Below are 57,671 nucleotides of genomic sequence, written 5' to 3' on the forward strand. Positions count from 1 at the left end.
ACTTCTTTTTTGGTACGTACAACAACTGCAGTTGAAACAGCTCCTTTTTTTACGTTTCCGTTTGGAGTTGCATCTTTAATAGAAACTACAATCTTGTCTCCAACAGAGGCATACCTTCTTTTGGTACCTCCTAAAACACGGATAGTTAAAACTTCTTTTGCTCCCGTGTTATCTGCTACTTTTAGTCTTGATTCTTGTTGTACCATAATTATTTAGCTCTTTCAATGATTTCAACTAATCTCCAACATTTAGATTTACTCAAAGGGCGAGTTTCGCTTATCTTTACAGTATCTCCAATGTTACAGTCGTTTGTTTCGTCGTGTGCAACATATTTTTTTGTTTTCAACACGAACTTACCGTATAAAGGGTGTTTTACTTTACGTACTTCAGCAACTACAATAGATTTATCCATTTTGTTTGAAGTAACAACACCAATTCTCTCTTTTCTTAAATTTCTTTTTTCCATCTTTCAGCAGAATACAATTATTGTAACTCTCTTTTAGTAAGTTCTGTAGCTATTCGAGCAATTGATCGTCTTATACTTCTAATTTGAAGTGGGTTTTCAATTGGTGAGATAGCGTGAGCCATTTTCAAATCAGCATATACTTTTTTGGTTTGGCTTAATTTCTCTTGCAACTCCGCTGCAGAAAGATTTTTTATTTCTGATTGTTTCATAATATAATATTAATTATGCTTCGAAATCTCTAGCAACGACAAATTTTGTTTTTACTGGTAATTTTTGAGCTGCCAATCTTAATGCTTCTTTTGCAACAGATAATGGCACACCACCAACTTCAAACATAATTTTTCCAGGTTTAACAACGGCAGCCCAATATTCTACGGCTCCTTTACCTTTACCCATACGTACTTCAAGAGGCTTTTTTGTAATTGGTTTGTCTGGGAAAATTTTGATCCATAACTGACCCTCTCTTTTCATGAAACGAGTTGCTGCAATACGAGCGGCTTCTATTTGACGTGATGTTAAAAACATTCCATCTTCATGTACAGATTTGATTCCAAACATGCCATTAGAAAGTTCATGACCTCTTTGAGAGTTACCTTTCATTCTACCTTTTTGTACCTTACGGTATTTTGTTCTTTTAGGCTGTAACATTTTTCTTTAATTTAAATAATTACTTTCTTTTACGAGCGTCTGATTTTCCACCTTTATTAAAGTTAGATTTGCCTCTTGGAGCATCTCCACCTTTACCACCACCGGTTCCAGATTGTTTTTTATCCATTCCAGCTAGTGGAGAAAGATCTCTCTTCCCATAAACTTCACCTTTCATGATCCATACTTTGATACCCATTCTACCATAAGTAGTATGCGCTTCTGCCAAAGCATAATCAATATCAGCTCTAAAAGTTGATAGCGGTATTCTTCCTTCTTTAAAACCTTCTGATCGTGCCATTTCAGCTCCATTCAAACGTCCAGATATTAAAACTTTAATCCCTTCTGCGTTCATTCGCATGGTAGAAGCAATTGCCATTTTAATAGCTCTTCTGTATGAAATACGGCTTTCGATTTGACGACAGATGCTTGTTGCAACTAAATAAGCATCTAATTCAGGTCTTTTGATTTCAAAGATATTGATTTGTACCTCTTTGTCAGTAACTTTTTTAAGTTCTTCTTTCAACTTGTCTACCTCTTGACCACCTTTTCCGATAATGATACCAGGTCTGGCCGTAGTGATAGTAACGGTTACAAGTTTTAAAGTTCTTTCAATAATTACTTTTGATACACTTGCTTTTGATAAACGAGCATGAATGTACTTTCTGATTTTATAATCTTCGGCTAATTTATCGCCATAATCATTTCCACCGAACCAGTTTGAATCCCATCCTCTGATGATACCAAGTCTATTTCCAATTGGATTTGTCTTTTGTCCCATGCTGCTTATGAATTGCTTTGTGTGTTATCTATTTGTCCTAATACGATGGTTACGTGGTTAGAACGTTTTCTTATTCTGTGTGCACGACCTTGAGGTGCTGGACGAAGTCTTTTTAACATCATTCCTCCATCTACCCTGATCTCTTTAACAAAAAGGCCTGCTTCTTCTAAATTAGCATCAGCATTTTTTTGCTCCCAATTGTTGATAGCAGATAATACTAATTTTTCTAATTTTCTTGATGCCTCTTTTGTACTAAATCTTAATATATTTAGTGCTCTTTCTATCTTCTGTCCTCTTACTAGATCTGCTACTAAGCGCATTTTTCTAGGTGAAGTAGGGCAGTTATTCAATTTTGCAAAAGCAATAGACTTGTTAGCCTCTTTTCTTGCATCTGCTGTTTCTCTTTTACGAACTCCCATTGCTTCTTATTTTTTACCTTTATTTTTTGCTCCAGCATGACCTCTAAAAGATCTAGTTGGTGAAAACTCTCCTAGTTTGTGTCCTACCATGTTTTCTGTTACGTAAACTGGTACAAATTGACGACCGTTATGTACTGCGATTGTTTGTCCAACAAAGTCTGGTGTTATCATCGAAGCTCTAGACCAAGTCTTTACTACTCCTTTGTTTCCTTTTTCTATGTTTTCTTGAACTTTCTTGTCTAACTTATAATGAACGAAAGGTCCTTTTTTTAATGAACGTGCCATATCTTACTTATTTCTTTCTACGTTCTACAATATACTTGTTACTCGGATTTTTCTTAGAACGCGTTCTATAACCTTTTGCAGGTATTCCTTTTCTTGAACGTGGATGTCCTCCAGAAGAACGGCCTTCTCCACCTCCCATAGGGTGATCAACAGGGTTCATTGCTACAGGTCTTGTTCTTGGTCGTCTTCCTAACCATCGTGTTCTACCTGCTTTTCCAGATACTACTAATTGATGATCAGAATTTGATACTGCTCCAATAGTTGCAGAGCAAGTCAACAAGATTAATCTTGTTTCGCCTGATGGCATTTTGATTGTTGCAAATTTTCCGTCTCTTGCCATTAATTGTGCAAATGTACCCGCAGAACGAGCGATAACAGCTCCTTGTCCTGGACGTAATTCAATACATGAAATTACAGTTCCTAATGGTATTTTGCTTAATGGTAGTGTATTGCCAATTTCTGGTTGTGAATCTGGTCCAGAAACTAATTTCTGACCTACTTTTAAACCATTTTGAGCAATAACGTAAGTTTTTTCTCCGTCAGCATAAGCTAACAAAGCTATAAAAGCAGTTCTGTTTGGATCGTACTCAATAGATTTTACTGTGGCTGGAATTCCAACTTTAGTTCTTTTAAAATCGATGATACGATAACGTTGCTTATGACCACCACCCGTATAACGCATGGTCATCTTTCCTTGACTATTTCTACCTCCAGAGTTTTTTATCGGTGCTATCAAAGAGCGTTCCGGCTTATCAGTTGTAATGGCGTCATAACCATTCACAACTCTAAATCGCTGACCTGGGGTAATAGGTTTTAATTTTCTTACTGACATTGTATCTTAGATATTGTTGTAAAAATCAATTGATTCTCCTTCTTTTACTTGTACAAATGCTTTTTTCTCTGCATTTGTTTTTCCGCTGATTAAACCACTTTTAGTGTATTTTGTTGTTCTATCTGGTCTTACATTCATCGTGTTTACACTTACAACGCTTACACCATATTTAGCTTCTACTGCTTTTCTGATTTCAACTTTGTTTGCTTTTTTGTTCACGAAAAAACCATAGCGATTCAAAACTTCACTTTCTTTGGTTACTTTTTCAGTTACTATAGGCTTAATTATAATGCTCATTTTCCTATTATTTGCTTAAATTTTCTTCAATTCCTTCTAAAGAACCTTCCAAAAGCACTAAGTTATTAGCGTTCAAAATCGCATAAGTGCTTAATTCTGAATTAGTTACAACACTAGAGGCCTTTAAATTGCGTGAGGACAAATATACATTTTTATTTGAATCTCCCAATACAAATAAAGATTTTTTATTTTCTAACCCTAAAGCTTTCAAAACATTAGTGAAATTTTTAGTGCTTGGAGCTTCAAAACTAAAGTCTTCTACAACAATAATGTTTGATTCTTTGGCTTTGATTGAGAACGCTGATTTTCTAGCCAATCTTTTCAAGTTTTTATTCAATTTGAATGAATAACTTCTTGGTCTTGGTCCAAAAACCGTTCCACCACCTTTAAACAATGGGCTTTTTTTGCTTCCTGCTCTTGCAGTTCCTGTCCCTTTTTGTTTTTTAATTTTACGTGTACTTCCCGCTACTTCTGCTCTTTCTTTGGCTTTGTGCGTTCCTTGACGTTGGTTTGCAAGATATTGCTTTACATCAAGATATACAGCGTGTTTGTTAGGTTCGATTGCGAATACTGAATCAGAAAGTTGTACTTTTCTTCCAGTATCTTTTCCGTTGAAATCTAATACTTTTACTTCCATTACTTCTGAATGATTACGTAAGAGTTTTTACATCCAGGAACGCATCCTTTGATTACAAGTAGGTTCTTTTCAGCTACTACTTTTAAAACTCTAAGGTTTTGAACTTTTACATTTTCTCCTCCCATTCTTCCAGCCATTCGCATTCCTTTGAATACTCGTGATGGATAAGATGAAGCTCCTACAGATCCTGGGGCTCTCAATCGGTTGTGTTGTCCATGTGTAGATTGACCAACACCACCAAATCCGTGACGTTTTACTACCCCTTGAAAACCTTTTCCTTTTGAAACGCCTTGTACATCTACAAACTCGCCTTCTTCAAAAATAGAAACATCTATTAGATCTCCTAATTTTTGTTCGGTTGCAAAATCCTGGAATTCAACGACTTTTTTCTTAGCAACAGTTCCAGCCTTTTTAAAGTGACCTAAAGCCGCTTTGGTGGAATGTTTCTCGTTTTTGTCATCGAAACCAAGTTGCAACGCTTCGTACCCGTCGACCGCTTTGGTTCTGACTTGGGTAACAACGCATGGGCCAGCTTCTATAACGGTACATGGAATGTTTTTTCCATTTTCGTCAAAGATACTGGTCATGCCAATTTTTCTTCCGATTAACCCAGACATATTAAACATTTATTAATTAGATAATTAGAAAAGATGTTACACCTTTTCTTTCGAGCGTGCAAAGATACAATTTATTTTGTAACTACCAAATAATAATTTAAAGTTAATTTTTGTTCTTTCTGATTTTACTGTTTTTTATTAATCTATTCATTTTCAATGGCTTATTTTTTTGTTTTGGAATGGTACTATTTGCGTTTTTTAGGGTTGTTTTTTTGCTTCTTTTATACTTCGATTTGTTTATTTTTTGAATATTTTTTCAGAAATATACATGTAACATGGCTCGATATATTTGTTTTTTTTGAGAATGTTTTGGCTTTGCCACTTTGTGTGGATTGCTGATTGTTTTTTTGGTAAAGTTGTATGTTTTATTGAAAATTGATCTTCAAAATTTGTGGTTGTATTATTTTGTTTGTTGTTGAAGAAAGGGTTTGTTTGATAAACGGGGTGCCCTAGCCCAGATTGTAATGAAAAGTACGAGAATCCAAAAGGGATTTTTTGTTGCTACAAAAGAGCGACCAGCGGAAGCTCCTTTTGTGGCAAACAAAAAACCCTTTTGGATGGAGGACTTGAAATGGAAAGCTGGATGAGCTCCTATTGATTTGAAATGGGTCATTATACCAAATATGGTATTTATTAGGTATAAGTTCAATATTTTTTGGTGGATGGGATGGTGTATTGACTACTTTTTGCCTTGGTTTATACTATTTTTGATGCGGGTTTTATAGTTAAGGTGGTTGATGTTTTAGAAATCGTTGCCAAAAACGTCTTTGTTTACGGCTTCAATATAGTTTAAAACGGTTTCTTTGCCTGTGGCATCAAGCGAGGAGGTGATGAAATGTTGTGGCATTTCGGTCCAATTGTTTTTTATCATGGCTTTTTTGTAGGCCGCAATATTGGAGTCTATTTTGGTTTTGCTTAGTTTGTCGGCTTTGGTAAAAATGATACAGAAAGGGATTTCGCTTTCGCCCATGTAGCTCATGAATTCTATGTCGATGTTTTGTGCTTCAAGCCTGATGTCTATCAATACGAAGGCACAAACGAGTTGTTGTCTTTTTTCGAAATAATCGGTTATGAATTGTTGAAAAACTGATTTGGTTTTTTTGGATACTCGGGCATATCCGTAGCCTGGCAAATCGACCAAAAACCAATTGTTGTTGATTTTGAAATGGTTGATTAGTTGTGTTTTTCCTGGTTTGCCCGATGTTTTGGCTAAATTTTTATGGTTGGTAAGCATGTTGATTAACGATGATTTGCCTACATTTGACCTCCCAATAAAGGCATATTCTGGCAAAAATTCGGCAGGGCATTTGCTTACATCTGAATTGCTAATAATAAATTCGGCCGTAGTGATTTTCATTTTTTTGAAGCTTTGATTAATTTATAATTAGACTAAAAGCGGATTTTGACGAAATTCATCTTCTTCGTTGCTTACAATTCCAAGGGCTTCATATACATATTTGAAGGTTGAAAGGAGTTCTGGTTTGCCGTTTATGATGGCTACATCGTGTTCAAAATGAGCACTGGGTTTGCCGTCTGCTGTTAGGATTGTCCAACCGTCTTTGAGCTGTTTGACGTTGCGGGTGCCCAAATTGATCATGGGTTCTATGGCTACCACCATACCTTCTACAAATAATTTGCCTTTGCCACGCTTGCCGTAATTGGGCATTTCTGGTGCTTCGTGCATTTTTTGACCAACGCCATGCCCTACTAATTCTCGGACTACACCGTAGCCATGCGATTCGCAGTAGTTTTGAATTGCGGCTCCTACATCGCCTACCCTATTGCCAGCTTTGAACTGTTTGATGCCTATGTATAAACTTTCTTTGGTAATTTGCAATAATTTTTTGACTTCTGGAGCTACTTCGCCAATTTCAAATGAGTAAGCATGATCCCCATGAAAGCCATTTTTATAAGCACCACAATCTACAGAAATGACATCGCCATTTTGAAGTGGTTTGTTGTTTGGGATGCCGTGAACTACTTGAGCATTTGGACTCATACACAAAGAGTTAGGAAAGCCATATAGTCCTAAAAAACTAGGAACAGCTCCATGATCGCGGATAAACTCTTCGGCTCTTTTGTCTAAATATAAGGTGGTTACTCCTTCTTTGATTTCTGTTGCTATCATCCCTAATGTTTTAGAAACAATTAGGGCACTTTCTCGCATCAACTCAATTTGTTCTCGTGATTTTTGGACTATCATCTACAATAGATTTATTTTTTTGAAGTTGCAAAAATACATTTTTTTTGTAGATTAAACAATAGTTTCAAAAGTCGTATCGAGAACAATTTAAGCAATGTAATGTTTAATAGCAACATAAATTATTTGTTGCTTTCGTATTTTTTATCATATTTTATAAAAATATTGATATAAATATTACGAGCCATTCTGGCAATCATTGGAAATGACAAAACTAAAACACCTATAATGGTGAAAAAACTTTGCATTTGTGATAAATTTAAAAAATAATAAGCAATAATAAAAGTAGCTATGCCTACTGCTACATTTAAACCATAACTTACATACATGGCACCGTAGAAAAATGAAGGCTCTATTTGATATTGCAAACCACAATGGCTGCAATTGTCGTTCATTTTTAAAATATTTGAAAAATGTAGTAGGTTTTTATCTACATACATATTTTCTTTTTGACATTGTGGACAAGTTCCTGTAAAAATACTATATAATTTGGATCCTTTTTTTAACATTTGCATAAATTTTTAGCAAAGGTACGTAATTGTATTTTTTGAATTGTAACAATAGTCACATAATTATGTTAAACATACACAATTTATCGGTTTCGTTTGGTGGAACTTACTTATTTGAAGAAGTAACTTTTAGAATGGGTGCAGGCGATCGAGTGGGTCTGGTAGGGAAAAATGGTGCAGGAAAATCGACCATGCTGAAGATATTGGCCAAAGACATTGCCCCCGACTCTGGTAGTATTGCCACGGAGAAAGAAGTTCGGATTGGTTTTTTACGTCAAGATATTGATTTTGAACGAGGTAGAACTGTTTTGGAAGAGGCTTATCAGGCATTTACAGATATTAAAGAAGTAGAGCGAAAACTAGAAGAGGTAAACCACCAATTGGTTAGCCGAACAGATTATGAGAGCGAGGCATATTCGCAAATTATTGAAGAACTTTCAGATTTAACCCATCGGTTTGAATTATTAGGAGGCTATAATTATGTGGGCGATACCGAAAAAATATTGTTGGGATTGGGTTTTAAACGGGAGGTGTTTAACAATCAAACCGAAACTTTTTCGGGTGGATGGCGAATGCGAATTGAGTTGGCCAAATTGTTGTTGCAGTCCAACGACATTTTATTGCTGGACGAACCCACAAACCACTTGGACATAGAAAGTATCATTTGGCTCGAAAATTTTTTGCGTAGCTATCCTGGTGTAGTGGTCATTGTTTCGCACGATAAAATGTTTTTGGATAATGTAACAAACCGTACTATCGAAATTTCGCTGGGCAAAGCGTATGATTTTAACAAACCTTATTCGCAATATTTAGAATTGCGACATGAAATAAGAGAAAAACAATTGGCTACTCAAAAAAACCAGCAGAAAAAAATTGAGGAAACCGAAAAATTGATAGAAAAATTTAGGGCCAAAGCTTCGAAAGCCTCTATGGCACAATCGTTGATAAAAAAATTGGATAAAGTGGAGCGAATTGAGGTTGATGAAGACGACAATTCGGTTATGAATATTGCCTTTCCATTGTCGAAAGTACCAGGAAAAGTGGTTGTAGAGGCAGAGAATGTTGGCAAAAGTTATGGCGATAAAATTATTTTGGAAAACATCAATCTTTTAGTAGAACGGGGCAGCAAAATTGCCTTTGTTGGCCAAAACGGACAAGGCAAATCTACGTTTATCAAAGCAATTGTCGATGAATTTGAATATACAGGAACTATCAAACTGGGGCACAATGTACAATTGGGGTATTTTGCGCAAAATCAGGCCGAATATTTAGATGGCGAAATAACTTTGCTCCAAACCATGGAAGATGCCGCAACGGATACCAACAGAAGTAAAGTTCGGGATATGTTGGGGTCGTTTTTGTTTAGAGGCGACGATGTGGAAAAAAAGGTAAAAGTACTTTCTGGTGGCGAACGTAATCGATTGGCTTTGTGCAAATTACTACTCCAACCCATCAACGTATTGCTAATGGACGAACCCACAAACCATTTGGACATCAAGTCTAAAAACGTGTTGAAAGCCGCTTTACAAAAATTTGAAGGCACCTTATTATTAGTGTCGCACGATAGGGATTTTTTGCAAGGAATGTCAAATATTGTGTATGAATTTAAAGATCAAAAAATAAAAGAATACCTTGGCGATATCAACTATTTTTTGGAGCAACGCAATTTGGAAAATATGCGTGAAGTGGAGAAAAAAGAAGAAATCAAGCGTGAAACTCCAAAAGAAAATAATAAGGTTTCGTATGAAGATCAAAAAAAGAGCAAAGCATTACAAAATAAATTGAGTAAAATAGAAAGTCAAATTCAGCAATTGGAAAAAGACATTCAAAACGACGACAAAGCATTGGCTTCTAATTATGATAAACATGTTGAAGATGCCCATTTTTTTACGGCATATCATAAAAAGAAAAAAGAATTGGACGACCTATTAGTACAATGGGAAATGGTACAAGAGGAATTAGACAGTTTTAGCTAAAAAAATTTCTTTATAACACCTAAAAAGCCGTGGTGCCCCTTATTTCTATGATTTGATATGCCAAAGTTTTGTGCTGTGCAATCTATACTTTAGGTCAAATGAATAAAAAATGGTTTTAAGTATTGAAAAAAATTAAGGTACAATAAAGCTATTAATTCATAGAACTACAAATGTTGTTTATTTATTGACTATAAAATCCTAATCTGGCAAAAATTGAAAGTTAAACAAAAATAAAGATGGAAAAATCAAACCAATGGACTTTCAAAATGTATCAATACACCTCCGAACTCCCTTCAGAATGGGATGCATTGGGGCAACACAATATTTTTTTGTCCAAAAAATATTTAAAAGTATTAGAACAATCGGCACCCGATAATATGAAATGTCATTTTTTTGGATTTTTTCAAAACAACCTTTTAGTAGGTATTGCCTTGGCTCAATATGTTGATTTGAATCAATTAAAATCCTTTGGAGATAGAGACCAATGCTTAAAAAAAAGTATTCGCAATTTTATTTTCAAACATTTTAGTTCGCATGTATTGTTTATGGGCAATAACATGCTCACGGGGCAACATGCGTTTTATTTTTCGGCAACAATCCCGTTGAGCGAAGGCTTGTATTGGCTGAGGCAAGCATCGGAAATGCTCATCAAAAATTATCTTAAAAAAGGTGTTGCCATTCATTTAACATCATTTAAAGATTTTGATAAAGAAACTATAGAACAATTTGATACAACATTATATAAAGATTATTTTGTTTTTTCGACCCAACCAAACATGGTTTTTGAAATTCCCGTACAATGGCAATCAATAGAGGATTATACTGCCTCGTTGAGTAAAAAATATAGAGATCAATACAAAAGAGCTAGAAAAAAAGCAACGGGTATAACAAAATTACAACTGGATTTTGAGGCCATTAAGGCACATGAACCCGCTATCCATAATTTATATGAGCATGTAGCACAAAATGCTCCTTTCAATACTTTTTTTTTGGCATCAAATCATTTTAGCAATTTGAAACAAAATTTAGGCGATTGTTTTTTGTTTTATGGCTATTTTTTAGACGGTCATTTAATTGGCTTCAATACATTGATTCAAAACAATCAACACATCGATACGTATTTTTTAGGGTACAACCAGCATATTCAAAAAGATAAAATGCTGTATTTAAACATGTTATATGACATGTTGGGGTATTCTATCAAGCATCAATTTCAAAAAGTAATTTTTTCAAGAACGGCTTTAGAAATCAAAAGTGCTGTTGGTGCAAAACCCGTAACCGTATTTGGATTAATCAAGCACGAAAACAAATGGATCAATTATTTGATGCCACGACTATTTGATTTTTTAGAGCCTAAAACCATTTGGAACGAACGCAACCCTTTTAAGGAATCATTATAATGGGCGATTTTACACATGTGTTTGATATAAATAACAATACCTTCTCTGCCTTATAGAATTTTTTTGAAAAATTTAAGTTGTAGTAATACCAAATATACCTATAAAATAGTCCAATCTATTGGTTCTTTTTTGCTAAAATGAGTCAAAAAAAATAGTTCCGTAGCCCAGCTATGCAACGATTTTTTTTTAAAATTTTTTCTAAAAAATAACTACGCATCTTTGGACTATTTTATAAATATATTTGGTATAATTTACAGGATTTATAGTATTTTGTATGAATTATAAATACATTTTAGTATAGCTCAACTTGGTAAGTGATGTAAACAAAAAAACCCTTTCAAATTTAGAAAGGGTTTTTTACTATGTAGTAGCGGGAACAGGACTCGAACCTGTGACCTTCGGGTTATGAGCCCGACGAGCTGCCTACTGCTCTATCCCGCGTTGTTTCGAGTGCAAATATACAACCTTTATTTGATTGTGCAAGCTAAAAAAGAAAAAAAATGTTTATTTTTTCTATTCACTTGATATGCTTACCTTTGTGGACATAAAAAAAAATTAAAATGTCGCATAAAGCAGGTTTTGTAAATATTATAGGAAACCCAAATGTTGGGAAATCCACTTTGATGAATGCCTTTGTAGGCGAAAGACTTTCAATTATTACATCAAAAGCACAAACTACACGTCATCGTATATTAGGAATTGTAAATGGAGACGATTTTCAATTGATACTTTCAGACACTCCCGGGATTATTAAACCCGCTTATGAAATGCAGGAATCGATGATGAATTTTGTTAAATCGGCTTTTGAAGATGCTGATATATTGATATATATGGTAGAAATTGGTGAGCAAGAATTAAAGGACGATGCTTTTTTTAATAAAATTATTCATTCAAAAATTCCCGTATTGTTGTTGCTCAATAAAATCGACCAATCAAATCAAGAAGTTTTAGAACAACAAGTGGCCTTTTGGAGCGAAAAAGTGCCTAATGCAGAAATTTTTCCTATTTCGGCCCTTCAAAATTTTAATGTTCCCGAAGTTTTTCAACGCATCATTTCGCTATTGCCAGAATCGCCCGCATATTATCCAAAAGACCAATTGACCGATAAACCTGAACGTTTTTTTGTAAACGAAACCATTCGTGAAAAAATTCTATTAAATTACAGCAAAGAAATCCCTTATGCCGTAGAGATAGTAACCGAAGAGTTTATAGAAAACGATACCATCATTCGTATTCGATCGGTAATTATGGTAGAACGAGATACACAAAAAGGTATTATTATTGGGCACAAAGGTGCCGCCTTGAAAAAGGTTGGAATGGAAGCTCGTGCCGATTTAGAACTGTTTTTTGGTAAACAAATTCACATAGAACTATATGTAAAAGTAAACAAAAATTGGCGAAGTAATGCTACTATGCTGAAACGATTTGGGTATAATATGTAATAAATAAAAAAGAATAGTTAAAAATAAAAGTATGATAGATGAATCTTTGTTATACCATTATCATGCCGTAAAACTGTATATTGCAAAGGGTGAATTTGTATTTTTGGAAGGCAATAAGGCTTTGTATTATTTTCAAATAGGCAAAGGACAAATAAAAATGAATAATTTTAACGAACAAGGAAGGGAGTTTATACAAGGTATTTTTGTAAAAGGCGACTCATTTGGAGAACCTCCATTGTTTTTAAATAAAAGTTATCCCGCAAATGCTGTTGCGCTGTCTAATGTGGAACTTATTCGGATAAAAAAAAATGATTTTGAAAAATTATTACTTGATAATCCAATACAAAATTTACAAATATTAAAAAACTTATCTAAAAGAATATATTACAAATCATTGATGTCAAATGAAATTGCTTCGCAAGATGCAGAACATCGAATATTGAAACTTTTAGATTATTATAAAGAAAGTTTTTCGCATCAAACTGGTAATGAAGACAAACAATGGGTAGATTTGACAAGACAACAAATTGCTGATTTGACGGGGCTTCGTGTGGAAACAGTGATACGGAATATTAAAAATTTAGAAAAGAAAAGTGAGCTTATGATCAAAAAAGGCAAAGTGTTTCGCTGATGTTATATTTGTTAAACAAATAATAACACCAAATATACATATAAAATAGTCCAATATACTAGTTCTTTTTTGCTAAAATGAGTCAAAAAAAATAGTTCAGTAGCCCAGCTATGCAACGATTTTTTTTGAAAATTTTCTCTAAAAAATAACTACGCATCTTTGGACTATTTTATAACTATATTTGGTATAATATAAACAAAAACCAGCATTTATATATAAGATATTTTGCCAATAAATCGCAAACCATCATCCTATTATTTTTAATATCTAATATTAATCTTAAAAAATTGAATTGCCTTTTTTAGATTATGATTTGGGTCATAATTTGAAGCCATATAGCAGTTGTAAATTTGCCAAAAAGCTACATCAAGTAGTTTGCAATTTTAATTTATAACAAAATTTATATGACTTTAGATCAAAAAAACCTCATCAAATCCACTATTCCGATATTGAGAACAAATGGAATAGCGCTTACTAAATATTTTTACAAAAGAATGTTTGAACACAATCCAGAGTTACAATCAGTGTTCAATATGGGAAATCAAGCAAATGGCAAACAACAAACAGCGTTGGCCTATGCTGTTTTAGCCTATGCCGAACATATTGATAACCCAAGTGTTTTAATTTCTGCATTGCAAAATATAGGTCAAAAACATGTTAGTTTGAATATCAAACCAGAGCAATATCAAATTGTTGGTCGACATCTAATAGCTTCAATAAGTGAAGTTTTAGGTACAGGTGCTTCAAAAGAGTTATTAGATGCTTGGACTCAAGCTTATTTTGAATTGGCTCGTATTATGATAGACCTAGAACAACAAATGTATAACCAGAATTTGACTAAAACCGGTGGTTGGATAGGTTGGCGTGCATTTGAAATTCGTATAATAGAAACTACGTCATCTGAAATAAAATCCTTTTATTTATATCCGGTAGATGGCAAGCCAATAGCTTCATTTTTAGCAGGTCAGTTTATAAGTATTCAAATTGAAATTCCTGATCTCAATATTTTGCAGCCAAGACAATATAGTCTATCTAGCGTATATCATCCAGATTATTATAGAATTTCTATAAAAAAAGAATATGCTGAAAATGCTTTGGGCATGGTATCCAATGCTATGCACCTCAAACAACAAGGCGATATTGTTTTGTTATCTTCGCCTATGGGAACATTTAATGTAGATTTAGAAAATAAAAATCCATTAGTTTTAATAAGTGGTGGTGTTGGGATCACTCCACTATACAGTATGTTGCAAGCTAATCAACAAAATCAGCAAAACAAAACCATTTTCATACATGGATGCCGAAACATTGATGTTCAAGCTTTTAAAAATGAATTAAGCCAACTTCAATTACATGCCTCATGGTTGCAAACGTACTTTTTTTATGAAAGTATATTAGGTACCGAAACAAATATCAATACTTTTCAAGGAAGGATTGATTTATCTATTTGTAAAGAGGCTATTTTATTAGAAAATGCACAATATTATATTTGTGGTCCAGAACAATTTATAACACACCATTATAACCATTTAATCCAACTAAAAGTAAATAAAAATCAAATATTTTTTGAGCAATTTGGCCCTCAAACTATTTCTTTTTAAAATAGTAAAATTTAGAAAATGGTTAAAATTTTAAAAAAAATAAAAGATCATCCATTAAAGTATAATGTAATTTCAACTGCAATCATCACACTTGTATTAACGTTGATCAACAATTCTGGAACTGCCGATTTTGTTTGTAATTGGTTAAAATCATGGTGTATAGCAAGTACAATATCTATCCTATTATCTGTTACTATATTAAAAATAAAAAAATAAAATTTACTTTACAAACTTTTGCCTTGACAATGTAATCCTGATTTGCTTTAAGATACAAAAGTGTATTTCTAATCAAAAATCTTTCAAAACCAAATATTAACACTAACTTTGCCCGATAATTGAATATAGAATATATGAATAACATTGTTGCCATAGTAGGAAGACCAAATGTAGGGAAATCAACATTATTTAACAGGTTGATTAAAAGAAGAGAAGCAATTGTAGATTCGGTTTCGGGAGTAACCCGAGATCGAAATTATGGAAAGAGCGAATGGAATGGAAAAGAATTTTCTGTAATAGACACTGGTGGATACATTCGTGGTTCTGATGATGTTTTTGAAGGCGAAATTCGTAAGCAAGTAGAGCTGGCCATAGACGAGGCCGATGTCATTATATTTGTAGTAGATGTAGAAGAAGGCATTACTCCAATGGACGAAGCCGTGGCAAAATTATTACGCAAAGTAACCAAACCCGTATTGCTTGCCGTAAACAAAGTGGACAACGCCATGCGAGAAAAAGATGCCATTGAGTTTTACAATCTTGGATTGGGCGAATACTATACTTTTGCTAGTATTTCTGGAAGTGGCACTGGCGATTTGTTAGATGCCTTGATACAAGCTTTTCCAGAAAAACCAGCACCTAGTTTGGAAGACATTGAACTACCTCGATTTGCCGTTGTTGGCCGACCAAATGCTGGAAAATCAAGTTTTATAAATGCCCTTATTGGCAAAGACAGGTATATTGTAACAGATATTGCTGGTACAACTCGAGATGCCATAGACACCAAATTTGATCGATTTGGGTTTGAATTCAATTTGGTTGATACTGCTGGAATCCGACGAAAAGCCAAGGTAAAAGAAGATTTAGAATTTTATTCTGTAATGCGTTCCGTTAGAGCCATAGAACATGCCGATGTGTGCCTTTTGATTATTGATGCTACCCGAGGTTTTGAAGGACAAGATCAAAGTATTTTTTGGCTTGCCGAAAAAAACAGAAAAGGGGTAATCATTCTTGTAAACAAATGGGATTTGGTAGAAAAAGATACCATGAGCACCCGAGATTATGAAGCAAAAATTCGCAAAGAAATCATGCCTTTTACAGATGTACCTATCCTTTTTGTGTCGGCACTAACCAAACAGCGATTGTTAAAAGCTTTAGAAGCAACCGTGGCAGTATTTGAAAGCAGAAAACAACGGATACCAACCTCAAAATTTAATGAGTACATGCTTAAAGTGATAGAGGGTTACCCGCCTCCCGCTTTAAAAGGTAAATATGTGAAAATCAAATATTGTATGCAACTTCCAACACCAACACCTCAGTTTGTATTTTTTGCCAATTTACCTCAATATGTAAAAGAGCCCTACAAACGGTTTTTAGAAAATAAAATTCGTGAAAACTGGGACTTTTCTGGTGTACCAATTGATATTTATATTCGTGAAAAATAAATAAATAAAAAAAGCGTTAGGTAATAAACCTAACGCTTTTTTAATTAATTAAACTTAAAATAAAAAGATAATCTTACTATGAAAATAAATGTTACTATAAGGTAGTTTAGAATATTAAATGGTTTTTTAAAATCATTTGTGTTGAACCATTAATAATCTTTTATACAACGAACTGTAAAGCCCATACCTTTTCTCCAGTTACTTTCCCCTGTAGTTGTCCAGAAAAATCTATATTTTTGATCTCCTCCCACACCAGTTGTAGTAGCCGACATATAATGACCTAAATTAGATTGATTTGCGAATGAACCATCACCATTATTTCTTTGTCCTGGTTGGGTCAATTTCAGGGTTGAGTTGTATGCTTCAGTAATACTAGTTGCTGAAATGGCAGTACTAAAATTTGCCCACTCAACAATAGTTGGTAGTCTATATCCCTCTGGACAAGGGTTGTTTGTACCCCATTCCGTTTTCCATAACGATTCATCCGAAGTGGATCTCCAGTCGCCAGCAGTTGTAATAAACGAAGCGTGTGTTGGGGTATTTGTTGCAGTAGCATTTGTAGTATTGTTTACTGGTGTTGCCGTGGTTCCTCCTGTCCAAGTGATTAACTCATGACCATCTGGTTTTCTACCCCACTGAAAAAAACTACCAAAGGCTAAAAAATCATTTTTCCCAGTGGCTTGCTTGGTTGGATTGAAACTAGCGTGTCCATTTTTGGCATAATGTGCCCCTAGGTTATTGTTTAACCATGTTTTACCGTCTGCACCAGTTACTGGAAAATAGATGAATTTGTGTGAATTAGCATCGCCGGTATTGTCAGCAATGCCATACATCTTATCTAAAATACCTCCTGTAACATTTAAAATAATATTTCCAACATTTGACCCATTAAACATAAACGGAATGGTTACAATATTTTCTTTTCCTCCAAATAATAATTTTTTAGCATTGTAACTTCCATCTCCATCTACTGTAATGGTTACAAGAATTGTTCCCGATGAACCAAAAGTTCCTGCTGGATAGCTAAAGCTAAAACCATTGCTATCGCCACCTTCGCCCGTACTACCCGTAACAACTGAACTTGTGTAAGCATCATAACTTCCTGATCCCGAAGTATAAGGCACTTTTATAGTAATTTTATTTGAAGCATTATCTACAACACCTTGCATATCTACAAGAGGAGTTCCGTCTTTAACTGAAATTACATTCTCCGACCTTGGTAATGAAAAAGTTGCTGTACCATTTATTACATTAACAGTTTTATTACAACTCAATGATAATTTAGACCAAGTACCTTTTAAAGTACCTGTTGCAGTTGGTGTACCTGTAATTGGATAGGTTACAATAGTAGAAGCACCACTCGTTAGTGTAATAGTACCCGCTGAAATAGCAACGGGAGAAGCAGTAGGTGTGCCAACTGTTAATGCTGGACTAGACGTAGCAATACCAGATAATACTAAATCTGCAGAACCAATGGCAATAGTGGCTGTACTAAAGGAGTCATTAGATATTTTAACTGTATAAGTTCCTGCTATAGAGCTGTTCTTCATATAAGTACCCGTTACAAAACCATTACACACTGCCGACACTGAAAAAGTCGGTGCATCAACGCCGCCTATACATTCCCATACTGGTAAAGCCGTTGTTCCATTGTTTACTTGTAAACACCCCGCTCCAGAGTCACAATCTGTACAATAAATTAGTAAGCCGTTTGCAGGAGTTGCAATACCATCCCTATTTGATTGTGTCATTCTAGGTGGTAAAAAACCTTTGCTCGTTGATTTAACATCCAATATTGAACTAACATCTGGATTTGTAGTCCCAATCCCTACCTGTGCTATACTCGAAAAAGTAGCTGTAAAGATTAAAAAAGTTAATAATTTTTTCATGTTTTAAAAATTTTAAGAATTATTTTTTTTATCTTGATTCGTTGTCCCTTACCAACATTTTTCTTTTTATCAAACTATCCTTAATAAGGGTTAAGGATTTTATGTTTTTTATAATTTCAAATTTTATTTAAAAAAAGAAATCGTGTTCATACCTGTTGGGCGAATTTCCTTAAAATCCTTATCAATTATTTAGATTTTCATCTATCCAATTGCAAGTACAACACGATGATTATTCTTTCTTACGTTCCTTTTATTTTGTGCAAAACTGCAAAATTTAATGAAATGAAATATTTGAATTAAAATGAATAAATCATTTCATTTTAATCATTTTAAAAATTCATTTTAAAAATTCATTTTAAAATATTTCCTTTATACTAGGTTACGGGAGTACATATTTTTAAAATAAAATAAGTAATGATTTTATAAATTTCATTGGAAATATTGAAATTCATTGGTTTTTTAGGAAATTTCATTGAGGTAAAAAATAATAACAATCTATGTTAATGCAATCTATGATGCTACAATTTCATTTAATCATAGTAAATAAAGCTACAATAACATTATATTTATTAAAAAATATACGTTTTAAAAATGTAAGAATTGTTTTTTTGCAATTATTTTTTAAAAAAAATAGAATATATCGATATAAAGCAAATTTAATCGAACAACTACACATTGTATCTCCGTATTGGTGCTTTTTATCAAAAAAAAGGTAAATATTGCGTTTTAATAAAATGTGTATGGCAAATCAACTACCACAATAACCCTGATTAAAATATAATTATTTTATGCTAAAATTTGTTAAAATAATTTATCTTTGCATAATTAAATGATATCAAAAATATTTAATTTATAATTATTTTTAAAATGATATTCGATATTTCAAATTTGATTTTTTAATCAAACCGCTGATAATCAAACATATAAAGAAATGAAATTATTAAAAATTTAAATATTATTAAAAATGGAAGCCCTTAAAAAAAAAATCAAAACCATCTTTATTATTTATTTTACGATAATTATACCTTTTTTATTTATTAACGCCATCCTTTACCACTTGTTTGGAGTTAATTTTTATGCTATTGCTTATTTATTTTTTGCATTCTTCAATATCATATTTTTATTTAATTTACTTTATTTGCCTTTTGAAGTTATACAACATTTTAAAAAACTGTATTTAAATTTAACTATTCTATTTACTTTTTGTGTAACATTCTTTTATATTAAATCTACTGTATATTTATTATTGTGGCATTTTTTAATCACATTTGGTGTGTATATTTTTTTTCGAAAAAAATATTTCATAAAGTGGGTCAGAGTTGTTTTATTGCTACTTGTATGCAATTTTATAATAATCCAATTTGACGATTTTTTTCATTTCAATCAAAAATATTATAAATTACCGGACGAAACCTCTTATTTATATATCTATTTCACTTTGAATTCTTTCATATTTACAATATCTTGCATAATAATATTATTTATTTTACAAAGTTATTATTCAAAATTAAATAATTTAAAATCCAACACTCCAGACAACGCAATACCAAATGATGGTAATGATACAACTTTATTCGAACAAAAAATAATAATAGATAATAACCATGATGATGATAATGATGATGAATTTAATAATTTATTTGAAAAAATAAAAAATGTGGTTGAAAAAGACAAGCTTTTTTTAGATAATGAATTGTCTATTAATAATATAGCAAAAAAAATAAACACTAATATTTCTTACATATCTAAGGCGATAAATATTAAGACAGGTGAGAATTTTAATAATTTTATCAATCAATACAGGATTCATTATTTTAAGGAATTGCTAAAAAAGAAAGACAATGATTCGTATAAACTGAAGTACTTATATTCCGAATCGGGTTTTAAAAACCAATCCACATTTAATAAAGCTTTCAAAAAAATAGAAAATAAAACCCCATCTGAATACATTAAAATGTATTTTGATCGAGATGTTGCATTTGATTAATTGAAAACGAATATTAAATCAGAAAAAAAATGGACTATTTGTATATTTTTTTATATATAAAAAAATATTGTTTATTTAAACAATTATAATAAAAAAAGACCAACTGAAAACTAACAGTTGGTCTTTTTATTTTTGGCTTTTATAGTTACTCTCGTTTTTTTATAAATGCAATATTCTTTTTTTCATAAGTATTCAAAAAGCCATCAACATTTTCATATTGTGCATGATACCATGATTGATTGTTAAAATAACGGTTCATATCATCTGTTTTAAAAACATAGCCATAGCGGGCATAAATTTCATTTCTCATGATTTTCAAATCCCATTTTGTAAGCCCCCTTACGTCTGCAAAAGTCAGCAAACGGGTGGATGCTTCTGGATAAATCCCTGGCAAATGCGAACGGTTTTGCTCAATTCTTGGAGCGTGTTTTTGGGCAAGAGCCACATTTGAGACCAACAACGTTAGCCCTACTACAAAATATACAATACGTGTCATTTTCAACTTTTTTATTTTTTAAACAATTTCATTAATACTCCAAATGCTCCTCTAATAAAAGTAGCACTTGTAACCACTTTTAACACCGATTTGCCAACCACACTTGCCGTACTTGGTTCGCTGTCTCGTTCAGGAGTGTCCGCCGCTTCTTCGGTTGCCGCTTCTTGGGCTTCGGTAATTTTTTGGGTTAGCATTTCAAAGGCACTTTCTCTGTCTATTGTAGCTTCATACTTGCGAACCAATTTAGATTGGTCGTTTATCGCTTTAATTTCATCGTCGGTCAAAATGTCCATTCTGCTCTCTGGAGCTCTCAACATGGTTGCGGCAAGTGGTGTAGGAATCCCTTTTTCGCTCAATGCTGTTACAAAGGCCTCCCCTATTCCCAAACTCGTTAGCACCTCATCGGTTTGATAAAAATCAGAGCTCGGATAATTATCGGCTGTTTGTTTGATTGCCTGCCTGTCGTTTGCTGTAAAAGCCCTCAAAGCATGTTGAATTTTGAGACCTAATTGGGCCAAAATACCGCTAGGAACGTCCATAGGATTTTGTGTAATAAAATAAATCCCCACCCCTTTTGAACGAATTAATTTTACAATCGTTTCTATTTGTTCCAATAATGCCTTGCTGGCTTCTTTAAAAATCAAATGGGCCTCGTCTATAAAAATCACCAATTCGGGCTGGTCTGCATCGCCCCTTTCTGGCATAACATGATATATTTCGGCCAGCAAACTCAACATAAAAGTCGAAAACAATTTAGGTTTGTCCTGTATATCCGTCAGCCGCATGATGTTTACATATCCTTTGCCGTTTTGGTCAAATCGCATCAAATCTTGCACATCAAACGATGTTTCGCCAAAAAAAATGTCGCCTCCTTGTTGTTCCAATTCAATTATTTTTCTCAAAATAGTGCCCGTTGTTGCCGTAGAAATTTTGCCATAAGATTCCTCTATGGCCTCCTTACCCTCTTCGGTAATGTAGTTGATCATTTTTTTAATGTCTTTTAAGTCTAGCAAAGGCATTTTTTGGTCGTCGCAAAACTTAAATATCACAGAAATTACCCCCGATTGGGTTTCGTTTAGGTCTAAAATTCTCGAAAACAATACAGGACCAAACTCCGACACCGTAGCTCGAAAACGCACCCCCTCTTGTTCAGACAACGTTAGCAATTCGACAGGAAACGATTTGGGTTCAAACGGAATGTTAATTTTATCATGACGCTCGGTAATAAAACTTTTCACCTCGCCTTCTTTGGCAATACCCGAAAAGTCTCCTTTTATATCCATCATCAAAACTGGAATCCCATAGCCCGACAATTGTTCGGACAATACCTGAATGGTTTTGGTTTTGCCCGTTCCTGTTGCTCCAGCTATCAATCCGTGGCGGTTTAAGGTTTTTAGCGGAATTTTCACCACCGCATCGCCAAGAGCCTCACCGTCCAACAAGGCCGCCCCCAATACTATATGATCGCCTTTTGTGGCATATCCTTCATTAATTATTGCTGTAAATTGTTCTATTTTGCTCATTTTTCAAACTATTTATTATAAAAGCCAAATTTAATTAAAAAAAATTGAAAGATTGAAAAAAAATCCGAAAGAATGGGAAGATGGTTTGTGGTTGATGGTTTGTGGTTGATGGTTGATGGTTGAAACCTGAAACTTGAAACTTGAAACTTGAAACCTGAAACTTGAAACCTGAAACCTGAAACTTCTAACTTCAAACTTCTAACCTCTAACTTCTAACCTCTAACTTCTAACCTCTAACCTGAAACTTCTAACCTCTAACCTGAAACTTCTAACTTGAAACTTGAAACCAAAAAAAACTCACTTACAAGGTTTTGGATTTCAAAGGAATAGGTGTTTTTTGTTTAAATAATAGCGTATTTATTTGACAAACGTGTATTTAATGGCTATTTTTTCTATATTTACAACATCAATAATTGATTAAGATCCAAAATACAATAGCTTTTGCTACCTTATAAAATTTGGAAGCATTTTATAAACCAAAAACAAACTTTATACACATGACAAACAAATTTACAAACCAGTACTCGCTTTCCAAAACACTTCGATTTGAGTTGATTCCACAAGGAAAAACATTGGAATTTATTCAAGAAAAAGGATTGCTCTCTCAAGATAAACAACGAGCGGAGAGTTATCAAGAAATGAAAAAAACTATTGATAAATTTCATAAATACTTTATCGATTTAGCTTTAAGCAATGCTAAACTAACTCATTTAGAAACTTACTTGGAATTATACAATAAAAGTGCTGAAACAAAAAAAGAACAAAAATTTAAAGACGATTTAAAGAAAGTACAAGACAATTTACGAAAAGAAATCGTTAAATCTTTTTCAGATGGTGATGCAAAATCAATTTTTGCAATTTTGGATAAAAAAGAACTGATTACCGTAGAACTTGAAAAATGGTTTGAAAACAACGAACAAAAAGACATTTATTTTGACGAAAAATTCAAAACGTTTACTACTTATTTTACTGGTTTTCATCAAAACAGAAAAAACATGTATTCGGTTGAACCCAATTCTACAGCAATTGCTTATCGATTGATTCATGAAAATTTACCTAAATTTTTAGAAAATGCTAAAGCATTTGAAAAAATAAAACAAGTAGAAAGTTTGCAAGTTAATTTTAGAGAATTAATGGGGGAATTTGGAGATGAAGGGCTAATTTTCGTAAATGAATTAGAAGAAATGTTTCAAATCAATTATTATAATGATGTGCTTTCACAAAATGGAATTACAATTTATAATAGTATAATTTCAGGATTTACCAAAAATGATATAAAATATAAAGGTCTAAATGAATACATAAATAATTACAATCAAACCAAAGACAAAAAAGACCGTTTGCCAAAATTAAAACAATTGTATAAACAGATTTTGAGTGATAGGATTTCACTTTCGTTTTTGCCCGATGCTTTTACGGATGGGAAACAAGTTTTGAAAGCCATATTTGACTTTTATAAAATCAACTTACTTTCTTATACCATTGAAGGACAGGAAGAAAGCCAAAATCTTTTACTATTAATTCGTCAGACAATTGAAAACCTTTCTAGTTTTGATACCCAAAAAATTTATCTAAAAAATGATACCCATTTAACCACTATTTCACAACAAGTATTTGGCGATTTTTCGGTGTTTTCAACTGCTTTAAATTATTGGTATGAAACTAAAGTAAATCCAAAATTTGAAACGGAATATAGCAAAGCCAACGAAAAAAAACGAGAAATTTTAGATAAAGCCAAAGCGGTATTTACAAAACAAGATTATTTTTCAATTGCTTTTTTACAAGAAGTACTTTCGGAATACATTCTTACCTTAGATCACACTTCTGATATTGTAAAAAAGCATTCCTCCAACTGTATTGCGGATTATTTTAAAAATCATTTTGTAGCCAAAAAAGAAAATGAAACCGACAAAACCTTTGATTTTATTGCTAATATTACTGCAAAATACCAATGTATTCAAGGTATTTTAGAAAATGCAGACCAATACGAAGACGAACTCAAACAAGACCAAAAATTAATTGATAATTTGAAATTCTTTTTAGATGCTATTTTAGAATTGTTGCATTTTATTAAACCTTTGCATTTAAAATCAGAAAGCATTACCGAAAAAGACACTGCTTTTTATGATGTGTTTGAAAATTATTACGAAGCATTGAGTTTGTTGACCCCATTATATAATATGGTGCGAAACTATGTAACGCAAAAGCCGTACAGCACCGAAAAAATAAAATTAAATTTTGAAAATGCACAATTATTGAATGGTTGGGATGCCAATAAAGAAGGTGATTACCTAACTACCATTTTGAAAAAAGACGGTAATTATTTTTTAGCCATAATGGATAAAAAGCATAACAAAGCGTTTCAAAAGTTTCCAGAAGGAAAAGAAAATTATGAAAAAATGGTGTATAAACTATTGCCTGGAGTAAATAAGATGTTGCCAAAAGTATTTTTTTCCAATAAAAATATTGCTTACTTCAACCCATCAAAAGAGTTATTAGAAAACTATAAAAAAGAGACGCACAAAAAAGGAGACACATTCAATTTAGAACATTGTCATACGTTGATCGATTTTTTCAAGGACTCTTTAAACAAACATGAAGACTGGAAATACTTTGATTTTCAATTTTCTGAAACAAAATCGTATCAAGATTTGAGTGGTTTTTATAGAGAAGTAGAACATCAAGGCTACAAAATCAATTTTAAAAATATCGATTCAGAATATATTGATGGTTTGGTGAACGAAGGTAAATTGTTTCTATTTCAAATTTACAGCAAAGATTTTTCGCCTTTTTCCAAAGGGAAACCGAACATGCACACTTTGTATTGGAAAGCCTTATTTGAAGAACAAAATTTGCAAAATGTAATCTATAAATTGAATGGACAAGCCGAAATATTTTTTAGAAAAGCCTCTATAAAACCTAAAAATATAATATTGCACAAAAAGAAAATTAAAATTGCCAAAAAGCATTTTATTGATAAAAAAACAAAAACATCTGAAATTGTTCCTGTTCAAACAATAAAAAACCTCAATATGTACTACCAAGGAAAAATAAGTGAAAAAGAATTAACACAAGATGATTTAAGGTATATTGATAATTTTAGCATTTTCAATGAAAAAAATAAAACAATTGATATTATAAAAGACAAACGATTTACGGTTGATAAATTTCAGTTTCATGTGCCGATTACCATGAACTTTAAAGCAACGGGCGGAAGTTATATCAATCAAACCGTATTAGAATATTTGCAAAACAATCCCGAAGTTAAGATTATTGGATTGGATAGAGGCGAACGCCATTTGGTATATCTGACACTGATAGACCAGCAAGGAAACATCTTGAAACAAGAAAGTTTGAATACAATCACCGATTCTAAAATCTCGACACCTTATCATAAGTTGTTGGATAACAAGGAAAACGAGCGTGACTTGGCTCGAAAAAATTGGGGAACGGTGGAAAACATCAAAGAACTCAAAGAAGGCTACATCAGTCAAGTGGTGCATAAAATTGCTACGTTGATGCTGGAAGAAAATGCCATTGTGGTAATGGAAGATTTGAATTTTGGATTTAAACGTGGACGTTTTAAAGTGGAAAAACAAATTTATCAAAAGCTGGAAAAAATGTTGATTGACAAATTGAATTATTTGGTTTTAAAAGACAAACAACCTCAGGAATTAGGCGGATTGTACAACGCATTACAACTCACCAATAAATTTGAAAGTTTCCAAAAAATGGGTAAACAATCGGGCTTTTTGTTTTATGTACCCGCTTGGAACACCTCCAAAATAGACCCAACCACAGGGTTTGTCAATTATTTTTATACCAAATATGAAAATGTTGACAAAGCCAAAGCCTTTTTTGAAAAATTTGAGGCGATTCGTTTCAATGCAGAAAAGAAGTATTTTGAATTTGAAGTAAAAAAATATAGCGATTTTAACCCAAAAGCCGAAGGCACTCAACAAGCCTGGACCATTTGCACGTATGGCGAACGAATAGAAACCAAACGACAAAAAGACCAAAACAACAAATTTGTAAGCACTCCAATTAATCTAACCGAAAAGATAGAAGACTTTTTGGGTAAAAACCAAATTGTTTATGGTGATGGTAATTGCATCAAATCTCAAATTGCTAGCAAAGACGACAAGGCTTTTTTTGAAACCTTATTGTATTGGTTCAAAATGACTTTACAAATGCGAAACAGCGAAACAAGAACAGATATAGATTATCTAATTTCGCCCGTGATGAATGACAACGGAACATTTTACAACAGCCGAGATTATGAAAAATTAGAAAATCCAACTTTGCCCAAAGATGCCGATGCCAACGGAGCGTATCATATTGCCAAAAAAGGATTGATGCTTTTGAATAAAATAGACCAAGCCGACTTGACAAAAAAAGTGGATTTATCTATTAGTAACAGAGATTGGTTGCAATTTGTACAAAAAAATAAATAAGTATGACCACCCCCCCCTCATCTATCAAACCGAAGAAAAGTGTATGCGGAAATGAAAAAATAAGAACCCCACCTTTGTCAAAATTTGGAACTTTGACAAAGGTTTTTTTTCTAACTTTATTTTATTTTGAAAAATAAAGTTAAAAATTTGGTGTGTTTACAATTAATTTTTATTTTTGATATTATTAATATTTAATTTTATTACGAATGAGAAAGTTTATTGCTACAATTGCTCCAAAAGCAGTTACAGACGCTTTGATTGCTACACTAAATAATGCACTAACATCATTTAATGCTTTCAAAATTAGCTTGACTAACGACGAAAAACAAGCTACCCGATCTATGGCAGAGGGCAGAGAGGGCTATGCCCGATTGGTATCTCGTATTGCAACCCAGTTTCCAAACTCGTTGAGCCGTGCCGATGTGCCTGCAGATTTGACAAACCTGTTGGACTATTATCAAAACCTGGAGGCTACCCGATTGGCCTATATTCAGGGCATCGAAACCATCGAAGAAACCCAGCTAGGGGCCGCCACCGACATCATGCTACTTGTGGACAGATACGTACAAAACCTTCAAATCTCTAGGGGCAACGAAGGAGCTTTGGACAACGCCATGAAGGAAGTGGACGACTGGAATAAGAGGTTTGCAAACAAAGCCGCCACACCGCCAGGAAATTAAATGTTTATCTTTTGAACACGCTTTATAAGCGTGTTTTTTTTTGTAGCGTGTTTTTAAAATGTATTAGAAACTCTTATAATTGGTTCTCTTTTTATGATAGGCAAGCCTACCTTTTTAGTAGGCGAGCCTACCTTTTTAGTAGGCGAGCCTACCTTTTTAGTAGGCGAGCCTACCTTTTTAGTAGGCGAGCCTACCTTTTTAGTAGGCGAGCCTGCCTTTTTGGTAGGCGAGCCTACCTTTTCAGTAGGCGAGCCTACCTTTTTAGTAGGCGAGCCTGCCTTTTTAGTAGGTCGAGGTACAATAAAGGGAATTATAGCAACCCATTTGATAGATTCTAAAAAAAATAAAATTAAATGCCATAGGATAAATGAATAGGCTTTGGCTTTAGCCAAAGACTATGACGGCATCAGCAACAACAAATTTGGTCATCGATTGCAATAATCGTTGTTTGAGATAGACAACAGCAAGCGGATTTTGAATTTGATTCAAATTGAAATTAAGACCAAATATGCCAAACGATTTGAAGAAACGGATAGCATCATGATTTTTCAGATGAGTCCGAGTTGTGTTATTACAAAATAGGATTATGCCAAGCATCAGGACGAAGATTTGGTTTTGTTTTGAAAAAAAACTTTGAATTAGAGAAAAAAAGTTATAGGTTTGCATCGGATTGCATGGTTACTATTGTAAAAAAATGCAAACCTGGGTCTTAATAATAATAATACTGACAAAAGGCATGAAAACAAGCTTTCGAATGCTGTTTTTTTATTTAAAAGCAACCAAAAACGGTAAAAAAGGGTTGTTTTTGTGTCATTTTGGCAGTGTTAGAGTTTAAAACCACTTTAAAATTTCTACTATTGTAGATACGATTCCGAAGAGGCAAAACAATATGTTTAAAACCACTTTAAAATTTCTACTATTGTAGATAATTCGTGGTTGATACTAAACCTGCGAGGTTTAAAACCACTTTAAAATTTCTACTATTGTAGATCCAAAAAGGAGAAACCGCTTATGTCTTTGTTTAAAACCACTTTAAAATTTCTACTATTGTAGATTGGCAAACCGTACGTGTCCACAAATTGTTTAAAACCACTTTAAAATTTCTACTATTGTAGATAGGTCTATAATTTCATTCAGTAGTTTGTTTAAAACCACTTTAAAATTTCTACTATTGTAGATTTATATCAGGTAGATCATTATTTGCACGTTTAAAACCACTTTAAAATTTCTACTATTGTAGATATGGTAGCCAAATTGCTATTAATGGTTGTTTAAAACCACTTTAAAATTTCTACTATTGTAGATTAATAGCAATATGTGGGATTATGAATGTTTAAAACCACTTTAAAATTTCTACTATTGTAGATACAGGTGTTAAAATCACTGTATAATTTGTTTAAAACCACTTTAAAATTTCTACTATTGTAGATAGCAAATGCCTTTTTATCAATAATCATGTTTAAAACCACTTTAAAATTTCTACTATTGTAGATAACCCAACCTGTTTCTTTCATTTCAAGTTTAAAACCACTTTAAAATTTCTACTATTGTAGATTACCCAGTAGTCTCCCACTAAATCATAGTTTAAAACCACTTTAAAATTTCTACTATTGTAGATATTTTTAAGTCCACAAAATCAGAGGCTGTTTAAAACCACTTTAAAATTTCTACTATTGTAGATTTCACAACTTTGCCACATTCTAGTGCAGGTTTAAAACCACTTTAAAATTTCTACTATTGTAGATTTGCCGTCATTAAACCTTATTCCAGGTAGTTTAAAACCACTTTAAAATTTCTACTATTGTAGATTTTATTTTAAATTCATGGTTCAAATGATAGTTTAAAACCACTTTAAAATTTCTACTATTGTAGATTCGCATCGTATAGTTTTATTTCATTCATGTTTAAAACCACTTTAAAATTTCTACTATTGTAGATGTAATTGCGGTATTTTTGTATGCAATTTTTAAGTTTAAAACCACTTTAAAATTTCTACTATTGTAGATAGTGGATGCAAAAAATAAAAAACAAATAGGTTTAAAACCACTTTAAAATTTCTACTATTGTAGATGGTGGTGCAAACATTTATGAAGTAGGCAGTTTAAAACCACTTTAAAATTTCTACTATTGTAGATGATATACGTAATTGTAATGACATCGATGTTTAAAACCACTTTAAAATTTCTACTATTGTAGATTAGATATACGGTTACGGTTTGTTTTTTGTGTTTAAAACCACTTTAAAATTTCTACTATTGTAGATATACTCGCAAATCTTAGTCGTTGGAGTGTTTAAAACCACTTTAAAATTTCTACTATTGTAGATGATTGCGTGAGCGTGGGCGAAGTACTCAATGGTTTAAAACCACTTTAAAATTTCTACTATTGTAGATTGTACAGCATATTGAAGATAGTAGAACGTTTAAAACCACTTTAAAATTTCTACTATTGTAGATACCCTCAGCTTTGTTTCGCTGTCGGCTGTTTAAAACCACTTTAAAATTTCTACTATTGTAGATTAAAACAAATCTGTGTATTTTAAAAAGTTTAAAACCACTTTAAAATTTCTACTATTGTAGATTCCTGAATACTTTTCTGTTTTAAAGAAAGTTTAAAACCACTTTAAAATTTCTACTATTGTAGATACGAGAATAAAGCATTCTCATGGATTCAAGTTTAAAACCACTTTAAAATTTCTACTTTTGTAGATATCTTTAACACCAGCGCAGAAAAACATGTTTAAAACCACTTTAAAATTTCTACTATTGTAGATAAAGAAGTATTTACGGTCAATACTGTACAGTTTAAAACCACTTTAAAATTTCTACTATTGTAGATAGGGTTGTAATTCAATACCATAACCATTTGTTTAAAACCACTTTAAAATTTCTACTATTGTAGATTGTAAATTATTACCAACCGCTATCCATGTTTAAAACCACTTTAAAATTTCTACTATTGTAGATTAACGATATCACCTCTACCGAATTGGTGGTTTAAAACCACTTTAAAATTTCTACTATTGTAGATGTAAACGACCGCAATCGTCTAAGGCTTCGTTTAAAACCACTTTAAAATTTCTACTATTGTAGATATTTAATGGGTTAAAAGCGTCTTTTGCTTGTTTAAAACCACTTTAAAATTTCTACTATTGTAGATTTCTCGTGAAAAAAAGAAAGATGCCACGTTTAAAACCACTTTAAAATTTCTACTATTGTAGAAGAAAATGCCACAGATGCACAGATGTTTTTTTTTAAAACTCGAATTTATACTATGGGGTTGTGGTTTGTGGTTGATGGTTTGTGGTTGATGGTTGATGGCTGATGGTTGATGGTTGATGGTTGATGGCTGATGGTTGATGGTTGATGGTTGATGGCTGATGGTTGATGGTTGAAACCTGAAACTTGAAACTTGAAACTTCTAACTTCTAACTTCTATCCTCTAACTTCTATCCTCTAACTTGAAACCACAAACCATCAACCAAAGAGTGCCGTCAAAAGTTTGGCTATCGGAGCCATTTTTTGGCTTTTTCTTGAATGATGGCGGCTACTGTTCTGTTTTCGATTTTACTTTCGAGCCACGAAATAATGTCTAAATACAAAAAGGCTCTTTTTTCATAAGGGTGGTTTTCGTATTGCAACAATTGGGTGTGTAGTTTTTTAAACGCTGATTTGAGTTCGCTTGGGTATATTTTGTCTAAATTTTTCAAAAACTTGATCATTTCTTTCTGAACTTCGTGCAAATCGTTCATTTTGATCAAATATTTATAGGTGCTTTTCAATTGTACTTCCAAATGATAGTCCATTCCTGCTTCATAATGGGCCACAAGGCTCAAAACTCTTGCAAAACACATCAAATCTTCTCGGATAATCAGGTTTTTGTTGTCTATAATTTTTTTCAAATAGGCAATACACTTTTTATTATTGCCAATACCAAAATACAAACTAGCTATTTTGTAATAAAACACCATGATATGATGTTCGTCGAGGCGGTCTTCGTCTCGTTTGATTACCTTCAAAACTTCGTCCACCAAATACAATCCGCCCTCAAAATTGCCTTCCAAAAAATGCAAATTAAATTTGCTGTTATAATAACATATTGTGTATAAAGAGTGGACATTGTCGTTTTTTGGAAAAGCATCAAGCTGAATGATGTGTTGCATTTGATCCAACACAATTTTCATATAGGTTTTATGTTTGATCAAATACAAACATTCCATCAAATAATTGTTGCCTTTGATGTACCAAACTGGGTTTAAAAAAATCATTTGTGGGTTTTCTTTAAATAAATTAACCCATTTGTTGGCATATTTATAACATGCCAAAAAATCTTGAATCAAAAAACTATGCCACAAATGGGCTTTAAACAACCACAATTTTTCACGAAAACCCAACTCGTCAAACTGGTATTCGGGCATTCGGGCATTGAAATATTCTGTAATTTCTTTCATTTCAACATCGCTTTTGGCATAGCCCGTTTGCAGCATGATGCTATACAATTGTAAGGACAAGTTAGACAATTTGCTGGCCATAACGTTTTGCATACTCAAGGTTTTGGCTTGTATGGTAAGTTCATCGGCTCGGCCGGCTATACTTCTTGTAATGTATTGCGATTCAATAACTTTTTCTAATTCAATAATTTCATAGGCAATATTTTTTTCTTCGTGTTCTAGGGCTACCAACTTGGTTTTGTCTAAAATTTTCAAACTTTGTTTATACAAGCCTTTGTGGTACAAAATAGTGGCAAAATCCAGCTGCTCTCTGATTTGAATTCTGATATTTTGATTTACAGGATTCATCCTCAAACTGATTAATATTTGTTTATACAAATGGGCTTTCAGGTTTGAGAGTTGCATTTTGGTTACAATTTTACTTTTCAAAATTTCCTCTTCGTCATATTCTTTCATTTTATCCAAAAGATTGAAGAGTTGCAAAAACTTTGCATCAATATTGTCGCCCAAGCGATTGACATACAGTTTGAATTGTCTTTTTTCAGATTTAGAAAGCGAACAAATTAAAACAAATAAATTATCTTTTGAAGGGTTTGCCATCGTAAAAAAAGTTATTATAATATACTGATTATTAGTTATTTATATATTTTTTAAATCAATTAAACGCTGTAACATTGTTCATTAATTCGTTTCAAAGTTACAAAATTGTTATACATTCGTATCAAGAATCTAAATTTAAGATTAAAATTGATATGAATAATCAAAAAGTACAAATATTTGACACGACTTTACGAGACGGAGAGCAAGTGCCTGGATGTAAGCTTAATACAGATCAAAAATTGGTCATTGCCAGACAGTTAGAAGCCCTCGGAGTAGATGTTATAGAAGCAGGATTTCCTGTATCGAGTCCAGGCGATTTTAAGTCGGTAGAGGCCATTGCCAAAATGGTTCAAAATGCCACCGTTTGTGGATTGACAAGAGCCGTAAAAAACGACATCGAAGTAGCAGCACAAGCCCTCAAACATGCCAAAAAACCTCGCATCCACACCGGAATTGGTACTTCAGACTCTCATATCAAACACAAGTTTAATGCCTCGCAATCCGAAGTTATAGAGCGTGCTGCCGAAGCCGTTGCTTATGCAAAAACTTTTGTAGATGATGTAGAATTTTATGCCGAAGATGCAGGCAGAACCGACAACGAATTTTTAGCAAAAGTATGTTCGGAAGTTGTCAAAGCAGGAGCAACCGTATTGAATATTCCAGACACAACGGGCTATTGTTTGCCAGACGAATATGGGGCCAAAATCAAATATTTGACCCAACATGTATATAATGTACAAAACGTTATTTTATCCTGTCATTGCCACAACGATTTAGGTTTGGCCACGGCCAATTCTATTGCAGGTGTAGTAAATGGTGTTCGACAAATTGAATGTACAATCAACGGCATTGGCGAACGAGCAGGAAACACCTCGTTGGAAGAAGTAGTCATGATTCTTAAACAACATCCGTACTTGGGCTACGAAACCAATATCAATTCGAAATTGTTATATGAAACAAGCCGTTTGGTGTCTGAAAGTATGGGAATGTTTGTACAACCCAATAAAGCCATTGTAGGTGCCAATGCCTTTGCGCACAGCTCGGGTATTCATCAAGATGGGGTTATCAAAAACAGAGAAACTTACGAAATCATGAACCCACACGATGTGGGCGTTACAGCATCGGCCATTGTACTAACGGCTCGAAGTGGTAGAGCAGCATTGGCCTACAGAGCCAAATTGATTGGATATGAATTAACCAAATTACAACTCGACATTGTTTATAATGAATTCTTAAAACTGGCCGATACCAAAAAAGAAATCAAAGACGACGACGTACATTATTTAGTAGAAATTAGTAAAATTGGCATTTTAGCATAAATATTTTTAATGGAAAAGAAAACCTTATTTGATAAAGTTTGGGACAGCCACGTGGTTACCAAAGTGCCAAATGGCCCCGAAGTTTTATACATAGACCAACATTTAATACACGAAGTTACCAGTCCTCAAGCCTTTGCAGAATTGAGCGATAGAAATATTCCTATTTTCAGACCCCAACAAATTGTTGCAACTGCCGACCATAATGTAGCTACAAAAGACCAACATTTGCCAATAAAAGACGAGTTGTCTCGAAATCAAGTGGCCATGCTTACCGAAAATTGTACCAAAAACAATATCACACTTTATGGTTTAGGACATCAATACCAAGGCATTGTTCACGTAATGGCTCCCGAACTTGGAATTACGCAACCTGGCATGACCATGGTTTGTGGCGACAGTCATACCTCTACTCACGGGGCTTTTGGTACCATAGCTTTTGGCATAGGTACTAGCCAAGTGGCTCAAGTGTTTGCAAGCCAATGTTTGTTATTAAACAAACCCAAAAGTCTTCGTGTCAATGTCAATGGTACCTTGGGCAAAGGGGTAACACCAAAAGATGTTATTTTATATATCATTTCAAAAATTGGAACCAACTCTGGAACGGGCTATTTTTGTGAATATGCAGGAAATGTTTTTAGAGAAATGAGTATGGAAGGCCGCATGACCGTATGCAATATGAGTATCGAAATGGGAGCTCGTGGAGGCATGATAGCCCCAGACGACACCACTTTTGAGTACCTAAAAGGACGCCAGTTTGCCCCTCAGGGTGAAGATTTTGACAAAAAAGTAGCTTATTGGAAAACACTTCCCACAGACGAAGGTGCCGTGTTTGACAAAGAATATGACTTTGATGCCACAGATATTGCCCCAATGGTTACTTATGGTACCAATCCGGGTATGGGTATCAAAATTACCGAAAATATTCCTGATTTAGACGATGCTTCGTTTCAAAAATCACTCGAATATATGGGGTTTTCAAAAGGAGAATCCTTAATCAACAAGCCCATCAACTACGTATTTATTGGTAGTTGTACCAATTCGAGAATAGAAGATTTTAGAATTGCAGCACAATATATCGAAGGCAAACAAAAAGCCCAAAATGTAAATGCCCTAATTGTCCCAGGCTCTCAACAAGTAGCCAAACAAATTGTTGCCGAAGGGCTCGACAAAATTTTTGAAGCCGCTGGTTTTGAAATCAGACAAGCAGGCTGCTCTGCCTGTTTGGCCATGAACGACGACAAAATTCCATCGGGAGAGTATTGCGTTTCTACTTCTAATAGAAATTTTGAAGGCCGCCAAGGACAAGGTGCCAGAACCATTTTGGCCAGTCCACTAGTTGCAGCGGCAACTGCTATCGAAGGAAAAATTATTGACATTACCCAAAATTAAAAAACAGATGGAAAAATTTATAAAATTAAAATCAAAGGCTGTACCTTTACCTATCGAAAACATTGATACAGACCAAATTATACCAGCTCGTTTTCTAAAGGTAACAGACAAAGTAGGTTTTGGTAATCATTTATTCAAAGATTGGCGGTTTGACGATCATAACCTACCCATAACTTCATTCGTATTGAACAACAACGACTATTCGGGTGCCATTTTGGTTGCAGGAGACAATTTTGGGTGTGGCAGTAGCCGAGAACATGCCGCTTGGGCCCTAGCCGATTATGGGTTCAAAGTAGTGGTATCTAGCTATTTTGCCGATATTTTTAAAGGTAATGCCCTCAACAACGGCATTTTACCCATACTCGTTTCGCCAGATTTCCTTAAACAAATTTTCGATCATATTCAAGCAGATAGTCAAACCAATTTGATTGTTGATTTAGAAAACCAAGAAATTGCTATCGAAAACACCCCATTAAAAGAACCTTTTGAAATAGATCCTTATAAAAAAATATGTATGATCAATGGATTTGATGACATCGATTTTTTAATAAGCAAAAAAGCCGAAATAGAGGCTTTTGAAAAAAACAGATAACCTTTTTATATAAAAAATAGCCATCATGGAATTGAAAATCGCATTACTACCCGGAGACGGCATTGGCCCAGAAGTTACCAAACAGGCCGTCAAAATTTTAAAAGCTGTCGAAAAAGTTTTTGGACACCAATTTGTTTTTGAAGAAGCACACGTAGGTGCTATCGCCATAGACGAAACAGGCAACCCTTTGCCAGAAACTACGTTAACGCTTTGCAAAAATTCAGACGCCGTACTTTTTGGAGCTATTGGCGACCCAAAATACGACAACAATCCAGATGCAAAAGTACGTCCAGAACAAGGATTACTCAAACTCCGAAAAGAATTAGGACTTTATGCCAATATCCGACCTATAAAAGCTTATGAAACCTTGCTCGAAAAATCGCCATTGAAAAAAAACATCATCGAAGGAACCGATATGTTGATTTATAGAGAACTTACAGGAGGCATCTATTTTGGAGCAAAAAAATTAAGCGAAGACGGAAAAACAGCGTCTGATTTATGCGAATACTCTCAATACGAAATCGAAAGAATTGCCCATTTAGCGTTCAAAGCAGCCCAAACCCGTCGCAAAAAATTAACTTTAGTGGACAAAGCCAACGTATTGGAATCCTCTCGTTTGTGGCGAAGAGTCGTAACCAATATTGCCACTACATATCCAGACGTAACCTTGGATTTCCTTTTTGTAGATAATGCAGCCATGCAAATGATTTTGAACCCAAGTCAATTCGACGTTATTCTGACAGAAAATATGTTTGGCGATATTATTTCCGATGAAGGAAGCGTCATTGGTGGTTCTATTGGCCTTTTAGCTTCTGCCTCTGTTGGCGACAAAAGTGCTTTATTTGAACCCATTCACGGATCGTATCCTCAAGCCAAAGGCAAAAACATAGCCAATCCTATTGCGGCCATACTAAGTGCAGGCATGCTTTTAGATCATTTTGGACTATATAAAGAAGGTGAAAGTGTAAGAAAAGCCGTAGAAAACACACTTGAATTGAATATCGTAACTCCCGATTTGAATGTTGTTCGCAATTTTGAAACGGACTATGTTGGCGATGCCATTGCCAACACCATTCTCAACAACGACCACACCAACGGCTACATCAACCACGAAAATATCAGTATCGGAAAATCCGTTTTTATATAAATTTTTGAGTTTTTATATGTGAAAAAGTTGCTTTCAAAAAACAGAGAGCAGCTTTTTTTTTTGCAACAAACCATTAGCTATCAATACCCTATTTTGGGCGTGTCCCTCCGTAAAAACTCCGGGTCGGGCTATACGTTACAATCTTTTTTGCCCCAAAAAGAGGGGGCAAAAAAGGATTTCCACTGCTATCCCTCACGCAAACAACACCCCAACAAAAAAGAACATTCTAGCACATATAAAAAAACCAATAAAAAAAGAAGTTCATTCAAACCTCCTTTCTTAATGGTTTACAATATAGTAAAACGTGGTTTATTAAGCCATAGCACAAATAATGCCTCCCATAATCATACAAGTTACCACCCAATAACCTCCAGAAACTAAAACATATTTCCAACTCCGACGCTCAAAATTGGCACCCACGCCAATTACAGGCAGTGCAAAAAACAATCCTGTCATAAAACCATGAAGAGCACCGTGTTTAAAAGTTCTAAAAGCCGTTTTATAATCGTTCATAAACGCAAAATAAGACGGAAGAGCATCTTTTTCATTGCCTCCAATCATACCAAATGCCCCAAACTGATGCACTACAAGAAACTGTAATACAAATGCTATAAAAACAGCATAAACAAAAGCCATACCTAGTGTTACAACCAAATTGACTGTTTTAATTTTCTCTTCAGTAACACCCGCTTCACGCATCCAAATTGTTCCAAAAACATTAGGATTATACCAAACAAAGCCCACCACCAACGACGAAAACGCTGCAATAAAAATGGCTACAAAATTCATTTCCATAATTTTTTATTTTTTAATTATACCAAATATATTTATAAAATAGTCCAAAGATGCGTAGTTATTTTTTAGAAAAAATTTTCAAAAAAAATCGTTGCATAGCTGGGCTACGGAACTATTTTTTTTTGAATAATTTTAGCAAAAAAGAACAAGTAGATTGGACTATTTTATATGTATATTTGGTATTAGTTATTATCAATCAAAAATAATATTTTATTTTAAATATACAATAGTTTAAAATTCTTTTTATTCGATAAAACCCAAAGAATGAGACTATTATTAGATTTGCAAATCAATTTAAATTTCGTCGGAAGTAAAGGTTGTAAAACTTTTTTTCTTAAACGGGCGAATAATGAGCCTGCCTTCTCTATCAAATTTAATATAATTATAGACCCAATTCAAGAAAACAACGGCTCTGTTTTTAAAACCAATTAACGAAAATAAATGAACAAACATCCAAACAAACCAAGCAAAAACACCATGAAAATGATAATGTGGCAAATCAACCACCGCTTTATTCCTGCCAATCGTTGCCATCGAACCTTTGTCATGATAATCAAATGGGGTCATGGCTTGTTGGGTCATGAGCTTGACGAGGTTGTCTCCCAACAACTGACCTTGTTGCATAGCCGGCTGGGCCATCATGGGATGCCCTTGAGGAAATAAGCTAGATTCCATCGAAGCAATATCGCCAATAGCAAATATGTTTTGGTAGCCCATCACCTGATTAAAGGAGTTGACTCTTATCCTTTCGACCTTTTCAAGATACGCTTCGCTTGATAATCCCAATATTTTAGCTCCTTGTACACCCGCAGTCCAAATGACCGTTGCCGTTTCAAACGTAACGTCCGAATTGGTCAATACCGTTCTGCCATCATAATGGGTTACCCTTAGATTTTTCCATACCTGAACACCCAACTGTTTCAAAAAACCTTCCGCAGCTTCAGATGCCTTGTTGGTCATAGTATTGAGAATCCATGGACCACTTTGAATGAGGTTGATTTGCATTTTCTGAATGTTTAAATCAGGATAATCTTTTTGTAAAATGGCTTTTTTCATTTCGGCCAAAGCCCCTGCTAGTTCCACACCCGTTGGCCCTGCTCCTACCAATACAAAATTCATCAGAGCTTCTCGCTCTAGCGGATCGTTTGTAAGCACTGCTTGTTCAAAATTTTCCAAAATCAAACTTCTAATATTGAGCGACTGTGGAATTGTTTTCATCGACATCGCATTACGTTCCATGTCTTTGTTGCCAAAAAAATTGGTTTTAGAACCCGTAGCAATAACCAAATAATCGAAAGACAGGGAGCCTATTTCGGTAATAATTGTTTGATTTGTTGTATCAATTTCTAATACGGAAGTCAAACGAAAATAACAATCGGAAAAGTTTTGAATGATTTTTCTAATCGGATAAGCAATAGAACCCGCTTCGAGGCCGCCAGTAGCCACTTGATACATCAAAGGTTGAAAGTTGTGGTAATTATGTTTGTCAATAAGCACCACTTGAAAGGGTTTGTTGCGTAATTTTTTTACTAGAGCTATGCCAGCAAAACCAGCACCAATGATGACCACACGAGGTTTTGAGGAATTTGGTATATTCATATTTTGAAAATTGAAATACAAATTTACAAAACAAGACCCAATAAAGGGTTGAGAGATATAAAAAAAACCACCACTTTTGACAGTGATGGTTTTTTAAGTATGAAAAAATTAAATTGTAATCGAATTAATTAACGTCCCAAAAGATTTTAGTTGTTAATTTATCCCCACCAATTGCTGCAGATGCAGCAGTATAATTAGAAGGGTTTGTAGTCGTTTCTTTAATTGGGTAAGTTAATCTTACAGGAACTTTTCCACCAGCAACAGCAACTGCTGTCGAAGGAGCTACTAGTGTTGGAAAGTCTAAACGTTTATAGAAGTTCCAAGAAACATAAGGATTATTATACATAGCAATCCAAGCTTCTTCACCAATATTTTTCTTCCAAGTAGCCGCATTATAAGGATTTGCAGTTACATATGCAGAAGCTTGAGTGGCATTTAATCCCCATTCTAACATAGATGCTGTAACAGCTGTTTCATAAGCAACCGCTGCATTAGCAGGGGTCCATCTTGCAGCTGCTTCTGCTAAATAAAAGGCAACCTCAGTATAAGTCATTACATTTCCTTTTGTAGTTGGCGTATAAGCAAATTCACCAACATGAGATCTTGAAGAAAAACTAGCTGGTGAACCTATCACAGCACCAACAAAAGTGCCATTTCCTAATGGATCAAAGAATTTAGAAATTCTAGGATCGTTATTAGCATTCATTTTATCTACAATAGTTTTTCCTGCAACAAAATCATTTCTTCCACTAGCATACAAATTTTCGTATAAAGGATTGTAATTTGGAGATGCTTCTAAATATTGAAATTGACAATTGTCTGCCTCAGAAGAAAAGACACCATCTGCAATAGCTTGAGATACAGTTGCTTGTGCAAGTGTAGGGTTTGCGTCTGCAATTGTAATTCCTAATTTCAATAATAATGAATTTCCAAAAATTTTCCATTTAGAAACATTACCATTGTAAAAATAATCTCCAACAGAAAAACTATTACCATTTACATCTAAATTGGCAATATCATTTTTCAATCGAGTAATAAGTAATGGATAAATAGCTGAATCATTGTCGTAAACAGGCAATAAATTGCTATTTAAATTTAATGATTGTGAATAAGGAATATCTCCAAAAGTATCAATTAGATTTTGATAAACAAAAACCATTTGCATGTCAATTATTGCTAATTGATTTTTCTTAGTAATTGGCCATGTTGGAGCTTCACTAGCAGTAGGTTGATAAGTAGATATGATATTTTTAGCTTGACTTAAATTATTTAATATATCTACATAGTTTGAAGACCAAACATTATTTGATATATTTCTAGTTACAAAATCATAATTACTTTCATCTACATAAGTAGTTTCTTGCCAATATTGCATTACCAATCTGAAATTATTTGAATTTACACTAGGTGTATTCAAATGATCACTTAATTTTTTTTGAGCATAAGAAACCAAAGTAGCAGGTACTGTAGTATAAGCACTATTTGGATCAGTATTTGTTTCTGTTAAATCATTACAACTAATAATGAATGCAGAAAACACTAATAAGCTTAATATTTTTTTCATTTTATTTTATTTTACAAATTAATTTTTACATTAAAAGATACATTTCTTGTTGATGGCATAACTCCTGATTGGTATCCTTGAACGTTTCCAGAACTCAAACCAGCTTCAGGATCTGCGTAAGGTAAGTTTTTATGTATAATCCATAAGTTATTTCCAATTATACTCATTGACAATCCTTTAATTGATTTAGCTAAAGATTTTGATGGGAAAGCATAAGTAAACGATACCTCTCTTAATTTAACAAAACTTGCATCATATACGAAATTAGATGCTGGTGCATATCTATAACCATATAAACCGTAGTTTGTTCCAGAAACTCTAGTACTATTTACTGTACCATTAGCATATACACCTGGTAAAATTACTCCACCACCTGTTGCTAAACTATTTCTAATTGGATTTCCTAAATCATTGTTTACAGCTGTTTCAGGATATAATCCTGTAGCTAAACCGTAGTATTGATCTAATGAGAATACACTTCCTCCTTCTCTCCAATCAACTTGAACACCTAAAGACATGTTTTTGTATGTGAATTTATTTATTAAACCTCCAAACCATTTAGCTTGCATATTTCCAATTACATTATTAGTACTTGATGTAATTAAATATCTACCGTTTGCCCCAACAGTTCTTTGTCCATTAGTATAAATAAAATCTGTACCTTTAATCGTGCCATATAGCTCATTTACAGACGCATTTATACTAACCCCTCCTTGAAAAGAACCTAAAGTAATATTTTCAACACCAGGTGCAAGTTCTGTTACTTTAGTTACTGGATTTGACCAGTTTACATTTATATCCCATTTAAAATTTTCAGTATTTATAGGGTTTAAGTTCAAACTTACTTCTAAACCAGTTGTACTTAGATTACCCACATTTTTCACTTGATTTAATGATCCAGTAGCAAATGATACAGGTAAATTTAAAATTTGGTCAAATGCATCATTTTTAAACCATGCAAAGTCAAGACCAAATCTATTTTTCATAAATTGTAAGTTAATACCAAATTCCGTTTGTTTTGATCTTTGTGGCTTTAAATTTGCATTTTTAGCTGTTGTATTATAATAATACAATGGTGAGTTTACAGCGGTTTCTGTAAAATATTGATTCTGTAATTGATTAGCTCCAGTATCAGATCCTACTTCTGCATAAGAGGCTCTAACTTTAGCGAAATTTAAAGGTTTGAATTCTTTAAGAAAACTCCAGTTAGAAATTATTGCACTTACCGATCCTGAATAATAAATATAATCATTATTACCTTTAGGTAGAGCTGAAGATTCGTCTCTTCTAATTGTACCATCTAAATAATATGTATTGTAAAAACCAATATTTGTTTGAGCGAAAATACCTCTTATAGTTTTTGTTGTTTCAGTTATTGATGGTAATGCTGGAGATGAAGCTGAATTTGAAATTGTGTATAAATTTGGAATAAATAAACCTCCAGAAGTTGATTGAGAGTTTGTATATCTATATAATGTATTTATATTACCACCAACCACAGCACTTAAATTTACATTTGTGCTTAAGTCTGTTTTATAAGATGCTAAAATATCATAATTTGTTTCTTGAGCTTTAATATTCATTACAGCATAACCTGAAGGTTGAGCAATGGAAGTCAAACCAAATCCCATTAATTCTGGATTAGAACTTACTGCTTTTCTGTCTTCCATTCTTTGGCTATAACCATCAGTTCCTACTCTTAATGTAATATTAAAGTGTTTATTGAACTCATAGTTCAAACTTCCATTACCAGCAAATCTGTTTCTATCGTCTGTTGCGTAATTTTCATATCTTTGAAAATATGGATTATCCCAATAAGCTGGTCGTAAATCTGTTGGACTTTGTATATTCCAAGTGTAATTTTTTCCTGTTGCATTGTATAAATCTCTTTGTTCTTGAATATCAACATTTGTTGCCCACCATTGTCTGAAATTTGACATGATATTTCCATTATATCCAGTTGAATTTCTACCCAATGTATTTTGTACTACATAAGTGCCATAAAAATTAGCAGTTAATTTATCTGATAATTTATAAGAAGCATTACCCGTAAAACTATTTTTCTTTAAACTACTGTTTGGCAATACATCTGTAGTATTTGAATTCATATAAGAAAGACGGAAAGATGAAACATCATTTGCTTTAGAAAAGGATAAATTATTTGTTAATGCATAACCTGTTTGAAAAAATGTAACCGGTCCGTTTTTAGCATTTATCCAAGGTGTAGCTTTACCATAATTTGCTGATTCTGGTATAAACGATGTATATTGCCAAACATTTAAATTTGGATTAAATGGTGCACCATAAGATCCATCCTCTGTTGTTGGTGCCATTAATTGATCATTTACTGAATCATCTACTGCACCAGTCGTAGGATTATAGTTGCTGAATTGTGCATTTGCAGCTGCTCCATAATAATAACCATAACCTTGACCATACTTATCTTGATATTCTGCAAAAGTAGTTTTGTCAATTGTAGCCGTAGCAATAGAAGAGCTAAACTCAATTCCTAAATCATTAGTTTTTTTACCTCTTTTTGTAGTTATAATAATCGCACCATTTTGTGCTCTTGAACCGTACAAAGCTGTTGCAGCAGCTCCTTTAAGCACATTTACTTCAGCAATATCATTTGGATTAATATCCGAAATTGTATTACCAAAATCATATCCAGGACGTCCACTTAATCTTTGATCAGCAGTGTTATTATTGTTATTAATCATTGGTACGCCATCTACAACAAAAAGGGCTTGATTATCACCAGTTATAGATCTATAACCCCTTAAAACAACATCCACAGATCCTCCAAAATTTGACCCTGCTTTAATTTGTAATCCAGAAACTTTTCCTGCTAAATTACTTGTAAAGTTAGCAGCATTTGGTCTGTTTAAATCTTCCGAAGAAACTGTTTGCGTAGCATATCCTAAAGATTTTTTCTCTCTTTTGATACCCATTGCTGTAACAACAACTTGGTTCAATTCATTGGCATCGCTTGCTAATTTTACATTTATGGTAGTAGAGGTAGCTTTTACTTCTTGTGCTTTCATCCCTACATAGCTAAATACTAAAACGTCTGAAGCATTTGCTTTGATTTTGTATTTTCCATCAAAATCTGTCTGAACGCCATTGGTTGTTCCTTTAACTTTTACGTTGGCCGTAGGGATTGGTAATCCACTAGCGTCCGACACAACTCCACTTACTGTTCTGTCTTGTGCAAACGTAAGTTGTGTTATTAACACTAAAAATAGTGCCAAAATTCCTTTTAACTTTAGTTTCATTTTAATTAATTTTGAATTAGTTGCGTCAAAAGTCTTAATTATTTGTTAAGTATCCAAATTTTAAATCATAAATTTTAAGTTTTTTTTATGATTTTTCTAATTTCAACTGATTTTTGGGTGTTTTTATAGATTTTATATAACTCAAAATCTATTTTATTAACAATAATTTACTAAAACGTTGTCGTTAAACTTAAATGTATCAATGCACTCGAATTCTTGATGTTTTGCTGTCCGACGGTGCCATTGGCATAGTTCATTTTGAGCCAACCATTTTTGGTTTTGAGTCCAAATCCTAGTCCTAGTCCAAATAATTTACCTGTTGTTTGGGTGGTTTTGTCCTCAAAAAAACCATAATCGGTTATGGTGTGTACATATAAAGTGGGGCTTATGACGTATTGGTATTCTGTGATTATTGACATTACTAAATGGGCTTGCAAACTGTTTTCGAGAAAGCCTCTTATGGATTTGATTCCTCCAAATCGATACAATTCGTTTGTAAAATAGGTATTACTTTGTAGGTAAAAATTTTGGGTTTTCAGGCTCAATCCGTGTTTGTCTTTCCAAAGTAATTGCCAATGGGCATTGAGAGCTATAAATTGTTGTTGGTTTGTTTGGTTTTTAGTTTGTCTATTTCCATTACCTATTGCTATATGTAGATAGGTATTGTCTAAAAAGGACTCTATTTTGTTTCTTTGAAAATCAAATTGTGCTACATAAAACTGGTTTTGATAAGATATCCCATTGGCATTTGCAGTTTTTAGGGTTTGGGTTGATGTTGCATTTTGAATACCTACAAATATTTTGGTTTTTAAATTCAATGCGAAGCCTAAATCCAAGGCCAATTTTGTGGTTTGAAAAGTGCTGTCTTGTTTCAAAATATGGATTTGGGTCTTTGAAGTAAGCGGAGTTTTAAAAATATAGGGTATTTCCAGGTCAAACAAAAATGTTTTTTGTTGTTTGCCATCAGATTTCCAATTGATTTTCAATTTTTCGCCTTGGTTTAAAAAATTTTGAAGACCAAGGTCTAAATTACCATTAAATTGTAGTTTTTGATTGTCGTTGTTAGAAAATCCAATAAGACCATCAAAGGTATTATTGTTGCTTTTGTTAAGATAAACAAACACTTTTGAGGTTTTTTCTGTAAACAGCAACTCTGGAAATTTTATTGATTTTACAAATCCTAGTTGTGCAAAATCTTGGTGCAACGATTCTAAAAGCTGTTGGTTGAGGGTTTTGTTTTGGTATTTTTTGATTAGATATTTTTTAATTCCAGCCGGAAACGCATCATATCCTTTGATTATGATATCATTTACAAAGCGTTTGGATTGCGGTTCGATGATCAAATCGGCTATAAGAGTTTGGTTTTTAGTTATTTTGTTTTGCAGATTCACTTTAGAAAGCGGGAATCCATTTGTGGCTAACTTATCTGTGGTTTGTTTTAAAAAAGTAGCAATTTGTTCATAATTTACAACTAAAGTATCTGATGGGCTATTCGGAAAAAACGATTTATTTGTACCTATATATATATGTATGAATTTGATGGGAGTTCCAAGATCAAATTGATACTCAAAAATTGAATCTTGTATGACTTTTTTGTGCCATAAAACCGCATTGATATACCCTTTATCGACGAGTTTGTTTTGAAAATTTGACATTTCTTGGTTTATCCGAGCGGCATTAGATAGTTTTTTTGCATAGCCAATAGCTTGAATTTGAGCATTTTGAGACTCATTTCGACCCAAAATAGACAGATAGGCATGCTGTGCCGAGAGTATTGGGCAAAAATAAAGGAAGACAATAAGGACAAAAAACTGTTTCAAAATGAATGAAATTTAGGTAAAATTAAAATAAAAAAACGAAAAAAACATCAAAAAAGTATAGTAAATGAAATAGTGTTGAAAATTAATGGATTATGATTTGCTAGGAAAAAAAAAAGTTATACATTTGCAAGCCCGTAAAAAGCGGGAAAATTATATTTAAATAATATTTAGTATTAATTATGCCAACAATTCAACAATTAGTAAGAACAGGAAGAACTCAGATAACTAAGAAGAGTAAATCGGTTGCTTTAGATTCTTGTCCTCAAAGAAGAGGGGTTTGTACGCGTGTTTACACTACTACGCCAAAAAAACCAAACTCAGCCATGCGAAAAGTAGCACGTGTGCGTTTGACCAATGGTAACGAAGTAAATGCCTACATCCCAGGAGAAGGACACAATCTACAAGAGCACTCGATAGTATTAGTTAGGGGTGGAAGAGTAAAAGATTTACCAGGTGTAAGATACCACATTGTTCGTGGTGCTTTAGATACATCAGGAGTAGCTGGAAGAACACAAAGACGATCTAAGTATGGAGCAAAACGTCCAAAACCAGGACAAGCCCCAGCAGCAGCAGGAAAGAAAAAGTAAATCAAAAAAATCAGTTCTAAACCTGTAAATCATGTTTAAGTAAAATATATTTGAATGTTTATTTTACAGTAATAAAAGAACGTAAAACGAAAAGAAATGAGAAAAAGAGCGGCAAAGAAAAGACCACTTTTACCAGATCCAAGGTTTAATGACCAGTTGGTAACACGTTTTGTAAACAATCTAATGTGGGATGGTAAAAAATCAACAGCTTTTAAAGTGTTTTATGATGCAATGGACATCGTAGAAAGCAAAAAACAAGATGCAGAAAAATCATCAGTAGAAATTTGGAAAGATGCTTTAACCAACGTAATGCCACACGTAGAAGTACGTAGCCGAAGAGTGGGTGGAGCAACATTTCAAATTCCAATGCAAATTCGTCCAGATAGAAAAATATCTATGGCGATGAAATGGATGATTCTTTATGCAAGAAGAAGAAATGAAAAATCGATGGCACAAAAATTAGCTTCAGAAGTATTAGCAGCAGCTAAAGAAGAAGGTGCAGCGGTTAAGAAAAGAATGGATACTCACAAAATGGCAGAGGCAAACAAAGCCTTCTCTCACTTTAGATTTTAATACATAACGAAATGGCAAGAGATCTAAAATATACAAGAAACATAGGTATTGCGGCTCATATTGATGCTGGAAAAACAACAACAACAGAGCGTATTTTATTCTATACAGGAAAATCACACAAAATTGGTGAAGTACACGATGGTGCTGCAACAATGGACTGGATGGCACAAGAGCAAGAAAGAGGGATTACTATCACTTCTGCTGCTACAACTTGTGAATGGAATTTTCCAACAGAACAAGGAAAAGTTTTACCAGAAACAAAACCTTACCACTTTAACATCATTGATACTCCTGGACACGTGGATTTTACCGTAGAGGTAAACCGTTCTTTGCGTGTATTGGACGGATTGGTTTTCTTATTTAGTGCGGTTGATGGTGTAGAACCACAATCAGAAACAAACTGGAGACTTGCCGATCAGTACCGAGTGCCACGTATGGGATTCGTTAACAAAATGGACCGTCAAGGAGCTAACTTTTTGAACGTTTGTCAGCAAGTTAGAGATATGTTAAAATCTAACGCTGTGGCCATTACATTGCCAATTGGCGACGAAGCTGATTTTAAAGGAGTAGTAGATTTAGTTAAAAATCAAGCCATTGTATGGCACGATGCTACACAAGGAGCTACTTTTGATATAGTAGATATTCCAGCGGATATGGTAGATGAAGTAAAAGAATACCGTTCTATACTTATCGAAGCCGTAGCTGACTATGATGAAAATCTATTGGACAAATACATGGAAGATGAAAACTCTATTACAGAGGAAGAAATCAATACCGCTTTAAGAGCAGCTACTATTGATATGGCGATTATTCCAATGATTGCTGGTTCTTCTTTCAAAAACAAAGGAGTGCAATTCATGCTAGATGCAGTATGTAAATACTTACCTTCACCAACAGATAAAGAAGGTATCGAAGGGATTCACCCAGATGATGCTGAATTATTAGAAGAAGATCAAACCAAAATTTTACGTCGTCCAGATGTAAAAGAGCCTTTTGCAGCTTTGGCATTTAAAATTGCTACAGACCCATTCGTAGGTCGTTTGGCTTTTTTCCGTGCTTATTCTGGTCGTTTGGATGCTGGTTCTTATGTATTGAACACCCGTTCTGGAAGCAAAGAAAGAATTTCTCGTATCTATCAAATGCATGCTAACAAACAAAATCCAATCGAATATATTGAGGCTGGAGATATTGGAGCAGCAGTTGGTTTTAAAGATATCAAAACTGGAGATACTTTGTGTGATGAAAAACACCCGATTATCCTTGAATCAATGAAATTTCCTGCGCCTGTAATTGGTATTGCAATTGAGCCAAAAACCAAAGCAGACGTGGACAAAATGGGTATGGCTTTGGCAAAATTAGCTGAAGAAGATCCTACTTTTACTGTTAGAACAGATGAAGCATCTGGACAAACGATTATTTCTGGTATGGGCGAGTTACACTTGGACATCCTTGTAGATCGTATGAAACGTGAGTTTAAAGTAGAAGTAAACCAAGGAGAACCTCAAGTAGAATACAAAGAGGCTTTTACAAAATCTGCTCAACACAGAGAAGTTTACAAAAAACAATCTGGAGGTCGTGGAAAATTTGGAGACATTGTTTTCCGTTTGGAACCAGCAGACGAAGTAGATGGAAAAGTACCTGTAGGATTACAATTTGTAAACGAAGTAAAAGGAGGAAACGTACCAAAAGAGTATATTCCATCTGTTGAAAAAGGTTTCCGTGAAGCTATGAAAACAGGGCCTTTAGCAGGCTACCAAGTAGATAGTTTGAAAGTAACTTTGTTAGACGGATCGTTCCACCCTGTGGATTCTGATGCTCTTTCGTTTGAGTTAGCTGCTAGAATGGGTTACAGAGAGGTAGCAAAAGCTGCTGGTGCTGTTATTTTAGAGCCAATCATGAAAATGGAAGTCATAACTCCAGAAGAAAACATGGGTGATATTGTAGGGGACATCAACCGTCGTAGAGGACAAGTGAATGACATGGGAGACAGAAATGGTGCAAAAACCATTAAAGCCGATGTACCATTGTCTGAAATGTTTGGTTATGTAACTACATTAAGAACTTTATCTTCAGGCCGTGCAACTTCTACAATGGAATTTTCACACTATGCCGAAACACCTTCTAATATATCAGAAGCAGTTATCAAAAAAGCAAAAGGAAACGCTTAATCTTTAAGAAAATGAGTCAAAAAATCAGAATAAAATTAAAATCTTACGATCACATGTTGGTAGATAAATCTGCTGAAAAAATCGTAAAAACGGTAAAAACAACTGGAGCAGTTGTTACAGGACCAATTCCATTGCCAACTCACAAAAAATTGTTTACTGTATTGCGTTCGCCACACGTAAACAAAAAAGCTAGAGAGCAATTTGAAGTGATGTCTTACAAAAGATTGATCGATATTTATTCTTCTTCTTCCAAAACTATTGATGCTTTAATGAAATTAGAGTTACCTAGTGGGGTAGAAGTTGAAATAAAAGTATAATTACTTCTTATTTATTATATAAAAGCCAAGTCAAATTTATAATTTGACTTGGCTTTTTTGATTGTTTATGCAACAATATTGGGTACATAAAGTTGTTTCTGTCTTATACCAAATATAAAATAGTCCAATCTACTTGTTCTTTTTTGCTAAAATGAGTCAAAAAAAATAGTTCCGTAGCCCAGCTATGCAACGATTTTTTTTGAAAATTTTCTCTAAAAAATAACTACGCATCTTTGGACTATTTTATAAATATATTTGGTATAATTTTACCATTTTATTCAATTAGTCAGCATTTTATCTTGCACAAAAATTATTTTTTTCAATGTAATGTATTAAATAATTAATAGCAAATCAGCAAACCCTATTTAAAGGTATAATATTTTTAACCCTTCAATTTTTCGTTTTGTTGATGGCGGTCGTGGTCTCTATGTGTTTTGAGGTCAAGTTTTTTGTCAAAAGCCGCTTGTAAATCAATGCCTGTTTGATTGGCCAAACACAACACTACAAACACAACATCGGCTAGCTCTTCTCCTAAATCTTTATTTTTATCCGATTCTTTTTCAGATTGTTCTCCATATCTGCGGGCAATAATTCGGGCAACTTCGCCAACTTCTTCTGTAAGTTGTGCCATATTGGTTAGCTCATTAAAATAGCGAACGCCATGGTTTTTTATCCAAGTATCTACTTCTTGTTGGGCATTTTTAAGATTCATTTTTGTTTGGTAATTTTAGTGTTTATATAAAATCGTAATATCATACCAAATATACGTCTTTTTGGCAAATACTCAAAGACAGTTATTTTTAATCTATATTTTTTTCAATACTATTTTTTGGTTTTCACATTCGTTTACTTGTTGAAAAAAAGTTTTTAAATCATTATAATAAATTTCTGATATCACACTTTGATTCATTTGTAAATTTGACGAAACTTGAATAATATTATCCGCTTTTTGTATTTGAAATTGGTAATGGGCTAGATTGCCTTCAATGGCTAAATTTTTAGTTATAGGCATACTTTCTACTTGGTATCCATCAGGAATTTCGATAGAAATAGCGGCTTTTTTTTCAAGTGGATATTCAAAACAAATAGGGTTTTTTCTGGTTTCCGCTTTTAGCGGATTGCCTTGCAATGCCACAAAAATAAGTGGGTTTCTATAAATTTTGTTACCAATCATTTCGATGAGATTTTGCGTTTCAAATTGAAATTTTTCTATGACGGGCTTGGATAAATCATCCTTTAAATTTTCTTCTTTGTAGTTATTTATTTGAATATCATGAAGCTCTTTTTCAAGTTCTTCCAAATACAATTGGGGTTGCACCTCTTTTTTCGACGTTCGGAATTGCAGTGCTTGATAATCTGTTCGGATTATTTTTGTTTGACCGAGCACTTTTCCTGAATTTTCAATCTTGGCAATAACAAATGTTTGAAGTTTTGATAATTTTTCAGGTATCAACTGAATTTCTTCAGATATTCCATCGTTTTTTACCAATCTTCCCGTCCAATTTAGCGTTTCTATTGGCAATATATTGGGACAATTATTTGGGTTTGTTGCATCCAAAAGTATTCGATTGCCATCTATTTCGGCCGCTATAATTACATAATTAAATACCGTTCTACTTGGAAATACGGGCACACCATGAGATTTGGTACTAAGCAACACCGGATAACTTTGAATTCCTGCATGATTGAGCATGGCATTTAAAATAAAATGTATTTCGGCTACATTGCCTGTTTGTTCATCAAAAGCTTTTTTTACTCCTTTTTCAGAAAAAATGCCATAATGATGATTCCAATTCATTCTTTTTTGAATAAATTTATAAATGGTATGCATTTTTTGAATTTGAGAAGTATCTAATTTGATTATTTCAGTTAAATTTTTTTCTATATATTTTCGCTCTTTGATTTCTTTTCCAAAATCTTTGTCTTCATAAATGGTTTTGGCAACACCTTCCCATGTTTTAGAATAATCTTTTATCTCTTGGCCCGGTAGTCTCACCCTTTCTATTTCGTGCTTGATACCCGATTTATAATTGTCTAAATTATCTACAAATGGTTCATCTACTATTGCGGGCACTTGCCAAGCTTCGTAATTACTTACAATATGTTTGAATGAAATATGGGTAGTATTGCCATATTGGTTTTGGCCACTTTGATTTGCTGTTTCTAAATTTGATGTTACTTTAACCTCTATTTTGCCTTTCAAAATGGGTTTGTAAATGTAATATTCTGGAATTTCCGTATGATATGCTGCATAATAAACGGGTATTTCATGTTGTATTTCAAACTCTGGAAAGGTTAGTAAATTTTGAGATTTCAATACATATTTAAACTCCACTATCGAACCTTCTTTAACATTGGGCATTGTAATGATCGCTTCGCCCCAATTTGTATTCTTACTTTGTTTGAATTTTCCTTCGTTTGATAGTTTTGTTCGTACGATTTTTCCATTTTCTAAATTATAAGTATAGGCATCAAAAAAATGTACACTTTCTGCCTCGCTCAAATTCGATCCAATATAGTAATCTTTTTTAAAATTTGCCCAGTTAAATCCTTCTTTTTTATAAATTTTGATTCGATAATGGTATTGATGTTCTACAACAAACCGACTATCATTTTCTTTAAATTTAAAATTTGTTAATGCTTTGCAAAATAAAATAGAAGCTACAGCATTGGTATCAATAGTGCATTTTTTTTCTGAAAGCATAACCTCATTAACTGCTTCAAGATCAGGAGTTTGAGCTTGAAGATGCAAGGTAAAGGCTATCAGTAAGTATATTATTTTTTTCACAACCCTATATTTTTTTCAATACTATTTTTTGGTTTTCTTTATCAATCATTTGTTGAAAAAATGCTTTCAAAACATCATAATATTCTGCAGGTACTATGGCTTCATTGATGGTTTCTGTAATAGCAATTTGTATTTTATTATCATTTTGAACAATAATGTACTTCAGGGATCCCAAGTTGTCCACCGCAGCAATATTCATATTTTCAGGCATTGATTCTACGACATAGCCCTCTGGCAATTCGATATTAATATTGTATCTGGTTTCTATTGGATACGAAAAATCTATTGGATACTCTCTTACATCTAATTTGAAAGGGTTTGATTTGGTTACTAAAAATAGCATTGGGGTAAAATAAATTTTTCCGTTGATGAGTTCACTATCATTCCCGTCTTTAAACGAAAAAGTCTCGCTAACGGCCTTGGACAAATCTGTCATATTGTCTTTTGTATAGTCGTTTATTTCAATATTGTTGGATTTTTTTTCTAACTCTTCCAAATAGCCATCGTCTTTTGAATTGTTATTGGATTTTCTAAAACTCAAAGCCAATTGATTTGTGTATTGTTTGCGAATTTTACCATTAAAGGTGCCCGATGGATCTAAATTGGCAGTCATATTTACCGTTTCTCTGGAAACTTGTTTGGGCATCAAATCGATTTGTTCCGACGTGCCATCTTTTCTAATTAATCGTCCAAACCAGTTTAGGTCTCTGTTGGGCAATACATTTGGAGTCGAATATTTATCTGTTGCATCTAATAAAACCACTCCTTCTGCCGTTTCTACAGCCGCAATCACGTAGTTGAAAGCCGCATGCGATGGAAAAAGAGCAATACCATTGTCTCTGGTGCTCAATATTACTGGATTTGCAGCAAGACCAGCATATCGCAACATTGCGGTGAGCATCAAGTTGATTGCTGCAACATTTCCTACACCATCAGCATAAGCTTTTCGAACGCCCTCGTCCGTTCCATAGCCATAGTAGTCATTCCATTTTATTTTAGATTTGACAAACTGATGGATAGCCAACATTTTTTCCTCATTTGTGCCCAATCCTTTGATTAACAAGTCAATATCTTTTTCAAAATAGCCTGTTTTATTCAATTCCAGACCAAAATTGTCAAAATCATAAATAGTTTTTACAACTGAATTCCAATCCGTCGAATAACTTTTCAAAGGCTTGCCAGGAAATTTGGTCATACTCAATTCATGAACAATACTAGCCCGATAATTGTTGATATTGTTTACATAACTTTCGTCTTTCATCGACGGAATAGCTGTCAAAGTATAAGTGTTTTGTTCTTCTAAATAGTCAAATGAATTCTGACTGTAAGCACTTTGAAAACCACCATTGGTACGCTGCATGGCACTCATATTGATAGTCCGATTGACTTTATTTGTAGTAACTTTTGGAAAAATATAACCTCGTTCAGATGGTTTGTAAACATAATATTCGGGTATTTTTGTTTTAAATTCTGAAAAATTTACAGGGATATCGTATTGAAAATACCAATCAGGCAATTCGCCAAATCGGTCTGAACGAATGGTATATTCATATTCTATTACCGACCCTTCTTTTACATTGGGCATCGTAATTTTTTTTCGTTTAGAATATTTATTAATCGTTTCATCAAAAATACCATCGCTTTTTAGTTTCGTTTTTTCTATTTTTCCATCAACCCAATTATATGTTACTGCTTCGTCAATCGAAACAGACTCTTTAGAACTTCCCGAATAATAATAAGGTACACTTTTATTAGCCCAGTCATATCCGTCTTTGTTATATATTTTAATTCGGTTTTTTACGGTTGTTACCATTACAAAACCATCATTTTGATTATATTCCATCCGCACATCTCCTGTTTTATACAATATAGCTGCAGGGGCATCTGTTTCGATGGGATGTTGTTTTTCTTGCAATTCGGCCGCACTCACTTTGCCTATTTTAAACTCTTGTGCATTTGTGGTTATCCCTATCAATAACCCTAAAATTAATACTATTTTTTTCATTGGTTGTGTGTTATTATTGGTTGTAATTAATGTTTTTTTGTTAATTTGTTATTGTTTTATGATTCGAAAAACAGCATCCGTTTTTGTAACATAAGAAGGTTGAACGCTATTATTTGCAGTATTTTGCGTTACGGATAGTGGTAGAAATCCTTTAGCCCCCCCAGCCTCCAAAGGGGGTGTTGTATTGCACGAATATAGCTTCTGATTTTGGTAATCAAAAAAAAACATCTCGCAATATTATTTTCTTTTGGAATTCAATGAACGTTGTTTGCAATAGATAACTCGACCCTTGTGAGAAAGTCCAATAAGTTTTAATTGTGTTGCAGTTTTATTCCTAATTTAGCCCATAAAAACGAATTTGTATTTCAGATGTATCAAAAATTTAGTAATCATATTTTTTTCAAGATAACCTTTGCATTATCATTTTTAGCTACTTGCTCTCTAAACAATCGGTAGGCATCATATTCTGCCTTAGGATAAGTGCCGCTTTTTATCATCAACTTACGTGAATACCGAATATGTTCTGCATCTTTTTTTACAAAAGTAGCCTGATATACACCATACTTATTTTCAATTTGCATAGTACTTGGCAAAAATTCTACAACATAGCCCTTCGGAATCGTTACTTCTATGTCGTCTTGGTCTGTAAATCCTCGCTGTATTTCAAATGGCGTTTTTCTATTACGAATCCGTTTCAATTCGGCGTTAGATTGATTGAATCCATTAATAGCAAATATCATATTTTGTTGGTTGATTTTTCCATAATTTTCTGCCGAAATCTGCACTTGTTCCTCAAAATCGACTTGATTTTTATCATCTACAAAATGATAAGACACTATTTTTAAATTTTCGATGTTTTGCCAATAATGCTTATAATGTTTTTCTACTTCCAATGCCTGTTCGGTAGCCAATCGGTAATGGTATCCATATTGTGTCCCTTTTGAATGTAAGGTAACATTTCCATTAATAACTCCCGTATCGTCTAATGTATATTGACCTGTAGTTTGGAGCAAATTTTCTTGTGGCAAATAAGTTTTGGTTTTTACTATTTCGCCGCCCTCGGGCTTGATGACTAAAACCATACGGTCGTCTGTAAAATTAGCCTGATAACCAAATGGGCTGTCTTGACTTGTACACTCCAACCAAATAGGATTGGCACCATCTGGCACACACAATATCATGTGATTGCCTTGCATCGAAACAAAATCTGGGTCTATATCTTTTGGCGTTCGATTGCCATACAATATCGTGTGATAACTAGGCACATCTACCGCCTGCAACAAGGCTTTCATATAATTTGACAAAGCCTTACAATCACCATACCCCAACCGATCTACATCTGTTGCATACATGGGCTTCCAGCCACCAATTCCTATTTGGATACTCACATACCGTACTTTACTTTGCAAGTATTCATATAAAATTTTTGCTTTTGCCATCGGACGGGTTTCATTACCAACTAACGATTTTGCTTTCAACACAGTAGCTTCTGGCAATGCCACCGTGCCCGTTAATATTTCGTCTTGATACCATTTCCCAAATTCTGTCCAATTGGTAGCCTTACCATCTACACCTTCTAAATGAAATTGTGTTAATCCAAACATCACTTTTGGATATATTCTGGCAACTGGACTCAAATCTTCAAATCGAGAAGCCAACGTTACAGGCAACTCAAACTCCCGTTGTCCTTCCATTTCTCGAGTTGTTACCTTGTAATCCGCTAAATTGAATGATTTATATTTAAAACCCAACGCCTCCGGATACTGAATTTTACAAATCGATTTTTCAATACTCACACCATCTTCTTTTATAGGATGCCAAGTGGGGATAAAGGCCGTATTCGATGTAGTTGTTTCACATTCATAAACCATCGTAAATGGATACACTGTTGGAGTATATTCCAAAAACAACACCCTATTGTCAGAAAAAATGGTGCCTCCATCAACCGCTGTAACATCTTTAAAATCCTTCCTCTTTATACGCTTAATCTCCAACCCAACATCATTATAAATCGTGGCATTAATAGTATTTATCCTCGTCGTTTTGTCATAATGTGCATACGCATTCATGGCATCAAGCCCTTTACTATTCAATACTGTTACCACGCGATGTTCCCGAATTTCCATCTCTCGCTGCGATTTTATCGCTACATCCATCAATTCATATCTTACAATTGCATCTGCATTTTGTTTCAAACTATCCGCTATTTGTTGAACAGCATACACTTTATCTTGCGAAAAAGTTACATTTGTAACAAAAAAAATTAAAATAATCACACGTTTTAACATCTCAAAGTATTTTCTTCAAAAATATAAACTTTTTTCAGAAAACAAAAAAAATCAATTACTTTTTTTAAAAAATCTAAAAATCCCGCCTTTGTTCCATTACCATTACTATCCATACATCTATTAGCCAAAAAAATGTTTGCCCAAACTTGTTTTTTTAATACTTTTATCGTTACTTTGCATCGCTCATATATTTATTATTTTAGTTATCACGAAAGGCGGAGGGACAGACCCAACGAAACCTTAGCAACCCTTTATCAAAAAGAAGGTGCTACATTCTACTTATTCCAAAAAATAAGACAGATAACCCCGAGACATCTCTCAACTTTCAAACATAACATCACTAATATTTTTATCTAGGAGCTAATCCCGCTTTTCGCTATATCTTTTGTTTTTTAAAGAAAAAAACAAAAGGATGTCGCTTCAATCGGGGCTAGGGGCAACCGTTTTCAAAAGAAATGAAGATTTTTATCAATCAAAATTTTTATAAAAATAAACATGTCAAAAATTCAAAATGCACTAAAAGAAAGAATCCTTGTCCTCGACGGAGCCATGGGAACCATGCTACAACGCAACAATTTCTCCGAAGAAGATTTTCGTGGCGATCGCTTCAAAAATTTTCCACATCCGTTAAAAGGTAACAACGATTTACTTTCCATCACACAACCCGAAGCCGTAAAACAAGTCCACCGATTGTATTTTCAAGCAGGTGCCGATATTGTAGAAACCAACACCTTTTCTGGCACAACCATCGGAATGGCCGATTATCACTTGGAGGATTTGGTCTATGAACTCAACTTCCAATCGGCTAAAATTGCCCGTGAAGTGGCAGATGAATTCACAGATCGTCCAAGATTTGTAGCCGGTTCCATCGGACCAACCAACAGAACCGCGTCTATGTCGCCAGATGTAAACGATCCGGGTTACCGTGCCGTTACTTTTGACGATTTGCGTGTAGCTTATAAACAAC

At 33.7% G+C, this 57,671-nt stretch carries 48 protein-coding genes, 1 tRNA gene, 1 CRISPR repeat array and 1 riboswitch (2 of these 51 cut by a window edge); of the genes, 20 read left to right on the forward strand and 29 right to left on the reverse strand.

The window, feature by feature from the left end:
* The 11 genes in view from rplN to rplC are tightly spaced (at most 19 nt apart) and all read right to left on the reverse strand, a layout consistent with a single transcriptional unit that may run on beyond the window.
* Positions 1–206, reverse strand: the 5' portion of a protein-coding gene (gene rplN, locus FBFL15_RS12955; protein WP_007803649.1) for a 50S ribosomal protein L14. It extends 163 nt beyond the left edge of the window; 206 of the gene's 369 nt are visible here — the first part of the coding sequence; it begins with the start codon at positions 204–206; the stop codon falls past the left edge of the window.
* Positions 207–208: 2 nt separating this feature from the next.
* Positions 209–466 (reverse strand): 30S ribosomal protein S17, encoded by a 258-nt coding sequence (gene rpsQ / locus FBFL15_RS12960; protein ID WP_014085014.1) that lies wholly within the window; start codon positions 464–466, stop codon positions 209–211.
* A 17-nt stretch (positions 467–483) separates the two neighbouring features.
* Positions 484–675, reverse strand: a complete 192-nt coding sequence (gene rpmC / locus FBFL15_RS12965) for a 50S ribosomal protein L29 (protein WP_014085015.1) — start codon at positions 673–675, stop codon at positions 484–486.
* Between the two features lie 13 nt (positions 676–688).
* The gene (gene rplP / locus FBFL15_RS12970; RefSeq protein ID WP_014085016.1) at positions 689–1,114 is read right to left on the reverse strand and encodes a 50S ribosomal protein L16; all 426 of its coding nucleotides are present in this window, start codon (positions 1,112–1,114) and stop codon (positions 689–691) included.
* Positions 1,115–1,133: 19 nt separating this feature from the next.
* Positions 1,134–1,892, reverse strand: coding sequence for a 30S ribosomal protein S3 (gene rpsC, locus FBFL15_RS12975; protein WP_014085017.1), 759 nt, complete (start codon positions 1,890–1,892; stop codon positions 1,134–1,136).
* A 5-nt stretch (positions 1,893–1,897) separates the two neighbouring features.
* A complete protein-coding gene (rplV, locus tag FBFL15_RS12980) occupies positions 1,898–2,311 on the reverse strand; it encodes a 50S ribosomal protein L22 (RefSeq protein ID WP_014085018.1) in 414 nt (137 codons plus the stop codon).
* Positions 2,312–2,317: 6 nt separating this feature from the next.
* On the reverse strand, positions 2,318–2,596 hold the full coding sequence (gene rpsS, locus FBFL15_RS12985; protein ID WP_014085019.1) for a 30S ribosomal protein S19: 279 nt from the start codon (positions 2,594–2,596) through the stop codon (positions 2,318–2,320).
* 7 nt (positions 2,597–2,603) lie between these two features.
* Positions 2,604–3,428: a 50S ribosomal protein L2 gene (gene rplB / locus FBFL15_RS12990; RefSeq protein ID WP_014085020.1), complete on the reverse strand. Its 825-nt coding sequence runs from the start codon at positions 3,426–3,428 to the stop codon at positions 2,604–2,606.
* Between the two features lie 6 nt (positions 3,429–3,434).
* Positions 3,435–3,725 (reverse strand): 50S ribosomal protein L23, encoded by a 291-nt coding sequence (gene rplW / locus FBFL15_RS12995; RefSeq protein ID WP_014085021.1) that lies wholly within the window; start codon positions 3,723–3,725, stop codon positions 3,435–3,437.
* Between the two features lie 7 nt (positions 3,726–3,732).
* Positions 3,733–4,362, reverse strand: coding sequence for a 50S ribosomal protein L4 (rplD, locus tag FBFL15_RS13000; RefSeq protein ID WP_014085022.1), 630 nt, complete (start codon positions 4,360–4,362; stop codon positions 3,733–3,735).
* Positions 4,362–4,979, reverse strand: a complete 618-nt coding sequence (gene rplC, locus FBFL15_RS13005; protein WP_014085023.1) for a 50S ribosomal protein L3 — start codon at positions 4,977–4,979, stop codon at positions 4,362–4,364. Before rplC ends, rplD begins: the two co-directional genes overlap by 1 nt.
* A gap of 464 nt (positions 4,980–5,443) precedes the next feature.
* Between rplC and FBFL15_RS17000 the strand changes: the two genes are divergently transcribed.
* Entirely contained in the window at positions 5,444–5,566 is a 123-nt protein-coding gene (locus FBFL15_RS17000; protein WP_262493563.1) for a hypothetical protein, read from the forward strand.
* A 155-nt stretch (positions 5,567–5,721) separates the two neighbouring features.
* Here FBFL15_RS17000 and yihA read toward each other — a convergent pair whose 3' ends face one another.
* The 3 genes from yihA to FBFL15_RS13025 all read right to left on the reverse strand — a co-directional run bounded on the left by yihA (position 5,722) and on the right by FBFL15_RS13025 (position 7,688).
* A complete protein-coding gene (gene yihA, locus FBFL15_RS13015; RefSeq protein WP_014085024.1) occupies positions 5,722–6,336 on the reverse strand; it encodes a ribosome biogenesis GTP-binding protein YihA/YsxC in 615 nt (204 codons plus the stop codon).
* Between the two features lie 27 nt (positions 6,337–6,363).
* Positions 6,364–7,182 carry a type I methionyl aminopeptidase gene (gene map / locus FBFL15_RS13020; protein WP_014085025.1) on the reverse strand — a complete coding sequence of 273 codons (819 nt, stop codon included), beginning with the start codon at positions 7,180–7,182 and terminating at the stop codon, positions 6,364–6,366.
* 119 nt (positions 7,183–7,301) lie between these two features.
* Positions 7,302–7,688, reverse strand: coding sequence for a DUF983 domain-containing protein (locus FBFL15_RS13025; protein WP_014085026.1), 387 nt, complete (start codon positions 7,686–7,688; stop codon positions 7,302–7,304).
* Positions 7,689–7,753: 65 nt separating this feature from the next.
* On the opposite strand from FBFL15_RS13025, the gene FBFL15_RS13030 reads away from it, so the two are divergent.
* On the forward strand, positions 7,754–9,664 hold the full coding sequence (locus FBFL15_RS13030) for an ABC-F family ATP-binding cassette domain-containing protein (RefSeq protein ID WP_014085027.1): 1,911 nt from the start codon (positions 7,754–7,756) through the stop codon (positions 9,662–9,664).
* 236 nt (positions 9,665–9,900) lie between these two features.
* The gene (locus tag FBFL15_RS13035) at positions 9,901–11,064 is read left to right on the forward strand and encodes a GNAT family N-acetyltransferase (protein ID WP_014085028.1); all 1,164 of its coding nucleotides are present in this window, start codon (positions 9,901–9,903) and stop codon (positions 11,062–11,064) included.
* A 368-nt stretch (positions 11,065–11,432) separates the two neighbouring features.
* Here the strand turns inward: FBFL15_RS13035 and FBFL15_RS13040 are convergent.
* Positions 11,433–11,505 (reverse strand) — tRNA-Met (locus FBFL15_RS13040).
* 119 nt (positions 11,506–11,624) lie between these two features.
* On the opposite strand from FBFL15_RS13040, the gene era reads away from it, so the two are divergent.
* The 5 genes from era (at position 11,625) to der (ending at position 16,399) form a co-directional block, all read left to right on the forward strand.
* Positions 11,625–12,506, forward strand: coding sequence for a GTPase Era (era, locus tag FBFL15_RS13045; RefSeq protein WP_014085029.1), 882 nt, complete (start codon positions 11,625–11,627; stop codon positions 12,504–12,506).
* A gap of 31 nt (positions 12,507–12,537) precedes the next feature.
* Complete coding sequence (locus FBFL15_RS13050) at positions 12,538–13,137, forward strand: Crp/Fnr family transcriptional regulator (RefSeq protein ID WP_014085030.1); 600 nt, start codon at positions 12,538–12,540, stop codon at positions 13,135–13,137.
* 404 nt (positions 13,138–13,541) lie between these two features.
* A complete protein-coding gene (gene hmpA, locus FBFL15_RS13055) occupies positions 13,542–14,738 on the forward strand; it encodes an NO-inducible flavohemoprotein (protein ID WP_014085031.1) in 1,197 nt (398 codons plus the stop codon).
* A gap of 18 nt (positions 14,739–14,756) precedes the next feature.
* Positions 14,757–14,954, forward strand: coding sequence for a DUF2798 domain-containing protein (locus FBFL15_RS13060; protein WP_014085032.1), 198 nt, complete (start codon positions 14,757–14,759; stop codon positions 14,952–14,954).
* A 134-nt stretch (positions 14,955–15,088) separates the two neighbouring features.
* Positions 15,089–16,399, forward strand: a complete 1,311-nt coding sequence (der, locus tag FBFL15_RS13065; protein ID WP_014085033.1) for a ribosome biogenesis GTPase Der — start codon at positions 15,089–15,091, stop codon at positions 16,397–16,399.
* Positions 16,400–16,548: 149 nt separating this feature from the next.
* Here der and FBFL15_RS13070 read toward each other — a convergent pair whose 3' ends face one another.
* Positions 16,549–18,288 carry a fibrobacter succinogenes major paralogous domain-containing protein gene (locus FBFL15_RS13070; protein ID WP_014085034.1) on the reverse strand — a complete coding sequence of 580 codons (1,740 nt, stop codon included), beginning with the start codon at positions 18,286–18,288 and terminating at the stop codon, positions 16,549–16,551.
* 1,438 nt (positions 18,289–19,726) lie between these two features.
* On the opposite strand from FBFL15_RS13070, the gene FBFL15_RS16555 reads away from it, so the two are divergent.
* On the forward strand, positions 19,727–20,275 hold the full coding sequence (locus tag FBFL15_RS16555) for a helix-turn-helix domain-containing protein (RefSeq protein WP_158309105.1): 549 nt from the start codon (positions 19,727–19,729) through the stop codon (positions 20,273–20,275).
* Between the two features lie 145 nt (positions 20,276–20,420).
* Here FBFL15_RS16555 and FBFL15_RS13085 read toward each other — a convergent pair whose 3' ends face one another.
* Positions 20,421–20,771, reverse strand: a complete 351-nt coding sequence (locus FBFL15_RS13085) for a YARHG domain-containing protein (protein ID WP_014085036.1) — start codon at positions 20,769–20,771, stop codon at positions 20,421–20,423.
* Positions 20,772–20,782: 11 nt separating this feature from the next.
* Entirely contained in the window at positions 20,783–22,294 is a 1,512-nt protein-coding gene (locus FBFL15_RS13090) for a helicase HerA-like domain-containing protein (RefSeq protein ID WP_014085037.1), read from the reverse strand.
* 497 nt (positions 22,295–22,791) lie between these two features.
* Here FBFL15_RS13090 and cas12a point away from each other — a divergent pair, with 497 nt between their 5' ends.
* Entirely contained in the window at positions 22,792–26,748 is a 3,957-nt protein-coding gene (cas12a, locus tag FBFL15_RS15840) for a type V CRISPR-associated protein Cas12a/Cpf1 (RefSeq protein ID WP_014085038.1), read from the forward strand.
* A gap of 206 nt (positions 26,749–26,954) precedes the next feature.
* Entirely contained in the window at positions 26,955–27,428 is a 474-nt protein-coding gene (locus FBFL15_RS13100) for a hypothetical protein (protein ID WP_014085039.1), read from the forward strand.
* 53 nt (positions 27,429–27,481) lie between these two features.
* Here FBFL15_RS13100 and FBFL15_RS17230 read toward each other — a convergent pair whose 3' ends face one another.
* Both FBFL15_RS17230 and FBFL15_RS13115 read right to left on the reverse strand, forming a co-directional pair.
* Positions 27,482–27,820, reverse strand: coding sequence for a hypothetical protein (locus tag FBFL15_RS17230; RefSeq protein ID WP_148267921.1), 339 nt, complete (start codon positions 27,818–27,820; stop codon positions 27,482–27,484).
* Between the two features lie 437 nt (positions 27,821–28,257).
* Positions 28,258–30,650: a CRISPR direct-repeat array (repeat unit 36 nt; unit sequence GTTTAAAACCACTTTAAAATTTCTACTATTGTAGAT).
* 283 nt (positions 30,651–30,933) lie between these two features.
* The gene (locus tag FBFL15_RS13115) at positions 30,934–32,478 is read right to left on the reverse strand and encodes a hypothetical protein (protein ID WP_014085041.1); all 1,545 of its coding nucleotides are present in this window, start codon (positions 32,476–32,478) and stop codon (positions 30,934–30,936) included.
* 152 nt (positions 32,479–32,630) lie between these two features.
* Between FBFL15_RS13115 and FBFL15_RS13120 the strand changes: the two genes are divergently transcribed.
* The 4 genes from FBFL15_RS13120 to leuB are packed head-to-tail and all read left to right on the forward strand — an operon-like array spanning position 32,631 to position 36,925.
* Positions 32,631–33,797: a 2-isopropylmalate synthase gene (locus FBFL15_RS13120; protein WP_014085042.1), complete on the forward strand. Its 1,167-nt coding sequence runs from the start codon at positions 32,631–32,633 to the stop codon at positions 33,795–33,797.
* Between the two features lie 9 nt (positions 33,798–33,806).
* A complete protein-coding gene (gene leuC, locus FBFL15_RS13125; protein WP_014085043.1) occupies positions 33,807–35,186 on the forward strand; it encodes a 3-isopropylmalate dehydratase large subunit in 1,380 nt (459 codons plus the stop codon).
* A gap of 7 nt (positions 35,187–35,193) precedes the next feature.
* On the forward strand, positions 35,194–35,778 hold the full coding sequence (gene leuD / locus FBFL15_RS13130) for a 3-isopropylmalate dehydratase small subunit (protein ID WP_014085044.1): 585 nt from the start codon (positions 35,194–35,196) through the stop codon (positions 35,776–35,778).
* 25 nt (positions 35,779–35,803) lie between these two features.
* Complete coding sequence (leuB, locus tag FBFL15_RS13135; protein WP_014085045.1) at positions 35,804–36,925, forward strand: 3-isopropylmalate dehydrogenase; 1,122 nt, start codon at positions 35,804–35,806, stop codon at positions 36,923–36,925.
* Positions 36,926–37,237: 312 nt separating this feature from the next.
* On the opposite strand, the gene FBFL15_RS13140 is transcribed toward leuB, so the two are convergent.
* The 5 genes from FBFL15_RS13140 to FBFL15_RS13160 all read right to left on the reverse strand — a co-directional run bounded on the left by FBFL15_RS13140 (position 37,238) and on the right by FBFL15_RS13160 (position 45,978).
* Positions 37,238–37,720, reverse strand: coding sequence for a DUF1761 domain-containing protein (locus FBFL15_RS13140; protein ID WP_014085046.1), 483 nt, complete (start codon positions 37,718–37,720; stop codon positions 37,238–37,240).
* A gap of 294 nt (positions 37,721–38,014) precedes the next feature.
* Positions 38,015–39,319: an NAD(P)/FAD-dependent oxidoreductase gene (locus FBFL15_RS13145; protein WP_014085047.1), complete on the reverse strand. Its 1,305-nt coding sequence runs from the start codon at positions 39,317–39,319 to the stop codon at positions 38,015–38,017.
* Between the two features lie 124 nt (positions 39,320–39,443).
* On the reverse strand, positions 39,444–40,883 hold the full coding sequence (locus tag FBFL15_RS13150) for a SusD/RagB family nutrient-binding outer membrane lipoprotein (protein ID WP_014085048.1): 1,440 nt from the start codon (positions 40,881–40,883) through the stop codon (positions 39,444–39,446).
* Positions 40,884–40,894: 11 nt separating this feature from the next.
* A complete protein-coding gene (locus FBFL15_RS13155; RefSeq protein ID WP_014085049.1) occupies positions 40,895–44,158 on the reverse strand; it encodes a SusC/RagA family TonB-linked outer membrane protein in 3,264 nt (1,087 codons plus the stop codon).
* Between the two features lie 170 nt (positions 44,159–44,328).
* Positions 44,329–45,978: a BamA/TamA family outer membrane protein gene (locus FBFL15_RS13160; RefSeq protein WP_014085050.1), complete on the reverse strand. Its 1,650-nt coding sequence runs from the start codon at positions 45,976–45,978 to the stop codon at positions 44,329–44,331.
* Between the two features lie 179 nt (positions 45,979–46,157).
* Here FBFL15_RS13160 and rpsL point away from each other — a divergent pair, with 179 nt between their 5' ends.
* The 4 genes from rpsL (at position 46,158) to rpsJ (ending at position 49,623) form a co-directional block, all read left to right on the forward strand.
* Complete coding sequence (gene rpsL, locus FBFL15_RS13165; RefSeq protein ID WP_014085051.1) at positions 46,158–46,565, forward strand: 30S ribosomal protein S12; 408 nt, start codon at positions 46,158–46,160, stop codon at positions 46,563–46,565.
* A gap of 96 nt (positions 46,566–46,661) precedes the next feature.
* Positions 46,662–47,138 (forward strand): 30S ribosomal protein S7, encoded by a 477-nt coding sequence (gene rpsG, locus FBFL15_RS13170; RefSeq protein ID WP_014085052.1) that lies wholly within the window; start codon positions 46,662–46,664, stop codon positions 47,136–47,138.
* Between the two features lie 11 nt (positions 47,139–47,149).
* On the forward strand, positions 47,150–49,306 hold the full coding sequence (gene fusA / locus FBFL15_RS13175) for an elongation factor G (protein ID WP_014085053.1): 2,157 nt from the start codon (positions 47,150–47,152) through the stop codon (positions 49,304–49,306).
* Between the two features lie 11 nt (positions 49,307–49,317).
* Positions 49,318–49,623: a 30S ribosomal protein S10 gene (gene rpsJ, locus FBFL15_RS13180; protein ID WP_007803605.1), complete on the forward strand. Its 306-nt coding sequence runs from the start codon at positions 49,318–49,320 to the stop codon at positions 49,621–49,623.
* Positions 49,624–50,005: 382 nt separating this feature from the next.
* Here rpsJ and FBFL15_RS13185 read toward each other — a convergent pair whose 3' ends face one another.
* From FBFL15_RS13185 to FBFL15_RS13205, 4 genes are all read right to left on the reverse strand, one after another.
* Positions 50,006–50,335: a nucleotide pyrophosphohydrolase gene (locus tag FBFL15_RS13185; protein ID WP_014085054.1), complete on the reverse strand. Its 330-nt coding sequence runs from the start codon at positions 50,333–50,335 to the stop codon at positions 50,006–50,008.
* Positions 50,336–50,428: 93 nt separating this feature from the next.
* Positions 50,429–52,411 (reverse strand): DUF3857 domain-containing protein, encoded by a 1,983-nt coding sequence (locus FBFL15_RS13190; protein WP_014085055.1) that lies wholly within the window; start codon positions 52,409–52,411, stop codon positions 50,429–50,431.
* Positions 52,412–52,415: 4 nt separating this feature from the next.
* Entirely contained in the window at positions 52,416–54,416 is a 2,001-nt protein-coding gene (locus FBFL15_RS13195; RefSeq protein ID WP_014085056.1) for a DUF3857 domain-containing protein, read from the reverse strand.
* A gap of 389 nt (positions 54,417–54,805) precedes the next feature.
* Positions 54,806–56,692, reverse strand: coding sequence for a DUF3857 domain-containing protein (locus tag FBFL15_RS13205; protein ID WP_231847468.1), 1,887 nt, complete (start codon positions 56,690–56,692; stop codon positions 54,806–54,808).
* 212 nt (positions 56,693–56,904) lie between these two features.
* Positions 56,905–57,011: riboswitch (SAM riboswitch) on the forward strand.
* Between the two features lie 188 nt (positions 57,012–57,199).
* Here FBFL15_RS13205 and FBFL15_RS13210 point away from each other — a divergent pair.
* Positions 57,200–57,671, forward strand: partial view of a homocysteine S-methyltransferase family protein gene (locus FBFL15_RS13210; protein ID WP_014085058.1) — the beginning only. The gene runs 506 nt beyond the window's last position; only the first 472 of its 978 coding nucleotides appear in the window; the start codon lies at positions 57,200–57,202; its stop codon lies off the right edge, out of view.

The sequence above is a fragment of the Flavobacterium branchiophilum FL-15 genome, from assembly GCF_000253275.1.
GTDB classification, from domain to species: domain Bacteria; phylum Bacteroidota; class Bacteroidia; order Flavobacteriales; family Flavobacteriaceae; genus Flavobacterium; species Flavobacterium branchiophilum.

Excerpts from the sequence above, each read along its gene's own strand:
- FBFL15_RS13050 (WP_014085030.1), top strand. The coding sequence starts at position 12,538 with ATGATAGATGAATCTTTGTTATACCATTATCATGCCGTAAAACTGTAT.
- rpsC (WP_014085017.1), bottom strand. The coding sequence starts at position 1,892 with ATGGGACAAAAGACAAATCCAATTGGAAATAGACTTGGTATCATCAGA.
- FBFL15_RS13025 (WP_014085026.1), bottom strand. The coding sequence starts at position 7,688 with ATGTTAAAAAAAGGATCCAAATTATATAGTATTTTTACAGGAACTTGT.
- rpsJ (WP_007803605.1), top strand. The coding sequence starts at position 49,318 with ATGAGTCAAAAAATCAGAATAAAATTAAAATCTTACGATCACATGTTG.
- rplC (WP_014085023.1), bottom strand. The coding sequence starts at position 4,979 with ATGTCTGGGTTAATCGGAAGAAAAATTGGCATGACCAGTATCTTTGAC.
- FBFL15_RS13150 (WP_014085048.1), bottom strand. The coding sequence starts at position 40,883 with ATGAAAAAAATATTAAGCTTATTAGTGTTTTCTGCATTCATTATTAGT.
- FBFL15_RS13140 (WP_014085046.1), bottom strand. The coding sequence starts at position 37,720 with ATGGAAATGAATTTTGTAGCCATTTTTATTGCAGCGTTTTCGTCGTTG.
- FBFL15_RS13155 (WP_014085049.1), bottom strand. The coding sequence starts at position 44,158 with ATGAAACTAAAGTTAAAAGGAATTTTGGCACTATTTTTAGTGTTAATA.
- rpsQ (WP_014085014.1), bottom strand. The coding sequence starts at position 466 with ATGGAAAAAAGAAATTTAAGAAAAGAGAGAATTGGTGTTGTTACTTCA.
- cas12a (WP_014085038.1), top strand. The coding sequence starts at position 22,792 with ATGACAAACAAATTTACAAACCAGTACTCGCTTTCCAAAACACTTCGA.
- hmpA (WP_014085031.1), top strand. The coding sequence starts at position 13,542 with ATGACTTTAGATCAAAAAAACCTCATCAAATCCACTATTCCGATATTG.
- FBFL15_RS13145 (WP_014085047.1), bottom strand. The coding sequence starts at position 39,319 with ATGAATATACCAAATTCCTCAAAACCTCGTGTGGTCATCATTGGTGCT.
- FBFL15_RS13030 (WP_014085027.1), top strand. The coding sequence starts at position 7,754 with ATGTTAAACATACACAATTTATCGGTTTCGTTTGGTGGAACTTACTTA.
- rpmC (WP_014085015.1), bottom strand. The coding sequence starts at position 675 with ATGAAACAATCAGAAATAAAAAATCTTTCTGCAGCGGAGTTGCAAGAG.
- FBFL15_RS17000 (WP_262493563.1), top strand. The coding sequence starts at position 5,444 with ATGAAAAGTACGAGAATCCAAAAGGGATTTTTTGTTGCTACAAAAGAG.
- map (WP_014085025.1), bottom strand. The coding sequence starts at position 7,182 with ATGATAGTCCAAAAATCACGAGAACAAATTGAGTTGATGCGAGAAAGT.
- FBFL15_RS13060 (WP_014085032.1), top strand. The coding sequence starts at position 14,757 with ATGGTTAAAATTTTAAAAAAAATAAAAGATCATCCATTAAAGTATAAT.
- leuD (WP_014085044.1), top strand. The coding sequence starts at position 35,194 with ATGGAAAAATTTATAAAATTAAAATCAAAGGCTGTACCTTTACCTATC.
- rplP (WP_014085016.1), bottom strand. The coding sequence starts at position 1,114 with ATGTTACAGCCTAAAAGAACAAAATACCGTAAGGTACAAAAAGGTAGA.
- leuC (WP_014085043.1), top strand. The coding sequence starts at position 33,807 with ATGGAAAAGAAAACCTTATTTGATAAAGTTTGGGACAGCCACGTGGTT.
- FBFL15_RS13035 (WP_014085028.1), top strand. The coding sequence starts at position 9,901 with ATGGAAAAATCAAACCAATGGACTTTCAAAATGTATCAATACACCTCC.
- FBFL15_RS13085 (WP_014085036.1), bottom strand. The coding sequence starts at position 20,771 with ATGACACGTATTGTATATTTTGTAGTAGGGCTAACGTTGTTGGTCTCA.
- FBFL15_RS13090 (WP_014085037.1), bottom strand. The coding sequence starts at position 22,294 with ATGAGCAAAATAGAACAATTTACAGCAATAATTAATGAAGGATATGCC.
- rplV (WP_014085018.1), bottom strand. The coding sequence starts at position 2,311 with ATGGGAGTTCGTAAAAGAGAAACAGCAGATGCAAGAAAAGAGGCTAAC.
- FBFL15_RS13070 (WP_014085034.1), bottom strand. The coding sequence starts at position 18,288 with ATGAAAAAATTATTAACTTTTTTAATCTTTACAGCTACTTTTTCGAGT.
- rpsG (WP_014085052.1), top strand. The coding sequence starts at position 46,662 with ATGAGAAAAAGAGCGGCAAAGAAAAGACCACTTTTACCAGATCCAAGG.
- FBFL15_RS13100 (WP_014085039.1), top strand. The coding sequence starts at position 26,955 with ATGAGAAAGTTTATTGCTACAATTGCTCCAAAAGCAGTTACAGACGCT.
- rpsS (WP_014085019.1), bottom strand. The coding sequence starts at position 2,596 with ATGGCACGTTCATTAAAAAAAGGACCTTTCGTTCATTATAAGTTAGAC.
- rplW (WP_014085021.1), bottom strand. The coding sequence starts at position 3,725 with ATGAGCATTATAATTAAGCCTATAGTAACTGAAAAAGTAACCAAAGAA.
- yihA (WP_014085024.1), bottom strand. The coding sequence starts at position 6,336 with ATGAAAATCACTACGGCCGAATTTATTATTAGCAATTCAGATGTAAGC.
- fusA (WP_014085053.1), top strand. The coding sequence starts at position 47,150 with ATGGCAAGAGATCTAAAATATACAAGAAACATAGGTATTGCGGCTCAT.
- rplB (WP_014085020.1), bottom strand. The coding sequence starts at position 3,428 with ATGTCAGTAAGAAAATTAAAACCTATTACCCCAGGTCAGCGATTTAGA.
- leuB (WP_014085045.1), top strand. The coding sequence starts at position 35,804 with ATGGAATTGAAAATCGCATTACTACCCGGAGACGGCATTGGCCCAGAA.
- FBFL15_RS13185 (WP_014085054.1), bottom strand. The coding sequence starts at position 50,335 with ATGAATCTTAAAAATGCCCAACAAGAAGTAGATACTTGGATAAAAAAC.
- FBFL15_RS13120 (WP_014085042.1), top strand. The coding sequence starts at position 32,631 with ATGAATAATCAAAAAGTACAAATATTTGACACGACTTTACGAGACGGA.
- FBFL15_RS13115 (WP_014085041.1), bottom strand. The coding sequence starts at position 32,478 with ATGGCAAACCCTTCAAAAGATAATTTATTTGTTTTAATTTGTTCGCTT.
- FBFL15_RS13195 (WP_014085056.1), bottom strand. The coding sequence starts at position 54,416 with ATGAAAAAAATAGTATTAATTTTAGGGTTATTGATAGGGATAACCACA.
- rplD (WP_014085022.1), bottom strand. The coding sequence starts at position 4,362 with ATGGAAGTAAAAGTATTAGATTTCAACGGAAAAGATACTGGAAGAAAA.
- era (WP_014085029.1), top strand. The coding sequence starts at position 11,625 with ATGTCGCATAAAGCAGGTTTTGTAAATATTATAGGAAACCCAAATGTT.
- rpsL (WP_014085051.1), top strand. The coding sequence starts at position 46,158 with ATGCCAACAATTCAACAATTAGTAAGAACAGGAAGAACTCAGATAACT.
- der (WP_014085033.1), top strand. The coding sequence starts at position 15,089 with ATGAATAACATTGTTGCCATAGTAGGAAGACCAAATGTAGGGAAATCA.